The following is a 57671-nucleotide window of genomic DNA, read 5'->3' as shown; positions in this document are numbered from 1 at the left end:
GGTCGCCGAGGACCTCCTGGAGCCGCTTGGCCCGGGCGACCTGCCGTTTCGCCGCACGGCCCAGCACGGGCTCGGCGATCTCGGCGGCGTAGCGGGCCCGCTTGGCCGCCTTGCGGGCCTCGTGCATGGCGGTGTCCCGGTCGGACGCTCGGTCGATGCGCCGCAGCGCCCGCTCCAGCCGCCGCTGGGCCTGGTGGAGCAGGGGCGGCAGCACCCGGTCGGCGGCACGGCCCGCCTCGCGGGTGAAGGGGGGATCGGCGATCAGTGCGTCCAGGACGTCCAGGAGAGCGAGGTAGCGGGACCCGTTCAGCTCGGCCACCGCGGCGAGCCGGGCCTCCTCCAGCCCTTCGGTGAGATGCTGGGTGACGCGGGCGCGCACGGGCCCGTGGACGAGGTCGCCCTCCACCTCGTCGAGACGGCGCAGGAGCCGTTCCAGCAACACCTCCCGGTCGCGGGCCGCCCCCAGGGCGGCAGCGAGCCATTTGAGCTCGGCGGCCACCTCCCGGGTCCGTTCCCGGTCGATGATCGCCGCATAGACCTGCAGGGCGCTGCGCGTCCGGCGGGTGGCGACCCGCATCTGGTGGACCGCGTCCGCCCGGTCGAGCCGCACCCGCGGATCGCAGGCGATGACGGCGCGCACCTGGGTCCGCAGGTATCCCAGGACCACCTCGCCCGCGCGCGCCGCCGCTTCGCCCCCGCCCGGCGGAGCGGAACGGTCGCCGGGCGGGAGCAGCCGGTCACCCAGCAGGCGCGCCAGTTTGCTCGGGGATCCCGCGTCACGCGCGCCCTGCGCCCGCAGTGCCCGGTCGATGGCCTCCAGCACTGTGGCATCGCCTCCGATCAGCTCGACCTCCAACTCGTCCCAGTCGGCGGAGGCCGGCTCGCCCGCCAGCGTCCGGGCGGTCACCGAGTCGCTCACGACCTCGGCCAGGGGCCTGCCCGTGAGGCTGGTGAGGCGTTGTGCCTTCCGGGCCGTGCGCAGCCGCGCGACCGGCACCAGAGGCCGGCCTCGGGCATGCGCCGCGGTCAGGGACACCAGTTCGTCCGGCACCCCCTCCGGTACCCCGGGCACCGGGCCGGCGAGGCCCGCCTCCCCGGATTCCGGCTCGGCGAGGGGCAGCCGCACCTCATCCCGCGTGTCCCGGCCGGCGGGCAGCTTGAGGTGCCATCCGGCGTCCCCGCCGCCGATGCGCCACCGCAGGGTCACCCGGGCCCGCAGTAGACGCAGATCTTCGGTGTCGTAGTAGACCGCGTCCAGCGTCTCGCGCCGGGCCGGGTCCAGGACCGTGCCGGGCAGGCCCGCCAGTGCGGCGAGGGTCTCCGGTAGCGCCTCGTACTTATGTTCGGTCTCGCGGACGATCTCGGCCATCACCGTCCCCCTCTTTCAGCGGTGGCCGCCACGGCGTCACCGCGGGCGCGTCGCCGCAACTCGTCGCGGACGGTCCTTTCCACCAGCAGGGGGACGAAGTCGCGGATGGAGACGGCCGCGAAACCCGCGACGGCCTCGTCGATCAGAGCGGCGACCTCCTCAGGCGAGACCTCGGCCCCATAGGTGATCACCAGCCGGTCGCGCAGCCGGATCAATGCCTTGCGCTCCTGCTCGGCCTTCCGCTCCTGGTCGACGTCACGTTCCCGGTCGGTCTGGGACGGCCTGCTCATGGGGATCCTCCCGCGCCGTCAGCGGCCCGCCACGACTTCAGGGACCGCAGCAATGTGTCCTTCTTGTCCTGATGCGTGGTCATCCGGCGCAGGATGTCGTCCAGGACGATCACCGCCTCCACGATGTACGGGCCTTTGTTGAGCATCACGCACTCGGCGCGAGCGCTCATGGCCGCGTCGGTGATCTCCGCCCGGGACGGAATGCCGGAGCGCGCCATCCGGTCGAGCACCTGCGTCGCCCAGATGGCCGGAAGATGGGCCGCCTCGCACAGCCAGAGGATCTCTTCCTGCAACTCGGCCAGCCGCTGGTAACCGCATTCGACGGCCAGGTCACCGCGGGCGATCATCACCCCCACGCGCGGGCGGCGCATGGCGGTCAGCAGGATCTCGGGCAGGTTCTCGAAGGCCCGCACCGTCTCGATCTTGACGACGACGCCCAGGCGTGCGTCGCCCAGGTCGTCCAGTTCCCTCAGCAGGTCGGCGATGTCGCTCGCCTCTCGGACGAAGGAGATCCCGACCAGGTCCGCGTGGGCGGACACGAACCGCAGGTCCGTGCGGTCCTGCTCGCCGAGGGCCGAGACCGGCAGGGTGCTCTCGGGAAAGTTGATCCCCTTCCCTGCGCGCAGCCGCGATCCGCCGCGACGGGCCCGGGTGATGGAGACCTCGATCTCGTCGGGTCCGGAGCTCACGACCGTACCGCCGATCTTTCCGTCGTCGAACCAGACGTCCTGGCCGGGCCGGACATGCCCGAACACCTGCGGCATCGTGCATCCGATCCGCGCGGGCAGGGACGATACCGGGACCGGGCGGCAGTCCCGGGTGAGGATCAGCGTGTCCCCCCTGCGCAGCGTCAGGTACAGCGGTACCGGCGGCAGCGGCCCGACCGAAACGTCCGCGTCTCCGTGCGCCCGCAGCACAGTGCCGGTCGCGATGTAGGCCGTGTGCTCGCAGGAGGCCGTCGCGCCCCCGTCGCCCACGCTCTCGATGACCAGCCGTCGTTCGGCGTCGCGGGTGTCGCGCAGCCTGATGGTCTCGCCCGGACGGCGCCGCGTGGCCCAGGCCACCGGGACGGGCAGCACGGGGAGATCCTCCCCCGGATCGGCGGTGCCGGACGCGCCGAGCCGGCACCGGGCGGGCTCGAAGACCCGTCCGAGCAGATCGCGGACCGGGCGCAGCCGGACCACCGTCGGTCCTTCCACCAGCGGCCCGGTCCGCAGTTTCGGGCCACCCAGATCCATGGCGACGTCGATGTCGCGGCCGACGGCGGCGCCCGCGGCCCGCGTGTGCCGGATCATCCGCTCCCACGTCTCGGGCCCGTCGTGGGCGCAGTTGATCCGTGCCATGTCCATTCCGTGCTCGGCCAGTGAACGGACCAGCCGCGGGTCGCCTGCGGCAGCGGCGGGCAGCGTCACCATGATGCGCGACTCCCGGCCCTCCGGGCTCGGCCCCAGCAACGCCACCGCCCGCCGGCGAAGCAGCCGCCGCCCTCCTGCCAGGCCGATGAGCGGCTCCTCGGCCGACTCGCCGGACGGGACGTCGCGGACGGGTCCGTCCCCACGTCCGGCCAGCGCGTCGATCGCCCGCGTCACCGCGCCGAGGGAGGCCAGAACGTGCGATTCGCTACGCCCCAGGGACGACAGACCCACCGCGGCCAGGCCGCTCTGCAAGCCGCGAAGATCATGCCGGCGCAGCGCCCAGTAGTGCACCAGGTTCAGGGCGCTGGGGCCATGGCGATCGTCGACACGTTCGATCTGCGGCGCCCACAGCGACTCGGCCGCCGCGCAGTCGGCGCGCAGCTCACTCACCCGCCTGCGCAGCTCCGCAAGCGTCTCGGGATCGGGGGTACCAAATGGCTTGCTCATGCCTCCACCCTTACGGGCACGCCCTTGGGCCACCAGAGGCGTTCATCCCGGCAAAAAGAGCCATCGGGTACTTTCAGCTACCCGCAGTTCACCAACGACCGGCCCACCAGCGACAATGGCCGGCTGAATCTGCCATGAGAGCTCGTGACATCGATCACAGTGCGGCGCCACGAGGTGAAATCCTTGATCTTTTCATGGCCGCCGGCATGGGACCGTTCCCGCTGGGGCGATCCGGCTTCTCCGAAACGCCACCAACGCCGCGAAAATATATGATCCCTCTAGTCCGGTCACGCCTTCCGAGGAGTCGACGATGCCCCCTTCTGGCACCTCTCCGACCAACCCGCCCTCACACCTTCCGCCTTATTTGCCGCAAAATGCCGCAGAACGGTTCCGAACCGACATTCCCTCCCCTGCACGGGCATGGAACTACTGGTTGGGCGGCAAGGACAACTACGAGATCGATCGGGCGATCGGGGACGCGACCGCCGCGATCAACCCCGAGGTCATCACAATCGCCCGACAATCCCGACTTTTCCTGATCCGCGTCGTCCAATACCTGGTGGCCGAAGCGAAGATCCGCAACTTCCTGGACATCGGCTCGGGACTGCCCACCCAGTCCAACACCCACGAGATCGCCCAGCAAATCATCCCGGAAGCCCGCGTCGTCTACGTCGACAACGACCCCATGGTGCTCGCCCACGCACGCGCGCTCCTGCGCGGCACGACCCCCGAGGGCGTCACCGACTACCTCGACGCCGACTACCACCATCCCGGGCAGATCCTCGAAGAGGCTGCCAACGTCCTGAATTTCAACCAGCCGATCGCGGTCATGTTCATGGGTGTGCTCGGGTTCTGCCAGGACTACGAGACGGCCCGGCGGATCGTCGCCGACACCATGGCCGGAGTGCCCTCGGGCAGCCACCTCGTGCTCTGGGACTGCACCGACACCTCCGAGGCCGCCAAGCGCAGCACCGAGACCTACGCCGAATCGGGAACGCTTCCCTACCACCTCCGCAGCGTCGAGCACGTCGACGCCTTCTTCGACGGCCTGGAGAGGATCGAGCCGGGCACGGTCTCCATCACGCAATGGCGACCGGACCCTGCCCAGGGCGGAACCCCCGACCACGTCAACGGCTACGGCGCGGTAGCCCGAAAGCCCTGACGAGACCCGCCGCCTTCTACCAGGCGCCCCGGGACCCCTCCCCCGCGTCCTGCTGTTGACTCGGGCCCACCCCACCGGCAGCCGAAGCCGCTGACGTGGTACCGCCGACATCCCGAGCGACGGCAGAGGAGTTCCAGTGTCATCAGGTTCACGGTTCCTGGCACTGATCGCGGCGACGGGCGGAGGGCTGGCCCTGGTCGGCTGCGCTTCGAGCCCCGACACCTCGTCGCCGTCCTCCGGCCCGCGTAGTTCCCGCGCCTCGGCTTCCGCCTCCGTGACAGCGGCGGACGACACGAACCTGGCGGCGTGCACCGACGGCAGGTGCGAGGTACGTGTCGGCGCGTCCGCGAAGATCCCGGTGCCCCGCCGGCTGGAGGTCGCGTCGGTGCGTGTGCAATCGGTGAGCGCCACCGATGTGACCGTCGTCGGACGTTACCTCGGCGATTCCACCACCGGCACCGGCTCCGGCAACTTCAGCAGCGAGTCCGCGGACGGCAGATTTCGGCTGACCGTGGGTCTGAACAGTGTGGCCATACAGAACGGTTTCGCCGTCGCCGTCCTGGCGCTCCAGGGCGGACAAGCCGTGCTCCGCATCATGCCCGCCTAATGGGACAGCCGTGTCCAGGAACTGCTGAACGCCTCACCCCTGGTACAGGGCTTCGCGCTGCCAGCGATCCCGCGGCTGAACATGCAGGTCCCAGTAGCGCTCGGCGATCCGATCAGGATCGAACGCGGTACCGGGAGCCACGGCGCCGTCCACGGTCACCGACGCCACATGCACCCCCGCCGGGCCGTACTCGATGTCGAGCAGTTCAACGAGCGTGCGCACGCCGGCCTTGCCCAGCGACAGGCTCACATACTCCGGTTTCGGCTCGGGCATTCCACCGGTCACCAGAAACGACCCGGCACCCCGCTGCGCCATGGCGGGCACCGTATGCGCCGCCGCCGTCAGGGCCCCGACCACGTTGACCGACCACGCCTCCAGATGCGCCCGCACCGGCAGGTCCCCGAGACCGTCCGGCCGGATGATCGCGGCGTTGTACACCACCACGTCCGGAGCCCCCAGTTCCCCGGCCGCCGCGTCGAGCGCGGTGCGCAGGGCCGTCTCGTCGGCGCTGTCGGCCACCAGAGGCACAGCAGGCACCCCGAGCGACGCGACATCGTCCGCGACCGCCCGCACCGTCGCGCCCGTCCGAGCCACCAATGCCACCGGTAGCCCCTCCCGCGCGAACCGCCGGGCGACCGACCGGCCGATCCCCGGTCCCGCCCCGATGACCACCGCTCCCGGCATCCCTCGCCCCTTCCCCTGGATGATCGCTGGCGTTTCGGACGTTAGAGCCTCACATCATGTGAGGGTCAACCGCCGACGAAGGGGACGAGCATGAGGATCGGCGAGCTGGCCGACCGGACCGGCGTGAACCCGCGGTTGCTGCGCTACTACGAACAGCAGGACCTGCTGCGACCGATCCGCCTGGACAACGGCTACCGCGAGTACAGCGAGTCCGATGTGACCGCGGTACGCCACATCCGCGCACTCCTCGACGCGGGACTGCCCACAGCGGTGATCGCCGTCGTCCTGGACTGCGTCCACGACGACGGCGAGACCCTGATCCCCGAACCATGCCCTGGCATGGTCGCCCACCTCCAGCGAGAGCGCATCCGCGTCTCCGACACGATCACCCGGCTCCAGGCATCTCAGCAAACCCTGGACACCTGGCTGGCATCCCTCACGAGATAGCCCCGGCGCGGACAAGGCACCGGGGCTCTCGCAGCACAGAGGGATCAGCGCCTCAGTGTCGACCAGTGACCGAGGCGATCTTCTCGCCGGAACCCTTACGCGGAGGTTTCATGTCGGCACGATCTGGACGTGGACTGGCCAAGGCATCGCAGGTGGCCGAGCACGACTTCGACGCGGCCGGCCGGTGTTCACGTCGGCAAGGCGCTGCGCCGCGCGTGGAACGCGCCTTGCCCTCTCGCCTGTCGCCGACACCGTCTCGACCTAGACCGACCAGATCCGGGCGCTTCTCGACGCCGAAGCGCTGTGGACGTCCCCGAAGCCCGCGACGTCCAGGCCCTCCTGAACGCGATCACCCGCCCCCGTGACAATGGGGAAAGCACCCTCACTCATGGACGAGGGGAAGGTCAAAGAAATCGAAGAGGGAATCGTCGATGAAGCTGGAAATGTGGACGATGCCCGAACGCGTCACGGTGAGCACCTGAATGGAATGCGCGTGAAGCACCCCGTCCTCGCCTCGCAGGTACATTCCAAAGGCCGGCTGGTCGTTCGCGCGAGTAGGGACGAGCCGGTTTCCACCGGGCGACAACCGCGTTTCGAGTAGCCGACCGATGGCATCCCGACCACTGAACCAGTGCGGGACGGGTGGCATCTCCCAGGCGGCCTGCTCGGTGAGCAAACGGGTGATCGCGGGAATGTCGACGGCCTCGAAGGCCTTGGCGAACCGGTCGAGCAACTCGCGCTGCGCCGGTTCGTCCGGCTCGGTGATCTCGTCACTCGCGGGGACGAGCCGCTCCAGCCGGGAGCGGGCACGCAGCAGCGTGCTGTTCACCCCGGTACTGGTCATCCCGAGCAGGTCGGCGACCTCGGCCGCCGGCCAGGCCAGCACGTCCCGCAGGACCACCACCGCCCGCTGCCTGCCCGGCAGGTACTGCAGCGCGGCGATCAGCGCCAGCCGCAGACCCGCCCGCGCCGCCACGACCGCGGCCGGATCCTCGGGGACGCCACCGATCAGCCTCTCGGAGAACGGCTCCAGCCAGGCCACTTCAGGAGCGCGCGCACCGACCGGTGGCGGGTCGGCGGACGGCGAGGCGAGGCCGGAGGGCAGCACCCGGCGGCTGCTGTGCTCCAGGGCGTTCAGGCACGCGTTCGTCGCTATCCGGTACAACCACGTCCGCAGCGACGCGCGGCCGTCGAACCCGGCGTACGAGCGCCACGCACGCAGGTAGACCTCCTGGACCAGGTCCTCGGCATCATGAACCGAACCGAGCATGCGATAGCAGTAGGCCAGCAGTTCGCGCCGGAACGGATCGGCCAGCCGTGCGAACTCATCGGCATTCTTCTCATCGGTCTTCACAGGACGCACCTCCCCTTGTACTGACCGGACGCGCAGAACGAAGTCGTCGGCTTCCGTCCGCTGAATCTCGCGGCGCGGCCGGTATGTACAGGCGACCCGTGAACCGAGAACCTGAAGGAAACACATGCCCGCAAGGACAAGCGGTTGGCTGCTCGCCCTGACCGCGACGGCGTCGCTGATGGTGGCCCTGGACGCGACGGTGGTGGCGACCGCGCTTCCCAGGATCCGGCTCGACCTGTCCGCCACCATGGAACAGCTCGAATGGACCGTGAACGCCTACGGCCTGAGTTTCGCCGCACTGCTGATGACCGGGGCGGCGCTCGGCGACCGGTTCGGACGCAGGCGCATGCTCGTTTCCGGCCTGGGCCTGTTCACGGCGGCCTCGGCGGGGTGCGCCCTGGCCCCCGGCATCGGCTGGCTGATCGCCGCCCGCGCCGTCCAGGGATGCGGGGCCGCACTGGTGATGCCGCTGGCGATGGCGTTGCTGAGCAACGGTTTCCCACCCGAGCGACGCGCCGGGGCCCTGGGCGTCTTCGCCGGGCTCACCGGCCTCGCGGTGGTGGCCGGACCCGTCGTCGGCGGGATCGTCACCCAGGGACTCGCCTGGCAGTGGATCTTCTGGCTCAACGTCCCGATCGGCCTGGCCGTCATCCCCCTGGTGCTGCGACGCATCCCGGAGAGCCGCGGCGCCACCGCCTCCCTCGACCTCGGCGGCGTCGTCCTGGTGACCGCCGGCGCGCTCGGCCTCGTCTGGGGCCTGATCCGCGCCAACAGCGCCGGATGGGACGCCCTGGAAGTGGACAGCGCACTGCTGGCCGGAGCGGCATTCCTGGTGGGTTTCATCCTCTGGGAACTGCGCGTCCGGCACCCGATGGTCCCCATGCGCCTGCTGCGCTCTCGTGGCTTCTCCGCAGCCAACGCGACCGCGCTCTTCTCGTACGCGTCCCTGTACGGCTCGCTCTTCTTCATGGCCCAATTCCTCCAGACCGCGCTGGGCGACGGGCCACTGGCCTCCGGCCTCCACCTCGTCCCGTGGACAGCCACGGTGACCGTCGTGGCACCCGTCGCGGGAACCCTGGTGAACCGTGTAGGAGCCCGTACTCTCACCGTCATCGGACTGACCATGCAGGCCACCGGCATGCTCTGGATCGGACTAGCCGCCGAACCGTCACTCGCGTTCTGGCAACTGATCGCACCGATGGTTCTCGCAGGGGCCGGAATCAGCATGGCGATGCCGGCCACACAGACCTCCGTCATCAACGCCGTGGGACCCCAGGAGATCGGCAAGGCTTCCGGCGTCTTCAACACCCTGCGCCAGTTCGCCGCAGTCCTGGGCGTGGCGATCCTCGCCGCGGTGTTCACCGCCAACGGCGACTACAGCACCGCCGAATCCTTCTCCGACGGCTTCGCTCCAGCCATCGTCACCAGCGGCTTGCTGTCCCTGGCCGGCGCCTTGGCGGCCCTGCTCATCCCCGGCCCGGCTCGAACACCTCGAACGCCGCCGGTGCTGCCCGTCCCCGCGCGGCCGGAGGCTGGGCCGCTGGTCAGCGGGTCGCAATAAGAGTTCACTTTTCAAGTGGTAGAGGGGGGTACGGCCAGGGGCAGCCCCCCAGCGAAAGGAATGATCGTGAGCATCAACCTCGAGGTCGAACGCAAGTACGACGTCAGCGTCGACTTCCGCGTCCCGGACCTCCGGGGTGTCGCCGGATGCGAAGACGTCGGTACCTCCCAGACCCGCACCCTCGCCGCCCTGTACTTCGACACTCCGGACCTGCGCCTGATGTCCCGTAACATCACGTTGCGGCACCGTACCGGCGACGGGGAGCCGGCATGGGATCTGAAGCTGCCGGCCGGCGCGGACGAGCGGCGGGAGATCCACGTCCCGGCCGGGCGGGAGAGCGGGATACCCGAACAGCTCACGCGACTCGTCACCGCCTATACCCGCGGTCGGGGCCTCGTCCCGGTCGCCGAGATCGCGACCGTCCGGACCGAGTGGTTCCTGCGGTCGAAGGCAGGGACGGTGCTGGCCGAGCTCGCAGACGACACCGTGACGGCACATCGCCTGGACGATCCCACCAGCGGTTCCGGCAGGCGGTCGTGGCGCGAGATCGAAGTGGAACTGTCCGAGGGCGAGCCGGGTCTCATCGACGCGGTGGAGAGGCGGCTGCGCGGCGCCGGAGCCTCCGACGGCGGTTCCGCGAGCAAGCTCAGCCTTGCCCTCGGCGTGGACGCGGGACGCTCCGACCGTCCCGCGGGCGCCGCCAACGCCGCTGAAGTGCTGACCGCCTACATAGCCCGGCAGCGTGAATCTCTCCTGGCGTACGACCCGCTGGTGCGGCTCGCCGACCACGACGACGACTCCGTCCACAAGATGCGGGTGGCGGCCAGGCGGATCCGAAGCGTCCTGCGCACTCACCGCAAGGTTCTGGAGCAGCAGCGCACCAGCGCCGTGGACGCCGAGCTCAAATGGCTCACTGACGCCTTGGGTGAGGTCCGCGACCTGGAGGTTCTACAGGCGCGCTTCGATCAGCGGCTCGCGGCGAGCCCCGACGTCGGCGGCCATCCGGTGTTCATGACTGAACTGGCCGCACGCGAGCGGCGGGCGCGCGGACGTCTTCGCCAGACCCTGTCGAGTCCCCGGTACGCCGCCCTCCTGGATGCCCTCGACATCTTCGTCACCGACCCGCCGGTCAACGAGCGGGCGTCCGGCAGACCCAAGAAGCAGACCGTCAAGGTCATCGACCGGGCCTGGCGGAAGATGACCCGCGCCTACGGCGAGGCCCGGGAGGGCGCCGCCGGTCCCGAGCGTGACGCCGCCCTGCACAGGACACGCAAGGCCGCCAAGCGCGTCCGCTACACGGCCGAAGCGGCGACGCCCGCCTTCGGCAAGCCCGCGCGCAAGCTGGCCCGGCAGGCCGAGCACATCCAGGACATCCTCGGCGTCCACCAGGACAGCGTCGTGGCCGCGCGGCAGGCCCGGCGCCTGGCCGATGAGCCCGCGGCCCACCCGGCCGACGTCTACACCCTCGGCCTGCTGGCCGGCGACTCCCGCTGCACGGCGGCGAAGGCGGCCGACGAGATCGCCGGTGTCTGGAAGAAGGCCGCCAAGCCCAAGCGGCTGCGCGCTCTCAAATCCTGAACGCGCCTGACCGGGCTCAGCGCAAGGCCCCATTCCGCCTACGCGAATGGGGCCTGACCTGCAATCTGAAAGGACACTCTTGCTCCCGCGATTGGACTCGAACCAATAACCTGCCGGTTAACAGCCGGCTGCTCTGCCGATTGAGCTACGCGGGATCGTGCTCGCCGGGGGCCCTGGGCCCTGCTGGCGCGTCTAGGTTAGCGCATGTCCGGGGCTGTTCGCGCACGCGTTATCGGCGGGGTGGATGGAGGCGCCGATCGTGGGTATGGGTGAGGGATCTTACCGCCGGGACCTGGGAGTTATCATGAAATACACGTTCATCGCCGGCGCCGCGATCGGCTACGTCCTCGGGACGAGGGCGGGGCGCGAGCGGTACGAGCAGCTGAAGCAGTGGTCGCGTCAGGTGTCGGAGAATCCGAACGTGCAGGAAGCCACGGAGAAGTTGCGGGCCAAGGGCACCGAAGTCGCGGGAGTGGCGCGCGACAAGGCCGGAAGCCTGTCGTCGGCGGCCAAGGAGAAGGTGCCGCAGCAGGTGCAGGGGCACAGTGAGAAGGCCGACGCGGAGCAGCCGCCCGTCTACCCGGGTTAGAGGCCGGTCTGGCGGCGTAGGTCCTCCAGGATCTGCTCGGCCTGGGCGCGCAGGCCCGGGTCGTCGGAGTCGAGGTCCGCATCGAAGACGAAGGACCAGCGGACGTCGCCGCCGATGGCGGGGCGACGGCCGGCGATGCGGACCTTGCCACCGCCGGGCAGCCGGGCCTGATGGTTGACGGCGATCGTCGCGGTGACGCGTTCCCGGACGGTCTCGGGGACGGAGCCCGGGTCGGTGAGGCGGACGTGGTGCTCCGTCCCGGAGGAGGTCTCCTGGACGTGGAGCCAGCCGTCCTTCCACGACGCCTGGTCGACGCGTTCCCAGGGGACGCGGGTGAAGCCGCCCTCGGGGGCCGGGATGTGCAGGGCCGTCGTGGTGGCCGTGACATGGGAGCCGCCGCGGGTGGGGGCCGTGGCGAGGGCGCGTTCGCCGCGTTCCAGGATGACGCCGGCGGGCACCCGGCCTCGGAGTAGGCGCATGCCCCAACGGTAGGCGATCAGGCGGCCTGCGGTGCGCGGCGGGCTGCGAGCAGGTCCAGGACGAGCGCCGCGGACCAGGAGTGGTCGTGGGAGCCGCGGCCCGTCCCGTCGAAGGGGTCGAAGAACTCGCGGAAGCCGGACTGGCGGACGAGGCGCATGGTCGACCCGTAGAGCAGGTCTCCGATCACCGGGAGGCCGTGGGCGAGCGAGCCGTACCACAGGAGCCAGTTCGTACTGATCCAGGTGGGTCCGCGCCAGTAACCGCCGCGGTCGAAGACGGGGGCCTGGATGTCGCAGGTGGGGACGGGGTATCCGGCGGCTCCGGCGAAGCGGGCCGACAGGAGGAGGTCGACCAGACTCCGGACGATCGGCGCCGGCAGGTCGGGGTCGAGGAGGGGGCCGAACGAGGCGGCGGTGACGATCGGCAGGAGCCGGTCCTCACGCAGGTCACGGGCCCGAAAGCAGCCGGCTTCGGCGTCCCAGAGCCGGTCGAGGAGCGCGGTGTGGACGCGCTGGGCGCACTCGCGGTGCGGGGTGGGGTCCCCGCCGATGATCGCGGCGACCTCGGCCAGGGCGTGGGTCGAGGCGAGGTAGGTGGCGTTGACGAGGGGGTCCTCGACGGCGAACGGGTGCGACTCGCGGAGGTAGCTGGGGTGGTAGCCGGCCTCGCGCATGAGGGTGGCGAGCCAGACATAGCGGTCGTAGTCCTCACCGGTCGGGAGCATCCGGGGGATGTGGGCGGGCGCGTAGGCGGTGGGTGGGAGCCGGACCGCACCGAGCGGGCGGTCCCAGGCGGGGCTGTTGTCCATACCCGACTCCCACGGGTGGCAGATCGCGATGAGGCCGCTGGAGGCCAGGTCGCGGGCGCGGGCGAGGTGGCGGTGCTGGGCGACCAGCAGGGGGTACAGGCGGGCGAGGAAGGCGCGGCTGCCGTCGGCGTCGGGAGCGCACGCGTGGAGGCGGAGAGCGGCGAGGGCGTGCAGCGGAGGGTGGGTGAGGCCGGAGGTGTGGACGCCGCTGGGAGCGCCGGGCTGGCGTTCGCTGCGCCACAGTTCCGGGCCGGGGAAGAACGCGTGGCGGGCGAGGGTGTTGTTGAACACGATGTGCGGGAGCATCCCGTCAGCCCACTGGCCGCGGAAGAGCGAGAGCAGTTCGGCCTCGGCGCGGTCCGGGCGGTGCCGTGCTAGGCCCATGCTGATGAACGCCGAGTCCCAGCTCCATTGGTGCGGGTAGAGCCCCGGAGATGCGGAGGTCGCGGTGCCGGTCCAGTTGGCGTCGAGCACCCGAGCCGCGGCCTGCCACAGCGCGGTCTCGTCACCGGTGAGACGGGTGCTCATGTTCTCAGGGCGCCCTCCCTGGTCGGGGCCTCACCGTGATTGTGACCGCGGAAACCGGCCGCGACGACCCCTGGCGGCCGGTCGATTCTCCACACGCGGGACGGGCATTCGGTGATTTATTCCGATGTGACCAGATCGAGAAGCCGGCCGGCGATCTCCTCGCCGGCGATGATGCCGCAGGACGCGGTCACGACGGTGGCGGGCGACGTCCACCCGGCGCCGTGCAGTTCGCCGTGGGCTGGACGGACGGCGGCGTCGGCGGATTCGAGGAGGTCGATGTCCAGGAGGGAGTCGCCGGCGGCGAGCGTCCGGGACGCGCCGGTGCGGCGGGCGACCTCGGCGGCCGCCGTGGACTTGGTCAGGGAGGCCGGCAGGCAGTAGACCTTGCGGCCTTGCAGGGACGTGCGCCAGCCGCGTTCGGCGCACCAGCCGCTGAGGTCCTCGACCCAGCCCGCGGGGAGGGCCGTGCGGTCGACGACCGTGTAGGCGAACAGGTCGGAGGCGGTCCTGCGTTTGAGGACGAACTCGCCGCCCAGGTTGACCAGGTGGTTCTGCACTTCCGTGAGGGGAGCGCATGCGGAGTCGAGCTGGGAGCGGACTTCGGCCGACCACGCTGGGTCGTCCACACCGTCCACGAGGAGATGGCCGCCGTTCGCGCAGATCGCGTATGCGGGCGGCTTCTCCAGCAGGTGGACGCGCCGGTACTGCTCCGGCGTGCGCGTGGTTGTGGGAACGAACGTGGCGGCCCTTGCGAGGGCCTCCAGGGTCTGCGCGGCCGTCTCGGTGACGTAGGAAAGCGGCGCGCCCTGGTAGAACTCGACGCAGAGTAGGCGCGGCATGGTCTCGTCCGGGCCGTCCAAGGCGAACGCGGCCGCCGAGTAGATGAGCGTGCGGTCGAGGTCCGAGCACACCAGGACGGTCACTGTACGCCTCCCTTTCCGAACCGGGGGTGGATCAGCCCCATGCACGCGTATGGGATGTCATCCACGTCAAGGACGGGGACGCCGCGTTCTCGGGCCAGCAATCGGATGTGCGTCAGATCCGCCTCAGCGTCGGTCCGCACGAGGACCTTCCAGGGAACGCGGCGCAGCAGGACCCGTGTGGTCTCCCCGACGCCCGGCTTGATGAGGTTAAGGTCGTCCACGCCGTGCACGGCTCCGACACGGCTGACGGCCTCCCAGCCTGACCAGTCGGGAGTCCGGTCGGAGGCGCGCAGGTCTGGAAGGTCTTTCGCGACCTGTTCGGCGACGTCTGCGAAGCGCGCGCAGACGGTGTCGAGGAAGTGGGCTGAAACGTCGTCGTCGGCCAGGTCCGCATAGAATTTCGCGCCGTGGAAGTCACCGGGCCCGATCAGATCGTCGTTCAACACCGTACGGCTGATGAGACCCGAAACGGTGGAGTTGAGGCAAGCGGACGGGATCAGAAAGTCGTCTCGGGTTCCGTAGAGGGTGGTGCACCGTCCCGGGTCTGCCAAGACGGCGAGATCATCAAGGAACCGGGCTCCGGTGTATTCCGACAACGCGGCCGTCAGCTCGCGGGATATCGCGCCCTTTCCCGTCCATCCATCTACGAACATCACTGTGGCCGGGTTGTGGCGCCCGGCCACGTACTGGAGCGCGACGGTGTCGATGCCTCGGCCGCGGACGATGCTGATCGCGTAGTGCGCCAGGTCCAGGCCATGCGCGAACCGTGCCCAGCGGCGGATCAGTACGCCGACCGGTGTGCCCGCCCGCGCCAGCGAAACCAGGACGGCGTCCGGGCCCCGCTCGGCGAGAATCATCTCGGTGAGCAGGCCCGTCGCGTACGCCAGCCGCTCTGCCGACTCCTCCAGGGCCTCCTGGAACAGCCGCCGGTACTCGGGCCCCGGCTGGTACTCCATCGGTAGCGACTCGGCGTAGTGCGCGCGGCCGGCTTGGATCGCAGCCTCACGCTCCTCGGTCGGAGCCTCCAAGCGCGCTTCGGACAGGTCTTTGAGCAGCCATGCGACGTCCTCCGCCGGATAGCTGCCGAACTCCGGACCGTAGAGAGGCTCCGGTAGTGGCGTCATGATTGGTTCCTGTAGGCGGGGACGGTCACGAGCAGGACCGGTGCAAGCGCGCGCAGCCGCTCCAGGAGCCCCTGGGAAAGTTCAGCCGTGTCGCCTACGTCGTCCACGACCAGCACGATCCGATCGAACGAAGCGTCCACGTTGTAGGCGTAGCGCTCCCCTGGTCCATCGGATGGGTCGTCATGCGAGGGGAAGGCCAGGCGCGTCCGGATCGCGTACCCCGGATCGTCCACTGCCAGGACGGGAGAGCGGGTGGTCGTCGAATACCGGACGTCCGAGTCCGGCTTCGCATCGGCGAGCGTTTCGGCCAACCTCAGGGGCGCGTACATCAGTTCCTCGAAGCCGAGCACCAGTACATGATCTGCACCGTCGAGGTGGGGCGTCAGGACGTCAGCCATGCGTGGGAGATCCTTTTCCAGCCACGTCCGGTGGATGGGCAGGAACCCGTGCCGTCCACCGTCCGGAACCTCACTCGGCCACTCCAGGTTTACGCGGGTCACTTCGAATGAGGCGCGGGCAGCGTTGGGCAAGACACGGCTGGACAGGTCCTTAACCAGGGTCTGTCCTGCCTTGAGAACACCCTCGGGCAGTTCCACTCGGCCGTGAGCAAGCGCAACCACGTCGATCCTGGCGCCAAGACGGTCGGCGAGGGCGTTCATGTGCGCCTCATCGCCCTCGTCGCGGAGATCGACCAACACCGCCACCACGTACTGCTGGTGAGGACGGACGGCATGCAGCGCCTCGATCGTGTTGAGGACGGTCCGCCCCGTCGACAGCTCGTCGTCCACCAGCACGACCGGTACGTCCTGGTCGAGCGCCTTCCCATCGCCCGGTAGCAGCAGATGGCTCGTGGCGTGGCTGTGCTCTTCCTCGAACCCGCCGTACGCGGCGAGCCCCGGTACCGGACGGCGTGTGGAGTGCAGGTAGTAGGCACCGCCCAGTGCGTCCGCCACGGAGTGTCCCAGCGCCGTGGCCGTCTCCGCAAAGCCGAGCACGACGGCGTCCACAGGCGTCCACGACTCCCGCATAGAGCCGCGCAGTGCGTCACGCAGGGCCGCAGCCGCCCCCTTCACACCGAGTAGCGCATCCGCGAGCGAGGCTCCCCCGTGGGACACATCCTCATCGCGCAGGCGCGCGCGCACGAGGTCGCCCAGCAGGAGCCCGGCCCCGTACACGAGCCGAGGATCGGTCGGCACGTGCTTGCCCAGCACGGCCGACACCAGTAGATGAGCGCGTTTCGGATTCCGCCGGACGGCCAGCCCCACCAGATCGGCAAGGCCCACCCCCGCCGGACGCGCACCATCGGCCAGCCGCACGCCCAGCCGGGACGCCACCCACTCCCCCTGCCAGGTCAACGGCTGCCCGCCGCTTCCAGGAGCTCGACGAAGGTCACGCCCTCGGCCGCCACACCGAACACCCGGGCGCGCAGCATCAGCCGCTCCGCCCACGCGCGATGCGGTTTCGCCTCGTTCATCTTGTTCGCGTAAGAGCTCGCCATAGCGCCCCCTCCCGCCACGCCGAGGATGTCGGCCGCGTCGCAGTACTCCTCGTGCGTCACGATCGACAGCGCGTGGACGGCCGCCACGTGGCTGGGATGGATCACGGTCTTGCCGGTGAGGCCGTTGGCCTTGTCCAGATGCACCTCGCGGATCAGACCGTCCAAGTCGGACGTGATCAAGCGCTGGCGCAGCGGCGCGGCGTGCTGCGCCTCGAACGGGGACTGGCGCAGCTGCGGCTTGAACATCCGCTCGCCCGCCGAGAAGTACTCCCAGACCGGCCCCGTCACCACGAACCCGCTGCCGTCCGCGCGGCCGAGGACGTTGACGACGTCGCAGATCACCCCCGCGACGGGACGGATGTCGTAGATCGTCAGGTCCGGGGGGCGGCGCAGCCCGTAGGCGGCCGACATGTCGGTCGCCCCGAGCCGGATGGCGAGGATCCGCTCCCGGTGCTTGGCGAGCAGCCGCGCCACGTCGTTCAGCATCTCCGCGCGCGTCTCGGCGTACACGGCCTCGGGGCTTTCGATCACCGGCATGGCGAGGAGCCGCAACCCGGTGCGGGCGGCGGTGTCCTCCAGCGCATCGAGGAACGCTCCACCGCCCGCCGCGCTGAACTTCGGCAGAACGAACCCGGTGACCAGCGGCGCGGCGTCCCCGAGCCGGTCGACCAGGTCGCCGATCTGCTCTGGCCGGCGGATCCGGATGAACAGCAGCGGCACATCCGCGCCGCGCCCCCGCAGCGCCCGCAACTGGGCGACCACGTTGGCCTCCCCCGCCGGGACGTCGGTGTCGGCGATCGCGTCCTCCAGGCACACGACCATGCTCATCAGGCCCCGCCGCGCCGCCTTCTCGATGTCGTCGGCGAGGACGGGACGGGTCGCCGGGCTGTAGAGCGTCGCGCCGAGCGCCACCGCCAGCACCGCGGGGTCGTCGTGGCGCTCGAAGCGCCGCGGGTGCCGGTAGAAGAGGTGCTTGCGATGCGCGGTGTCAATGTGATCGAAATGCCGCATTCACAAAGTTCCCCTCAGGATGGGGCCGCAGACACGCGGATCGTCGGCCCCTGAGCGGGCCGTCCCCCGGAACACTTCAACAATAACCGCCGGGCACGTCGATTCACCGGCGGTGCCGCAGGGCGCAGGGCGCGACGCGGCACCGCCGGGACGGCTCGTCACGGCGTCAGGAGGATGGCGTCACAGATGCGTCGCCACCGCCGGGAGAAGGTGCTGAAACGTGCGGCCGGTCGCGGTCGCGCCGATCGCCGTCATCGACCAGCCGTCCCCGTCCCGCGACACCTTCGCCATGATCTGGGCGTTGTGCTGGCCCGCCCCGCTCAGGTCGTAGCGGGCGATCTCCTGGCCGGTGCTCTCATCCACGAGCCGGCAGAAGGCGTTCTGGATCTGGGAGAAGTCCTGGCCCGTGAAGGAGTTGACGGTGAAGACCAGCTGGACGACGTTGGCCGGCAGGCCCTGCAGGTCCACGTTGATGACCTCGTCGTCGCCCTCGCCTGCGCCGGTCAGGTTGTCGCCGGTGTGCAGGACGGAGCCGTCCTTGCTGCGCAACTGCCGGAACCACACCTGGTCGGCGAGGTTGCCGCTGGCGTCGAACAGCAGGCAGGACGCGTCCAGGTCGATGGACTGGGGTTTGGCCTTGCCGAACCGGCTCTTCTTGGTGACCGCGTCCCAGCCCAGGCCCATCCGGATCCGGGTGAGCGTGCCTCCGCCGGGCTTGGCCAGGGAGACCTTCTGCCCCTTCTGCAGCGAGATCGACATGGTCGGCTCCTTCGTGTGATGCGCGTCGCGGGGTGCGGATCGTGGTGGAGCCGCGGCCGGCGCGGCCGCGGCCGGACCTGTGCGGTCCAGACCTGTGTGAGTCAGACGGGTGCGGATCGAACGGGTGCAGGTCAGACTTTGCCTGCGGCGGGCAGTCGCTTGTCCTCGCCCGCTCCGGCCGCCGCGTCCTCGTCATCGCCCCGGTTACGCACCACCGACGACACGAACGCCGCGATGATCAGGCCGGCACCGAGCCCGCCGGTGATCCACTCGGGGACGTGGTGGCCGATGCTGACCAGCATGCAGACGGCCAGAGCACCGATCGCCCAGTGCGCGCCGTGCTCCAGGTAGATGTACTCGTGCAAGGTGCCCTTGCGGACGAGGAACACCGTCAGCGACCGGATGTACATGGCGCCGATACCCAGACCCAGCGCGATGATGATCGGGTCGGTGCTGATGGCGAACGCGCCGATGACGCCGTCGAAACTGAACGAGGCGTCCAGGACCTCCAGGTAGAGGAACAGGAAGAACCCGGCCTTGCCGGTGGCCAACGCCAGCGAGCTCGGCCCGGACCGCCCGGACGCCCCCTCCGCGGCCCCCACCGCGCCGTCCTCGGCGTCCTCGTCCTCGTCCTCGCCGACCCCGGAGAACAGCTCCCCGAGACCGTTGACCAGGATGTAGGTGACCATGCCCAGCACTCCCGCGATCATGACCTCGCCGGGGTCGTCGGCGTACAGGCCCGCCACGAACGCCAGCGCGCCGCCCGCCACGACCACCGACAGCTGGTCCAGCTTGCCGATACGGGCGAGCGGCTTCTCCAGCCACGGCAGCCACTTGTCGGCGCGCTCCTCGAACACGAAGTCCAGGAACAGCATCATCAGGAACATGCCGCCGAACGCCGCGATCATCGGGTAGGCGTCGGTCATCAGCTCGTGGTAGCGGTGCGAGTCGTTGAGCGCCAGGTCGAACGCCTCGTACGGGTTCAGCTTCGCGGTGATCCCGACGATCAGCAGCGGGAACACCAGGCGCATGCCGAACACGGCGATGGCGATGCCGATGGTCAGAAAGATCTTCTGCCAGAACGGGCTCATCCTGTCGAGCACCTTGGCGTTGACCACGGCGTTGTCGAACGACAATGAGATCTCGAGGACGGCCAGCACCGCCACCAGGGCCAGCCCGGTCGCCCCGTCGTACAGCAGGGCGATCAGCAGGCCGAGGGCCGTGACGGCGAAGGACCACCCGAAGGTGCGAAGAATCATGCGCGTATTTCTGCTAGAGAGGACGGCCTGGGCGGCCGTCTTGCGGGGAAGGCCGGCCGTCAGCCGACGTTGACGCCGAAGTCCAGTGCGATACCGGCCAGTCCCGAGGCATACCCCTGGCCGACGGCCCTGAACTTCCATTCGCCACTGTGGCGGTAAAGCTCGCCGAACACCATGGCCGTCTCGGTGGAGGCGTCCTCGGTGAGGTCGAAGCGAGCGAGCTCGTTGCCGTCGGATCGGTTGACGATACGGATGAAGGCGTTGCGGACCTGACCGAAGTTCTGGTGCCGGTTGTCGGCGTCATAGATCGACACCGGGAACACGATCCGCTCGCACTCGGCCGGGACGCCGGTGAGGTCGACGTTGATCGACTCGTCGTCGCCCTCGCCCTCGCCGGTCAGGTTGTCGCCGGTGTGCTCGACCGAACCGTCCGGGCTCTTCAGGTTGTTGAAGAACACGAAATGCTGGTCGGACATGACCTTGCCCGTCCCGGCGAGCATCAGCGCCGAGGCGTCGAGGTCGAAGTCGGCGCCCGTCGTGGCGCGCACGTCCCAGCCGAGCCCGACGGACACGGCGTTGAGGTTGGGGGCGGCCTTCGTCAGCGAGACGTTGCCGCCCTTGGCGAGTGAGACTCCCATGTTCGGGCCACTCCCTTCCCGGTGGTGGGGTCCGGTGACAGTGATCAGAGGTTGACGCCGAAGTCCGTGGCGATTCCGGCGAGCCCCGAGGCATACCCCTGCCCGACCGCGCGGAACTTCCATTCCGTGCCGGACCGGTACAGCTCCCCGAACACCATCGCGGTCTCCATCGAGGCGTCCTCGGACAGGTCGTAACGCGCCATCTCCGAGTTGTCACCCTGGTTCAGGACGCGAATGTAGGCGTTGCGGATCTGGCCGAAGTTCTGGCCGCGGCCGTCCGCGTCGTAGATCGACACCGCGAACGCGACCCGCTCGGCCGTGGCCGGCAGTGCGCCGAAGTTCACCTTGATCTGCTCGTCGTCGCCCTCGCCTGCGCCCGTCGTGTTGTCGCCGGTGTGCTCGACTCCGCCGTCCGGCGTGCGCAGGTTGTTGAAGAACACGAAATGCTTGTCGGTGATGATCTTCCCGGAGGCGTCCAGCACCAGCGCGGAGGCGTCCAGGTCGAAATCGGTCCCGGTGGTGGTCCGCACGTCCCAGCCGAGACCGACGGTGACCGCGGTCAGCCCCGGGGCCTGCTTGGTGAGCGAGACGTTGCCGCCCTTGCTGAGACTGACACCCACAGTGTGCCTCCAAGATCGCATGCCGTATCCGACGCCGGCCCGGCGCCACGCTATATCGACGTAGCAGTGATGCTATCCGTTCCCTCCGTTGCGAAGGCATTACCTCGAAGGGGGTCGCCACACGCCCCCGGGCCCGGCTACGCGAAACCGTCCCGACTGCGCCAGACTGGGCAAGGGACGAAGGGAGGCGGCGTTGCGGGGACCGGGCGACCAGCGCCGGCGGGGCCGGGGAGCGCAGGCTGCCGCCGCGGCGGTCGAGGCGCGGGAGGCGGCGTCGGCCGCCTTCTACGAGATGGATCAAGCACAGAAGTACATCGACGGCCGCGTCACCGTCTTCGAGGACCTGGACGCGGGGGCGGCCGCGCCCGCGCGGCGCGAGTTCGCCGCACTGACCGAGTCCGCCGACGCCGCCTCGATGGCCTACATCTCCGTCCTGGACGCGCACGACCTCGATGACCAAGACCGGACACCCGCCGAGCTCGACGCCGCGCGGCGCGCGTTCATGGCCTCCACCGACCGTCTTCGGCAGCTCACCGAGAACCTCAACGGGTTCGCCGAGCGGCTCGCGCCGAAGATGGCACAGCTGGAGGCCGCGCTGGACCAGCTCCCGCCCCGCCTGACCGCGGCCCGCGACGCCGTGGCGGCCGCCGACGCCGCCATCACCGCCGCCCGCGACGCGGGAATGGACGCCTCCGAACCGGCGGCCGAGCTGGCACGCGCCAAGCAGGCCCTCGCACAGCTCGGCTCCCAGGGGCTCGGCGGCCTCGGCCTGGACGGCGCCCTGAAGAAGGCCGACGAGGTGCGCGCCATCGCCGGGGCGGCGCATGAGGCGGCCGCGGAACTGCCGCAAATGGCCGAGAAGGTCCGTAACTCGCTCGCCTCGGTCCGCACCCGGGTGGACGTCGTCGCGGGCCGCACGGAGCCTGTCAGGCAGGCGATGACGGTACTCCTGCGCGGCTACGCGCAGGCGTGCTGGCAGGACCTGCGCGGCGCGCCCGAGGCGATCGAGTCGGGCGTGACACGGGCACGCGAGCGGCTGAACGAGGCGTCCGCGCACATGGCCCGCACAGAGTGGAAACAGGCACAGCAGGCGCTCACCGCCGCGCGCACCGAACTGAACGCCGCCGACCGGCGCGCCGGCCAGGTCACCGGACGGGTCGCCGAACTGGAAGCGGTGGCCGCCGACCCCACCAAGCCCGTGGAGTCCGTACGGTTCGCGGTACGCGACGCGCAGCGTCTCGCGATGGCCCAGCCGGGCGGCGCCGCGCCCCAGCATGTCCGCGTTCTCGACTCGCTCGTCGAACGCCTGGAGAAGGCCCCGGACGGCCTCACCGGCGCCCACCCGGACTACTGGGCGTACCTGCAAGAACTGGAGTCCATCAAGACCGCCGCAGGCGACGTCGTCACCCGCATCCGCGCCGAGCGAGCTGCGTCGAGTTAGCTAGCAGTGCCCTTGGCGTCGGGCGTTGAACGCCCTCCTTCAACGGACACTGCGCGATCGCTGCATCGCTTTCGACTCGCCCCAGAGGGCTCGCTTCGCGATCAGGTCCTCGCTTCGCTCGTACCTGGCTTCGCACGCGATCGCAGCCACGGCGGCTGAGGCCAGTTGTCCGCGCCGGCAGCCGCTGGGCGCTACTTGAAGAGGCCCTCGCCCCAGTAGCCGCCTTCTTGGACGCCTGGGGGGCATGCGTAGATGCCTGAACCTACGTGCTGGACGTACTCGTTCATGGCGTCCGCGGCCAGGGACTGCTGGATCCGGATGAAGCCGGTGCGCGGGTCTCGCTGGAAGGCGATGAAGAACAGGCCCGCCTCCAGCCGTCCCAGGCCGTCCGAACCGTCGGTGAACGAGTAGCCACGCCGCAGGATCTTCGAGCCGCCGTTGGAGTCGGGGTGCGCGAGCCGCACGTGCGCGTCCGGCCTCATCCGCGACAGGACGATCTTGTCGCGCTCCTTGCGCGCGCCGGCCGGGGCGCCCTCGCCCTTGTCGCGCCCGAAGATCTCTTCCTGCTCGCGCAGGGACGTGCGGTCCCACGTCTCGATGTGCATCCGGATCCGGCGCGCCACCATGTACGAGCCGCCCGCCATCCAGTCCGAGCCGTCGCCGCGCGCCGCCCACACGTGCCTGTCGAGCAGGGCCGTGTCGGTCCCGGGGATGTTCTCGGTACCGTCCTTGAAACCGAACAGGTTCCGCGGGGTCTGCGCGTCCGGTGTCGTCGAGGACGTCTTGCCGAACCCGAGCTGCGACCAGCGGACCGCGACCACCCCGAACCCGATGCGCGCCAGGTTCCGGATGGCGTGCACGGCCACCTGCGGGTCGTCCGCGCACGCCTGCACGGCGATGTCGCCGCCGCTGCGGTCGGGGTCGAGGTTGTCGCCGGGGAAGTGCGGCAGGTCGACCAGCCCCGGCGGGCGCCGCGCCTTGAGCCCGAACCTGTCCTTGCCGTCCTTGTCGAACAGCGTGGGGCCGAAGCCGATCGTGAGCGTCAGCCGGGACGGCGGCAACCCTTCGGCCTCGCCGGTGTCGTCGGGCGGCGCCACGGCGGGCCCGCCGACGGCGCCGTGCCCGACGGACCTGCCCGCCGTCATGGCCTCCGCGGCCGCCGTCCACTCCTGGAGCATCCGGACGAGTTTCGCCCGGTCGCCGGTGGTGACGTCGAAGGCCGCGAAGTGCAGCCGGTCCTGGACGGGCGTCGCGACGCCCGCCTGGTGCGCGCCGTGGAACGCGATGGCACCGCCCGCCGGGGAGTCGTCCTCCTGGGCGGCGGCGACCCGGTCCAGGCCCACGCCGGCGGCGGCGCCGACGAGCAGGCTGGCGCCACCGAATCCGAGCATTCGCCGCCGCGACGGCCCCGTCTCCGTACCGGGGTCCGCCGCAGCGCCCTTCCGTCCCTCAGAACCGGCTTCGGTCATTTACTTCGCCACCGCTCCAGCGAGCTTCGACAGGGGTTCGCCCAACGCGTTCACGGCGTCGGCGAGCTTCTTGCGGTCGTCCTTGCCGACCGTGTCGTACGAGACGTAGCCGTCGCCCTTCTCGTACTTCTTCAGCAGTGTCTCGACGGCCGCGAAGTTGTCGTCGAGGTCCTTGGCGAGCTGCGCGTCCTTTTCCTGGACGACCGGCTTGAGCAGCTCGTACACCTTCTTGGCTCCGTCGACGTTGGCCTTGAAGTCGACCAGGTCGGTGTGGCTGAAGGCCTCCTCCTCACCGGTGACCTTGCCCGTCGCGACCTCGTCGAGCAGCTCTTTGGCGCCGGCGGCCATGTCGTTCACCGGGTCCAGGGTGAGGCCGGGCAGCCGCCCCTTCAGGACGTCGAGGTCCGCTAGGAGCCGGTCGCCGTACTTCTCCTTGCCCTTGACCGAGCCGTCCTTCCAGAGGGCCTTCTCCAGCAGGTGCCAGCCGGACCAGTCCTTCTTCTCCGCCGGGCTGAGGTCGGCCTCGCGCGCGTCGACCTTCGGGTCGATGTCGCCGAACTTCTCCGCGACGGGCTCGATCGCCTCCCAGCCGACGCGGGACGGCGCGTACAGCTCCTTGGCCTTCTTGACGTCGTTCTTCTTCACGGCGTCCACGAACAGCCGCGTCTTGGCGATCGTGTCGTCGACGTTGGTGATGACGTACGCCTTGTAGTCGGCGGCGGCCTTGGTGAGGCGCTGGTCGCCGACGCCGTTGGCCTGGCCGCTGACCGTGATGTCCTGGGTCGGACCCTTTCCGGTCTGCCCCGCGCTGCAGAGCACCTTGTACGCGCCGGCGGGGAGGTTGACGATGAAGTCGACGGTGGTGCCGGGGCCGATGTTCTCCCGCTCGGAGAGGATCTTGCCGTCCGGCTTCAGCACCTCGAACTCGTTGACCTTCGAGCCCTTGTTGGCGACCTTGAAGGTGATCTTGCCGGCGGGCAGATCCTTCTTCGCCACCTCGCACGAGTCGTCGGTGGCGGTCACGGCCACGGCGTCCGAGGCCTCCGCCTTGTCGTCGTCACCGCCGCACGCCGACAGGAGGGACATCGACAGGGCGGCCACGCCGGCGACGGCGAGGAGGGGGGCAGGACGCATGAGAAACTCCGAGGGCGCAATGGTTAGGCTTGCCTAAATTAGCCAAAGCTAACCTCAGTACGTCAAGTCGCCCCCTCGATAGCGGGTCATCCCACATCCGTCCCACATGATCGAGTGGCGTCGGCGCCCTCCGACAGCCCCTCCGCGAAAGACGCCCACAGGCCCGCTGAGGCGCATTCCGCAGAGTTCCCCCGGCGGTGCCGTCCAGAACCGGTCAGCGGGGCCGGTCGTGCAGGCCCATCGTCAGGTTGCGCGCGGCCATCGGCGGCCCGCCCGGCTGGGGATCGCCGTACGGCGGCACCTGGCCCTGGTGCCCCTGGGGGATCGGGTGCTGCTGCGGCATCTGCTGCATATGGTCGCGGCCCTGGGACGCGAGCTCGGTCCAGACGGCCGTCCCGTACGCGCACACCTCGAACCCGCCGCCGACCGCCGCGGTGTCGAAGCGCATCCCGACGACCGTGTTCGCGCCCTTGCGGCGCGCCTCCTCGCCGAGGCGGTCCACCGCTTCACGGCGCGCGGCGGCCAGCCCGACCGGTGTCTGCTCCCCCGTCACCCGGAACGTCGCGCTGCTGCCCTGCCCGTGCGGCGCCCTGGCCTGATCGGTCTGGACGGCCGTCCCCAGGACCTCGCCGAGCACGCTGCGGATCTCGTACCCGGCCACGCCATCAGTCGTCACGATCAGCATGCGACCACGGTAATCCACGACGCGGACGAAATGCGCCTGTATGCCCACTGAACCCGCACGCCCAGTGGACCCCGGCCGGTGAAAGCCCGGCCCAGTGAGCCCGCACGCCCACTGGCCCCGCACGCCCGGCCGGGCCCGCATCCGTGGCCCTCCCTGCCGGCGGCCGGGAGGGCCACCGCATCAGTCCAGGTACTCCCTCAACATTTGCGCACGGGACGGATGGCGTAGTTTTGCCAGCGTCTTGGACTCGATCTGGCGGATCCGCTCCCTGGTCACGCCGAACTCCCTGCCGACCTCCTCCAGGGTCCGGGGATGCCCGTCGGTCAGGCCGAAGCGCAGCTGGATGATGCGCTGCTCCCGTTCCGACAGCGTGCCGAGAATGTCCTCCAACTGGTCCTGGAGAAGGATGAACGCCGCGGCCTCGATCGGCACGACGGCGTCCGCGTCCTCGATGAAGTCGCCGAGATCGGAGTCCTCCTCGCCGATCGGCGACTGCAACGAGACCGGTTCCTGAGCGATCCGTTGGATCTCCACGACCCGGACGGGCGACAGGCCCATCTCCAGGCCGATCTCCTCAGGGGTGGGTTCGCGGCCGAGGTCCTGGTGGAGCTGGCGCTGCACGCGGACCAGTTTGTTGATCGTCTCCACCATGTGCACCGGGATCCGGATGGTCCTTGCCTGGTCGGCGATGGCGCGGGTGATCGCCTGCCGGATCCACCAGGTGGCGTAGGTGGAGAACTTGAACCCCTTCGTGTAGTCGAACTTCTCGACCGCACGAATCAGACCGAGATTTCCCTCCTGGATGAGGTCGAGGAAGAGCATTCCCCGACCCACATAGCGTTTCGCGATCGAGACGACCAGCCGCAGGTTGGCCTCGATCAGGCGTTGCTTCGCCCGCACACCATCACGGGCGAGCAGTTCGAGGTCGAGGCGCTCGCCGCGGGCGAGGATGGCGACGTGCGCCATCTTCTCCTCGGCGAACAGTCCCGCCTCGATCGATTTCGCGAGTTCTACTTCATCTTCTGCCGTGAGAAGCGGTACGCGACCGATCTCTCTCAGATAGATCCGAACCAGGTCGCTCGTCGGCGCCCGCTTGCCGAGGTCTCCCTCATCCGCTCGCGCGACGTCCTCGGTCTCCTGCTGAGATTCGAGGACCTCCACCCCCTGCTCTGCGAGCATCCGGACGACCCGCTCCAGGGAGTCGTCCGGCAAGTCCGAGCGATCGAGCGCGGCAGCGACGTCATCGACGGTCACACCGCCGCGCTCTCTGCCACGTGCGACGAGGTCCGCCACCTGATCAACCGATGGCGCCTCGCTAGGCAGCACCGAAGGGCCCACGCAGACAGTTTGCGTCAAATAGGGGCTAGATCACAGGTCCTATTTTGCGGACACTTGACTTACTGGGCCCCAAGTCCACGCTCTCGCAACACCCGTCTCTGCTGCTCAAGTGCAACAAGATCGCCGAAGAGCCGCGGGTACTCCTCCGGGGCCTCGTCCGGATTCAGCCGCTGGAGTTTAGATTTGGTGTCCGCGATCATGCGGGTGAGCTGGCGTTCCTGTATTCGGGCCAGCAGTTCGACCGCATAACGGTCATCCGATTCCTGTGCAGACCGTACCGGCTCGACTCCGAGCATGGTGACCAGATCCCGGACGGGGTCGTTCGGCGCCTGCTCAAGCAGCAGCGCGACCCACTCGGCGACCGCGCCCGCCGCCGAGACGCCACCCGCCTCCGCGATCACCGCGCGCACCGCCGCGTGCGGCGGCGCGATGAACGCCCCGGCCGGAAGTTCGTCGAACGCCGGCCCCAGCAACGCGGGCCGCTGGACGGCGAGCTTGAGCAGCTCACGCTCCCGCTGAACCTCGGGATCGTTCGGATCATAGGTCGGCCGCCGCGGCGCCGCGGCCTCGGCGCCTGCGGACGTGCCGTCGTCGCGCCCGTTCAGCGCGCGCCCGTCGCCGGACCGCACGCCTCCCCGCCCGTTGTCGGCCCGTCCGTTGCCCGCACGGCCGCCGTTCGCCCGGCCCCGGCCCTGCTGGCGGGCCGCCAGATCGCGGACGCGGCCCAGCACGAACTGCTCGTCCATGATCCCGAGCCAGCGGTCGAGGCTGACCGCGTACATCTGGCGGAGCGCCCGATCCTTGATCGCCGCGACGACGGGGGCCGCCGCGTCCAGCGCGCCGAGCCGTCCCTCGGCGGTGTTGAGGTCATGCTGCTCGATCGCGTTGCGCACCTTGAACTCGAACAGCGGCAACCGGGAGGCCACCAGGTCGCGCACGGCCGCGTCGCCATGCCGGACGCGCAGGTCACAGGGGTCGAGTCCGTCCGGCTGGACGGCGACGAACGTCTGCGTGACGAACTTCTGCTCGTCCTCGAACGCGCGCAGCGCCGCCTTCTGCCCGGCCGAGTCGCCGTCGAAGGTGAAGATCACCTCGCCGCGGAACTCGTCCTGGTCCATCAGCAGCCGGCGCAGGATCTTGATGTGGTCGTCGCCGAACGCCGTCCCGCTGGTCGCTATGGCCGTCTGCACGCCGGACAGATGGCAGGCCATCACGTCGGTGTAGCCCTCGACCACCACGGCCTGCCGCCGCCGGGCGATCTCCTTCTTGGCCAGGTCGGCCCCGTACAGCACCGAGCTCTTGTGGAACAGCGGCGACTCGGGTGTGTTCAGGTACTTGGGGCCCTCGTCGTCCTCGTACAGGCGGCGGGCCCCGAAGCCGATGACGTCGCCGCTCAGGTCGCGGATCGGCCACATCAGCCGGCCGCGGAACCGGTCCATCGGGCCGCGGCGCCCCTCCTTGGCCAGCCCGCCCGCGATGATGTCGCGGTCGGCGAAGCCACGGGCGCGCAGATGCCGGACGAGCCCCTCCCACTCGCGGGGCGCGAACCCCACCCCGAAGTGGGCGGCGTCGGCCGCCTCGAAGCCGCGCTCGGACAGGAACGTCCGGCCGATCATCCCCTCGGGGGAGCCGAGGTGCTCGACGTAGAACTCGGCGGCGGCCTTGTGCGCCTCCAGCAGCCGCGCGCGTTGCCCGCCGTCCCGCCGGGGGCCCCCGGAGCCGCCGTCCTCGTAGCGCAGCTGGATGCCCACCTGGGCCGCCAGCCGTTCCACCGCCTCCGAGAACGACAGGTGCTCGATCTCCTGGACGAACTTGATGACGTCGCCGCCCGCCTCGCAGCCGAAGCAGAAGTAGAGCCCGCGCGAGGGCGTCACGTTGAACGAGGGCGACTTCTCGTCGTGGAAGGGGCACAGGCCCTTGAGATTGCCGCCGCCCGCGCTGCGCAGCTGCAGGTACTCGCCGATGACGGCGTCGATGGACGACCGCTCCCGAACGAGCGCGATGTCCTCATTGCGAATCCGGCCTGCCACGACGAAGGAGTCTACGGCGACGCCACGACATCCGGCGCATCGCACCGGAACGGGTATCGGGACGGTCGCCGTCCGATACTGGGCACATGACGAGATCGCTGGTGTGGGTGAAACCGGAGGGCGCGGAGCTCGCGGACGTCGAACTGGACGCCGGACGGATGGCGGCGACCGGCTCGGTGATCGGCGGCGGCCCGTTCCCCTACCGGCTGGAGTACGAGCTGACCACCGGCGAACGGTACGTGACGGCCCGGCTCGCCGTCCGGGCGTACGGCATCGACGCGGAGACGGGACGGTGGCGGCGGTGGCTGGAACTGGTCAACCGTCCCGAGGGCGAGTGGACGGTGACCGCCCGCGCCGAGGGGCACGTGGCGCTGCCGCCGCCCGGCGGTGACGCGACGGCGCTGCGCGGTGCGCTCGACTGCGATCTCGGGCTCTCGCCGCTCACCAACACGATGCCGGTGCTGCGCGGCGGCTTCCTGGACGACTCCTCGCGGGACGCCGGGCCGGTGGAGCACCTGATGGCGTGGGTGTCGGTCCCGGACCTGGTCGTGACGCCGTCCCGGCAGACGTACGCGTTCGTCCGCCGGGACGGCGACCGCAGCGTGGTGCGGTACTCCAGCCCCGGGTTCACCGAGGAGATCGTCTTCGCCCCGGACGGCCTGGTCGTCGACTACCCCTCGATCGGGCGCGCGGTCAGCGGACCCTGAACCGGTCGAAGAGCCGGTACATGAACTCCGTGCCCTGCTGGAGGGCCGCGACGGAGATCCTTTCGTCGGTGCCGTGCATGGTGACGAGCTGGTCGTTGTCGAGAACGTAGGGGTAGACGCCGTACCCGGGGACTCCGCGCGACGTCCAGGGCGACAGGCTCGTCCCGGCCTCGAACAGGGCGGGCGCGAACACCGCGTCCGGGTAGGTCTTCGCGGCGGCGGCGCCGATCGCCTGGTAGAGCGGCGAATCGATGCTGGACGGCGGCTTGGCGAACGTCTCGTCGAGGCGTTTGAGGGCGTCCTCCTCGGACTCCCCCGCATTGCCGACGAGCTTGACGGTCACGTCGCGGTCCTTGAGCCGCCCACGGAAGTCCGCCAGGAAGTCGCGGGGGCGCTGGCCGCCCGGGACTCCCCGGCAGTTGAGCCGGAGAGTGGCGGTCGACGGGATGACGTTCTCCTTGTAGCCGGCGTCCTCGATGACGAAGGCGTGGGTCGTGCGGAGGAGGGCGCGATGCAGCCACGGATAGGAGCTGCGCTTGACGACGAGCGCGGCCGCCCGTTCGCGGGCGTGCTGCGAGCGGGCGGAGAGCAGCAGCTCCAGCGCGCGCTTGAGCTGGTCGTCGTGGGTGGCCTTGGCGAGCGCGGAGAAGTACTCGCGGGTGACCGGGGTCAAGGATACGGGCGCCAGCCACGTGTCGACGGCGGTGACGGCGCGCGAGAGCTTGGCGATGGCGGAGTCGGGATTGGGCTTGGACGAGTGGGTGGCGGTGCCGTCCGCGACCAGATCGAGGTTGAAGTACACCTTGTCCTGGCGCGTGACGGTGATGAGCATCGGGGTCTTGCGGTCCTTCTGGGCGAGGAACCAGCCGCCCTCCGTCAGGACCATCCCAGCGTTGATCTTGTCCCAGTGGTGCTCGGCGAGCCACCGGGATCCGTACGGCCCGGACTCCTCGTCGCAGTCGGTGAGGACGATGATGTCCCGGTCGAACCGGCCGCCCTCCTTGAGATGACGCAGCAGCGCCGTGACGAAGGCGGCGTTGGCGCCCTTCATGTCCAGGGCCCCGCGCCCGTAGATCTCACCGTTCTTGACGATCCCGGCGAACGGGTCAACGGTCCATTTGGCGCGCTCCACCGGAACGACGTCGGAGTGGCCGAGCAGCAGCAGCGGGGCGGCGGCCGTTGTGCCCTTGATCCTGGCGATGAGGTGAACATTGTCCTTCTTGGGGGTGGGCACGATCTCGGCCGGCACACCCGCCGACCCCCAGACGCCCTTCAGCATCTCGGCGTGCGGCCGGGTGATGCCGCCGTCCCCGAAGTTCTGGGTGTCGAACGCCAGCATCCGCTTGAGCAGGGCAAGCGGGTCGAGGTCGGCCGGCGCGATCCCTGCGGCGGCCCGGCGAGCGGGAGTGGCGGCGGCCGTGCCTCCCGCGAGGACACCGCCCGCGAACAGGACGGCGCCCGTCCCGGTGCGGTGGAGAAAGGACCGCCGGGTGACGCCGCCACGGGTACCGGTACCGCGGACAGCGCCGTCGCCGGTGTCGGGGAGAGAGGAGTCGGCGGAATAGAAGTCGGCTGGGTGGGAGTCGGCTGAGCCGGCGGGGTGGGAGTTGTTCGGTGAGGTGCCGGCCGGTGGGAAGTCGGACATGGGAGCTCCTCCTTCGGGCCCTGGACGGGGCCGGGCGGAGCGGCGCCGCCGGACGCGGGCGCGGCCTCCGCCTCGGTCAGCAGCGTCGCACGGCGGTTTCGCGATCTCCAGCGGGATCCGCGAGGACGGGAACGGCCTTGACACGACCGCCTCCCCGAGTATTGGACAAGGCCATCCGTCCCGGATCCGGCCCGTGTGCCGCCCTCGGATCCGGCCGGCCCATCGTCCCTGGCCGCCCCCGGACCGGTTAACGGCGAGTAACCCTAGGCTGACTCTGGACAAACCGTTCGGTGCGCGATGTGATGGCGCACCGAGATTCTGCCCACCCCCAGGCGGCCCCCCGATGACGGATGTTGTGCTCGACGGCGTCGACAAGATCTATCCCGGTGGCCAGATGGCCGTCCGGAACGTCCGGTTGCGCATCAACGATGGGGAACTGTTCGTCCTGCTGGGGCCGTCCGGCTGCGGAAAGTCCACGATCCTGCGGATGATCGCCGGTTTGGAGGAGATCACCGCGGGCGAGCTCTGGTTGAACGGGGCCCTCGCCAACGAACTCCAGCCGCGGGATCGGAACGTGGCAATGGTGTTCCAGGAGGGTGCGCTCTACCCGCACCGCACCGTCAAGGGCAACATGATGTTCCCGCTGGAGGTGACCCGCGGCGACCGAACCGCGGCCACCGCGAAAGTCGTCGAGCTGGCGCGCGCGCTGGGCCTCAGCACAATGATCGACCGGCTGCCGCACACCCTGTCGGGCGGACAGCGGCAACGGGCCGCGATCGGGCGGGCGCTGATCCGCGAGCCGTCGCTGTTCCTGATGGACGAGCCGCTGTCCAGCCTGGACGCGGGCCTGCGCACCGAGCTGCGCGTCGAGATCGCCGCGTTGGTACGCTCCAGCGGCACCACCACCGTCTACGTCACCCACGACCAGGTCGAGGCCATGACGATGGCCGACCGGATGGGCGTGCTGCGCGACGGCGTCCTGGAGGACGTCGGCACCCCCGAGCAGATCTACGCGGATCCGGCGACGGTGTTCGTCGCGGCGTTCCTCAGCAACCCGCCGATCAACCTGCTCCAGGCGACGCTCTGGGCGGTCGAGGGCGAGGGCCTGCTGCTCGACCTCGGCTCGCAGCGGCTGAACCTCCCCTGGGACGATTCCCGCGCGTCCTGGCTGATCAGCCACCACGGGAAGCCCGTCATCGTGGGAATCCGCCCGGACACGCTCGCCCCGATCGCTCCCGGCGCACCCGCGGCGCCCGGCACCGTCATGTCCGGTCAGGTGCGCGCGCTTGAGTTCCACGGGCATGAATGGCTCGCGTACGCCGAGGCGGGGATGCCCACGGTCGACGCGAACGAGATCGGCGCGATACGCACCCCTGCTCCCCACGAAACACCTGAGCCGACCGGGCTCCTGGACCGGCTGCGGACTCGGCTGGGCCGTCCGGCTTTCGCCCACGACCCGCCGCAGGAGGAGCACGCCGGCCACCACCGCCGCTCCGACCTGGTGTTCCGCATCGCCCACGGCGACCGCCCGAACCGCGGCGACCACGTCGCGCTGGCCGTGGACCTGGAGCGGATCCTCCTGTTCGGCGCCGACGGCCGCCGCGTCACCCCGGTCCAGCGCTGACGATCTTTAAGATCACTCCCGGCCCGACCCGGTAGCGCCCGGCCCAGCTCGTGAGGTCAGCCTGCAAGACCAGCCCACCCGGGTCAGCCCGCGAGGCAGGGCCACGGAGTCAGGTCGCGGGACCAGGCGCGTCCCGGCCGGCGATGACCTCACGTAGCCGTGCGAGACCGATATCGATCTCGGGTCGGGCCACGGCGCCGTAGCCGAACACCAGCCCCGGAACGACCGGCCCGGTGACGGCGAACTCCGACAGCGCGAACAGCCCGACACCTTCGGCGAGCGCCCGCCGGACGAGCCGCGCGTCGTCCGTCCCGTCCGGGAGAGTTGCGCTCAGGTGCAGTCCCGCGGCGGACGGGATGAGGGCGAGGTCGTCGAACCGCTCGTCGACCAGCTCCGCGACCCGCTCGTGCCGCGCCTGGTATTCGCGGCGCGACCTGCGGATGTGCCGAGCCAGCAGCCCCTCCTCGATGAACCGGGCGAGCGCGGCCTGCGTCGGCAACTCCGCATGCCAGGACGAGACATACCGGGCCATCCGGAACGCACGGTGCAGCGCCGGCGGCGCCACCAGGAACCCGAGCCGCAACACCGGACGCATGATCTTGGAGAAGGTGCCCATGTAGAGCACCCGCCCGTCCTCGTCGAGGCTCTGCAGCGGCTCGATCGGACGGCCGCCATAGCGGTACTCGGTGTCGTAGTCGTCCTCGACGACCACCACGTCCCGCCGCCGCGCCCAGTCGAGCAGGGCCCGCCGCCTCGGCAGCGACATCGGCATGCCCAACGGAAACTGATGCGACGGAGTGACGTAGACGGCCCGCGCGTCCGCCGGCAGCGCGTCCACCCGCAGACCCTCGGCGTCGACGGGGACACCCCGCACCCGCATGCCGGCCGCCCTCAGCAGCAGATGCGCCGGCGGGTACCCCGGATCCTCCACCGCCACCACGTCCCCCGGCTCCAGCAACACACGGACGATCAGGTCCAGAGCCTGCTGGATCCCCGAGGTGACGACGACGTCATCGGCCGTCGCCCGCACCGACCGCGAAACCCCCACATGCCGGGCGATCGCCCGCCGCAGATCGGGAAGACCCGCCGGGTCGCCCGCCGCCGCGGGATCGTCCAGCGCCGAAGCCCGCAGCCGTCCCGCCATGATTCGCCGCCAGGACTCGTACGGAAACAGCCGCACATCGGGCAGACCGGCCCGGAAGTCCCACCGGACACCCGGCGTCCACGCCGGCCACGCGGATATCTCGTTCCAGATCCCCCGCGGCCTGAGCGGCGACGCCGCCGGCGCTCCACGCGACACCGGCCCGGTCTCCTGCACGAACGTCCCGGCGCCCACCCGACTGCTCAAGAACCCCTCCGCGGTCAGCCGGTCATAGGCCACGGCCACCGTGTTACGGGAGATCTCCAGACGTCGCGCCAGTTCCCTGGTAGGCGGAAGCGCCTCGCCGGCGCGTAGCCGTCCGTCCAGGATCGCCGCACGAAGCTGCTGGTAGATCTGCCCGGCGAGATCCCGTCGCCCCATGAGGCTCACATGCAGATCCACCCGACGACCCTAAATCGGCTCAGTCATTTCCCGCAATTTTGGCCCTGTACCTGGGCCTCTCAGCCTCCCTAGCGTGAGCCACATGCTGACCGAACTACTCGACACCGACTTCCGCCCGCTCGACCTGAAGGCACTCGACCTCTACCTCTCCACGGTCGCCCAAGTACGGCCCCACCAGCTCACCTTGGCCACCCCCTGCCCCGATTGGACGTTGCACGGCCTCCTGCGCCACCAGGTGAGCCAGGACGAAGGCTTCGCAGCCGCCGCACGCGGCGACGGCGCCCGCCTCCGCAACTGGCGGAACGGTGACCTCGGCACCGACCCCGTAGCCGCCGCCAAAGCCTCCGCGGACCTCGTCACCGCCGCCTTCGCAGAAGCAGCGCTCGATCAGGAGTTCATCCTCCCCGAGATCCGCGACGGCGGCGGCTTCCCCGCCTCCCTGGCGATCAGCTTCCATTTCGTCGACCTCGTCGTCCACGCCTGGGACGTCGCCGCCACGATCCGCGTCCCCTGGGAACCGTCCGAAGAACTCATCACCGCATCCCTGAAGGTCGCCGCCATCGTCCCCGCCGACGATCGCGGCCCGGGCACCTCCTTCGACAAGCCCGTCCCAACCCCGGCCGGCGCCACTCCCGAAGACCGCCTCCTCACCCTTCTCGGCCGCACCCCATGAGAACCCGCTGGCGTCCAGGCCCCGCCGAAGCCGACGGCCCCGTCTTGATCAGCGTCACCGACTTCACCGGCAACGCCTGCGACCTGCCGTCCATCTACCAGGCAGGTCTGTCGCTCCGCCGAGCCTGGCCCGACCTCGGCGGCGCGGTGGGCCTGTGGCTATGGTCCAAGCCACTGCAACGCCGCAGCGGTTCCGTCTCCGTCTGGAAGACCACCGCCGACCTCCACCGCTTCGTCGCCTGGCCACCGCACGTCGCGATCATGCGCCGCTTCCGAACCCGCGGCCAGATCCACTCCCACACATGGACGGCCGACCGCTTCGACCCGACCGAGATCTGGGCTCGCACGCAAGTACTACTGAGTTCCCAGCAGTCGGCTGACGCCCAGTAGGCGGCAGGCCGTGCGGTGGGCTCACAGTGCCGGAGCACCCTCCGCCTGCGGCAGATCGGAGCAAGGACCGGCAGGAGGCCATGTAGCGCGTAGAGCGCGTGCACCGCGAGGGCAGGCGAGTCGATGAACATGCGCAGATCGACGGACGAGAAGCGGTGAGGCAGAAAGGGATAGACGGGTGCGGAACATGAAGGACACGGGCGCTGGCTCACGGAGCCGCCCAACCACAGAAGTGGCTCACCAACAGGCGTGGCTAACAGGCAGGAGTGGCTGGCCAGCGGGAGTGGCCAACCAGCGGGGATGACACGAAGCGCGCCGAGGAACACGACCCGCAGACAAGACTCTGACATGCGGGTAGCCACGGATGCGTGCGGCGTATGGCGGATCTGCTACGAGTGCGCGCGTGAGAAGGCGATATGCACTCGGCCGGTGCAAATGGGCGCGGGCGGGCTTGGCAGGACGAGTTGGTGGCGGGGCAGCAGATGGCTAGGGGGGCGGATGGCTAGGGAGGCAGATGGCTAGGGAGGATGTGGAAGTCGGCTGATCAAGCCGGGGCAGTTACGTGGACCGTCCCTTGATAGATGCCGATCTTCCAGTGGATCTGCTCTTGCTGTTCCCTCAGCCTGGCGATCTGCTCCTCTACCCGCCGATCGTGGTCCTGCAAGATCGCAAGCCGCTCCTGGACGGTCTCCTCCCCACCCCGAGCGAGTTCCGTGTACCGCAGCATCTCCGCGATCGGCATACCCGTCTCCCGCAGGCACCGCAGCATCCCGAGCCACGACAGGTCGTCCTCGCTGAACACCCGCTGTCCGGAGGCGTTCCGGGCGATCCCTGGCAGCAGTCCGATCTTCTCGTAGTAACGCAGCGTGTCGATACTGAACCCGGTCTTCTCGACGGTTTGAGCCGGAGAATAAGAACTCACCCGCCCAGAATCCCACCTGGAGCACACTCCAGGTCAACAGCTCTGCATGCCCTGGCCCTTCTCGTCCGCGCGTTCAGAGTTGCCCGCCCGACGCTCTTAGAGGCGAACCTGCGAGGTACCACGAGGTCAGCGGATCAGCTGATCTGCGGGACTAGAAGGATCGTCTGATTCTTGGATCTTGATTCGCATGATGGTGGGTTGTGGACGCGGCGATCAACCCGATTTCCAGAGCGATAACGAACCGGGTAACAGACATTTGACCAGGGCCAACAGACGTATTGATCCATCGTGTTCTTCCTGGACGGTGGGGGCGGCGCTGCGTACGGGGCCGCCCCTCCGAAGTCAAGGGCGCTTCGCGTCGCTACGCGATGGGACTTCGTCCCACCCTTGACTTCGGAGCCTCTGCGGCCCCTGGGTGCAGCTTTTGTCGGGCAGGCTCCGCCTGCCCCCCGCCCGACGCACCGCCCCCACCGTCCCACGTACGGCACATCAACCGGCTGTCCCGTACCGTCATCCGCTACGGGGTCAAGGGTTGCCACCACTCATTATCAGTCCAACCAGGTCAGCATGGCGCCGTCCTGTTCGGCGGCAAGCCGGAAGAATGGCTCAACACCTTCGCGCCATCTACGCACCCAATCGAGCGCAATCCTCCTCGCCCAGAAGGACGGATAGCTCTCCACCTCCGTCAACTCAGCGTCTCCAGCAGCTCAGCGAGAGTCACCCCGCGATCAGGTCGTCGCAGGAGAGGCCGGTAAGCCTGTCTGCAGTCTCTTTAATCCGCTCAGTGGGCACGTACTTCAGCGGCCCTCACCGGTGACCGGTGAGGGGTGACCGGTGAGGGTGTGGTCGCCACAGACGATGTTCGGAAGAGAACCGGCGCTTTCGAGAATGAAGGCGACTACGCGCCATCCTCTATAGGTGGTCAGAGACCGCGCCTGGCGGGGAGGACCGCAGCTTCCATGACTTGGCGCATTGATTCACGGCTTGCGCAGGTCTTCTAATCGTTTTGGCGAGTCGCGTTGCCGTGACCCGCAGATACTCTCCATTCAAGCCCATGGAACAGACCCTGCACCACCGCACCGACATTCCGAGGGATCTTCCCGTGCACCCTGGTTCTCGGTCATATCTAGGAGTCCGGTACTGGGTTCATCCTGCCGTTCTTGGGGTCGTGGAAGCTAGCGGAAGTGCCGCCTGACGCACATAACTACCCCGATTCGCGTTTGGCAGCCTTGATCTGCCGGTGGGGGGAACCGACTGAAGGGGAAAGCGAGTATGCCGACTCGCTTTCGAACTATTGGGCGAGTCACCTGAACGTGGATCTTGAGTGCTGCCTTCTGGCGCCATCCGGCGGCGGTAGGACCCGGTAGAGGTAGCGTCCGTCAGCGTTTCGGCTGATGCGGATCTGTTCGGCGTTGGTGTGCTTGAAGCGGTTATGCCATCCGCAGCACAGGGCGAGTTTGTCGATGTCGGTGGGGCTGTTGCCCAAGGCCCAGCCGTCGACGTGGTCAACCTCGCACAGGGTGGCGGGGACCTCACAGTCGCGGACGGCGCAGGTGGGATAGAGGGTTTCCAGAACCCGGCGCTGTCCGGGACTGGCGAAGCGGTGCCGGTGGCCGAGATACAGCGGGACGTTTCCACGGCCCAGAATGAGCGGGGAGACCCCGGCCGACAGGGCGATACGGCGTGCATGCGCCGCGGGGATTGGTGTGCCATCGGCTAGGCGAGCGGGGGCGGTGCCGCCGGTGAGGGTGTCCAGGTCGCAGATCACGGTGACCTTGGTGGCGGTGTGACCACCCGCCAGCACTCCGCACAGCGCGGCGGCCGTGCGCTCAGGCAGATCGCGACGGTCATCGGTACCGGCTGGGGCGGCCAGCTGCGCCAACGCCCCGTCCCACACCGCGGCGTCCTCGGCGTTGAGCCAGCCCTTGATGTAGCGGCCGCCGTCCAGCGAGCGGGTAGAGGTGATCCAGGAGCGGTCGTAGCCGCGCCGGGAGTCGGCGTCGGGAGTTTCGGTGCCATCACGTTCGGCGATCACCTCGCGGATGCGGCGGCCGAAGGACGCGAGTTTGCCGGGAGAGAAGCCTTGGCTGGTCATATCGAGCAGCAGGGACTCGGCGGCAGCGCACTCGTGGTCGTCCAAGCGGGCGACGGCCTCGGCGATGGTGGCGGCGTAGTCGCGTGACAGCTCACCGGCTGCCCACAGTTTGGCGGTGTGGGGCAGGCGATGGCGTTGGCGGGCCGCGGTGAGGCGTTGGGTGGCGTGGTGGTCACGCATGCCCAGTCGGGAGCGCAGCCAGGCACGAGTGGAGGGCAGGCCCCAACGTTGCACTTCGCCGTGGGTGTCGACGCGGCCGATGAATCCGGCCAGGACGCTCTCGCATTGGTCGGTTGTGGCTGCGAGCGTTTCAGTGAGTTCCATGCATGCCGCCGCGGACTCCGGAGTGGGCCGCTGAGCGAGTTCGGCCGTGATCACCGAGAGAGCATCCACCATTTCCGCAGTGGACGCCTCATCAAGATCGATCACCATCGAACGCATGTTCCCATAATACTCGAACAACCTTGAACAATGCCTGCCCTGGATCCCGATATCAGGTTCGATTATTGTCACCATCGAGATATCCCATAATGGACACAGAACAAAACCTGATAATTTCGGACATCTTGTCAATTTGAATGTCGCTTGCCGCTCCCAGAATCCACGGTGGGGGCGGCGCGTCGGGCGGGGGGCAGGCGGAGCCTGCCCGACAAAAGCTGCACCCAGGGGCCGCAGAGGCTCCGAAGTCAAGGGTGGGACGAAGTCCCATCGCGTAGCGACGCGAAGCGCCCTTGACTTCGGAGGGGCGGCCCCGTACGCAGCGCCGTCCCCACCGCCGAACTCCGAACTCCGAACTCCGAACTCCGAACTCCGAACTAGAGTTCTCCACAGAGACCAACCCGTCAATATCCATGCCCCACAAAGAATGAACTCATAAATGCATGCGGATGGCGGGTACTGGATGCCTCTGAACCAACGAGAAGTTCCATGAACGAGAACGAGAGCGAGGACGCACCCCATAGATCGGCAGGTCCGCACGCAGGAGTGGCCCGCTAACACCGACCACACCCCAGGGCAATGCAGCGCTGCCGCGCGAGTCAGTCGCGTCGCGAGCGTAGTCCGGGGACGCTGTGGTCTCTACGGGCCGGGGGGCGAGGGCGGGTAGGAAGGGGACAGGGTGACTTGACCTGGAGTGTGCTCCAGGTCGCAAAGTTGTCCTCGACGTCCGATGCGACCCGCTTGAACATTCGAGAATCTTGAGAATTAGGAGCATCTGCCATGCATGTCGGGCTGCAGGTTCCCAGTTTTACCTTCCCAGGCGGCCCTGACCAGATCGGGCCTACGTTCGGCCGGATCGCTCGGGAGGCCGACGACGCCGGGCTGCGTTCCCTCTGGGTGATGGACCACTTCTTCCAGATCCAGGTGGTGGGGGCGGCTGAGGAGCCCATGCTGGAGGGCTATTCCGCGCTGGCGTACGCCGCGGCGCTGACCGAGCGAATCACGCTCGGGACGATGGTCACCGGTGTCACCTACCGGCATCCGGGGATCCTCGTGAAGACGGTGACGACGCTGGACGTCCTGTCGGGCGGACGGGCATGGCTGGGCATCGGGGCGGCGTGGAACGACGAGGAGTCGCGCGGCCTCGGCGTGGCCTTCCCACCTACGGCGGAGAGGTTCGAGCGGCTGGAGGAGACGCTCAAGATCACACATCAGATGTGGAAGGGGGACGAGACCGCGTTCGAGGGTGAGCATTACCGGCTGGAGCGTCCGCTGAATTCACCGCCCGCGCTGCAACGGCCGCATCCACCGATTCTGATCGGTGGGGGTGGCGAGAAGAAGACGCTGCGGTTCGTCGCTAAGTACGCCGATGCGTGCAATCTCTTCGACGGCGAGGAACTCCCCCGGAAGCTGGAGATCCTGCGCGAACACTGCGAGCGGGAAGGGCGCGACTATGCCGACATCGAGAAGACCGCGCTGACATTCCTGGCGGGCGAGCCTTCGGTGGACGCGGCCGTCGACGCCATCGGGCGGCTCGCCGAATCCGGCATTGACCAGGTGATCTTCTCGCAGGGGACCGGTCAGGACCTCGCCGGCCTTCTTGGCGAGGCGCTGTCGCAGACCCAGAAGATCGTGCCCGCGGGACGCTGAGGGCGAGACGCCACCGCCAGGGACCCTGGTCACCGCCACCGGATAGCGAGATCTCTTCCATTCGTCCACGGCGGACATCCAGCCCACGCGCGGAGTCCAGCCAGGACGTCTGATCCGGGCATCCTCAGTATGCGCGCCTGGTCCGTGCAGTTGTCGACTCCGGCACGGGCCGGTGGCACACGGTCAACTACGGCCGCGGCCAGGGACGGTCTGGGACGGCCATGTCCGTGAACGCCTGTGGTCCGTCCACACCTCTGCCTCGTGAGTGAGTTGGTCGAGCACCTAGTCCGCGCGCTCTCCCGTGGGTGACCTGCGCGGGCACGGTCGCCTGAGCGATCTGGAAGACAGGTAAGCGAGATCCGGAGCCCGCGCGCCGCCACTTCGGCGCGCGGGTCGGATGCGCGGGTCGGATGCGCGGACGGCGGTTTCAGCCTCGGACAGGGGGCCGGAGCTTCAACGGCACTCCGAGCAGGTTCAGAGCGTTGATCAAGGAGACCAGCCCGACGAGGTCGCCGAGTTCCCGGTCGTCCGGGTAGTGCTTGCGCAAGATCTCCCAGAGTTCGTCGCTCACCGGTTCCCGGCGCGTGACGGCCTCGGTGTAGCCGAGCGCGGCGCGTTCCGGCTCGCTGTAGAGGTGCGACTCGCGCCAGATGGTGAGGTGGTAGAGGCGCTCCTCGGTCTCGCCGAGAGCGCGGGCGTCGCGGGTGTGCGCGTCCACGCAGTACGCGCAGCCGTTCAGCTGGGACGCGCGGATCTTGATGAGATCCTGCACCCGGTGGTTCAGCGGCCCCTTGCGAATCACGCGGGCGATGTCCATGAATCCCTTGTGGACCTCGGGTGTGGCCTCCGGCATGAGCAGGCGTGCCATTGTCGTTCTCCCTTCTTCACCAGGGAGACGACATAGCCGGCCAAGCCGTGACCGCTGAAGGGATGGTCACAGGCTGCGTATGGAGCCCTGCAGCAGGGCGCCGAGCACACCGAGCACGATGAACAGCACCAGCAGGTTACGGGCCGTCCCGTCGAGGACGAGCGGCCGGGTCGCCGAGGCGCGTGGTTCCTCCGGTTCGTCGCCGAACAGGCGCTTCGGGTACGCAGAGGTCAGCATCAGCGTGTACGCCTGGGTGCGCAGCCAGTACCGCTGGACGGCGGCGGTCGCCCCGAACAGCGCGACCGGCATCCGGCCCTTGATCAGGACGATCAGCCAGATGACGAGCCCGGCGACAGCCCAGCCGGTCGTCACCACGTTCGCCACGATCGCGGCGGGAATGATCAGGATGATCCGGAACAGCACCGCGAGGCGGTTGAGTGGACCCGGCCGCACCTCGACGCGCGCCGGGTAGTCCGTCGGCGCCCATGCGAACGGCGGGTACTCGCCCACCAGCAGATAGCCGTAGGCGCCGACCCTGACGGACCACGCGAGGTATCCGGTCAGGTATCCGGCGGCCCAGTCCGGCAGCCGCCCCAGCACCAGCGCCGCGAACCATCCGATGATCGCCACGACGTCCGCGACGACGTGCAGGACGATCAGCACCAGGATGTGCGGGATGATCAGGATCGCACGAAAGAACACGGTGATCCGCGCCTGCGGCGACGGTCCTTCGATATCGAGGGTGGGCTGCCACTCTCCGCCGGGTGCAGCGCCCGCCAGGGTCCCCGCCATGCGACCTCCTCGGCCAGGTCCCCCGGAGCGTACCTCTGTTCCGTTCTGCCGCCGAGGAGGAACTGACGTCCTAGATCGGCCAGCCCGTCATCCTTCGCCCCGATATGCCGCGCCCCAGGCGGCAGGCGGCAGGCGGCAGGCGGCAGGCGGCAGGCGGCAGGCGGCAGGCGGCAGGCCGGAGCATAAGACCCGGACGACCAGTCGCTGCGGACGGCTTGGGGCGGGGTGATGGCCTGGGGTCGGGTGGGAGGGCTACGTCTGGAGGTGATCTGTCAGGGGCACGAGTTTGTCCGGATTGAGGACGCGACGGTAGGCGGTGATGCGGCCGTTCTGTATCTGCATGGTGTCGACGCCGGTGATGCGGCCGCTGGAGTGGACCAGCAAGGCAGGTTCGCCGTTCACCTCTGCCGGGATGAGCCGCACCCGGTGGCGCGCGCCCACCCGGAGCAGGGTGGTGACGACCCGCGCCGCGCCGACGATGATCTTTCGGGCGGCGAAGATCTTGCCGCCGCCGTCGGTGGTGTACGTCGCGTCCGGGTCGAGCAGTTCCATCAGCGCCGCACCGTCGCCCTTCTCGTACGCGGCGCGGAAGGCCGCGAGGACCTTCTCGCGTTCGGTGCGCGAGGCGGGACGGGCCGGCTGGGCGGCGGCGACCTTGCGGCGGGCTCGGGACGCGAGTTGCCGGCAGGCCGCTGGTGACTTGCCGAGCACGCCGGCGATCTGGTCGTACGGAACCTCGAACGCCTGATGCAGGACGAAGGCGACCCGCTCGGGGGGCGACAGCTCCTCCAGTACCAGCATCATCGCGGTGCCGACGATGTCGTCCACCAGGACCTTCTCGGACGCGTCCGGGCCGGTCAGCAGGGGTTCGGGCAACCATGGGCCGACGTAGTCGACGCGGCGGGCGCGGGCGGTGCCGAGCACGTCGTAGGAGCGGCGCGCGGCGACGGTGAGCAGCCAGGCACGAAGGTCGCGGATACCGTCCAGGGTCCCCTGTGCGGCGGCGCGCAGCCACACGTCCTGGACGATGTCCTCGGCGTCGGCGACGCTGCCGGTGATGCGGTAGGCGGCGCCGAACACCGCTGGACGGTGCTGGGGCCACTCGTCGTCGAGGCGGCTCGGCCGGTCCTGGATGGGCGTGCTCATGACGTGTACGACCCGATCTCCGCCCAAGGCATTCCCGCGGCGGGCACAGAAGGCAGGGCGGGCGCAGCCAGGGGCGGGGCGGGCGCAGCCGGGGGCAGGGTGAACCCAGAGGGCAGGGTTGGCGCAGAGGGCGGGGCGGCCCGGGTCACGCGGCCGCGGGGGTGAAGACCCACTTCTTGTACGACCAGTAGCGGAACGCCGCACCGAGACCGACGCCCGCGAGCAGGCCGAGGTTGTAGGCGACACCGCCGTGCAGGCCGAGGGTGTAGTAGGTGAATCCGGTGCACAGAACCTGGATGAGCAGCCCGACGCCGTTCAGCGCGAAGAAGACCACGACCTCGCGACCGGACCCGTCGCTGTCGCGGTGCCGGAACGTCCAGAACCGGTTGGCCAGGTAGGAGGTCAGGGTGGACACCACGGTCGGCACGACGACGCTCGTCACGGGGCTGCCGCCGAGCCAGGCGCGCATGAGGTTCGCGCCGAAGATCATGATGAGGGTGCCGACGAAACCCACGAAGCCAAAAGTGAGCAGTTCACGAAGGAACGTGCGGTACGCCGGGGCGGACGAGACCGTTCTGACCGGTCTTGACCGCTGCATGGTGTTCACTCGCCCAGACCTTACCTGAGTCGGACATATGTCATGGTCACAACCTGGGCAAGAGTCAGCACGTCACGGGCTGGAGTTCAGCGCCCGGCGGTGGCCACCGCCGGAGCCAGCAGGAAGATCAGGCCGACCAGCCCGACCGGGACGGCCAGCGCCCAGCCCAGGCCGACGCCCTGCGCGACGAAGCCGATGACGGGTGGCCCGCCCAGCAGCCCGGCGTAGCCGACGCCGGTCACCCTGGAGATACCGGACGCGGCGGGCACGCCGGGCACATTGCCCGCGGCGCTGAAGGTGACGGGTGCGACGACGGCGATGCCGAGGCCGAACAGGGTGAAGCCGGCCACGGCGGCGGCCGGGTCCCGGACCGCGAGCCCGAGCCCGAGCCCGAGCGCGGCGATCAGTGAGCCGGCCCGCAGCACCGGGACGGGACCGAACCGTGCCACGACCTTGTCCCCGGCGAGGCGTCCGGCGGTCATGGCGACCGCGCATCCGGCGAAACCGAGGCCCGCGACGCCGGGGCCGGTCCCGAGGCTCTCCCGCAGGTAGATCGCACTCCAGTCGGCCATCGCCCCTTCACCGACGAACGAGCACAGGCCGATGATCCCGAGCATCGCCAGCAGCCACCGCCCAGATCCCCCGCCCGACGGGGTGGTGTCGGGCTTGGACGCGCCGTCCGGCTTGTCGGAGGCCCCCAGGTTCTCGGGCTCCTCCAGGAGGGTGTCAGCGGAACGATCCAACAGGTCCCGGCAGCCGAAGAGCAGCACCGTCATCAGCACGCCCGTCGCCAGGGAGAGGTGGACGGCAACCGGGACGCCCTTGTGAGCCGCAGCGGAACCGATCAGGGCTGCTACGAGGGTCCCGATGCTGTAAGCACCGTGCATCCCGGACATCAGGGGGCGCCGGTAGCCGCGCTCGACGGCGACGCCCTGGGCGTTCATGGCCACGTCCATCAGGCCAAGTGAGGCGCCCAGCACCGCCAAGGCGCAGATCAGCGCGCCGAGGTTCCAGGCCAGCCCCAGGGGGACGAGCGACAGCGCGCCGACGATCCCGCCGGCGACCGTCGTCGCGCGGCTGCCCCAGCGCGCGACGATCATTCCCGCGAACCGCACCGCGACGGCGACGCCCACGGGCGCGCCTAGCAGGGCCACGCCCATCGCGCCCTCGCTCAGCCCGAGGTGCTCCTTGATCTGCGGGATCCGGGTCACCCAGGCGGTGCCGGTCAGCCCGTGGACGGTGAACGCCACCGTCACCGCGGTCCGCGCCCGGACGGGCGGCGTGATCTTCTCCGTCACCACCCGGACGACCCTACGTTGCTGACATCTCCGGCGGAATGCCCCACCGGGGATTCAATCGGACGGGATGGCCGGCCAGTGGATCAAGCGAGCACGGTGGTTCGGACGAGCACCGGTGGATCAAGCGAGCACGGTAGTTCGGGCGAGTTGGGTGGGGCAGGCGAGCACAGCGGACCAAAGGAGCACCGCGGATCAGGCAAGCACAGTGATCAGGCGAGCACGGTGATCAGGCGAGCACGGTGATCAGGCGAGTTCGGTCAGTGGGGTTTCCGGGTCGGCCAGGCGGGTCCCGTCCACGGGGCTGCCGGACCTGATCAGCGTCTGGATGTCTCCGGTCACGTCCCACACGTTGACGTTCATGCCGCCGACGACACGCCCGCCGGACAGCCAGAAGGCGATGAACTCGCGGCCTGCGACGTCCCCCCGGTAGACGACCTCGTCGTACTCCCCCGGCGTCGCGACGCCGGACATCTCCATGCCGAGGTCGTACTGGTCGCTGAAGAAGTACGGGACCCGATCGTAGGTGACCTCCTGGCCGAGCATGGCGCGTGCGGCGGCCGGGCCGCCGTTCAGTGCGTTCGCCCAGTGCTCCACGCGGATCCGGCGGCCGAGCAGCGGGTTGTAGGCGTTCGCGACGTCGCCGGCGGCGTAGATGTCGGGGTCGGACGTGCGGAGGGATGCGTCGACGAGGACCCCGTCCGCCACCTCCAGCCCGGCCTCCTCGGCCAGCCGTGTGTTCGGGCGGACGCCGATGCCGACGATCACGACGTCCGCGGGGACCTCGGCGCCGCCCGAGGTGACCACCGCCGATACCTGTCCGGCACCCCAGAATCCCGCCACGCCCTGGTCGAGTCGCAGATCGACGCCGTGCTCACGGTGCAGGTCAGCGAAGACCGCGCCCAGTTCGGGGCCGACGGAGGCGTGCAGTGGCACGGGCTCAGGCTCGATCACGGTGACGTCGTTGCCGTACGAGCGGGCCGCGGCGGCGGTCTCCAGCCCGATCCAACCCGCCCCGGCCACCACGACCCGGCGGCCACCGTGCGCGAGCGCTTGCTTGAGGGCGGCCGAGTCAGCCATCGTGCGCAGATAGTGGATGCCCTGGAGCCTGGACCCGGGGACCTCCAGCTGCCGTGGGGACGCCCCGGTCGCCAGGAGCAGTTTGTCGTACCCGATCGGTTCCTTGGTCGACAGGCGTACCTGGTGCGCGGCACGGTCGATGGCGTCGACGGAGACGCCCAGCCGCAGGTCCACCTCATGCTTGTCGTACCAGTCGCCCTCGTGGACGTGGGCTTTCTCCCGCTGTTCCTTGTCCAGCAGGAAGCCCTTGGACAGGGGTGGTCGCTCGTACGGCCGTTCGATCTCCTCGCCGATCAGCAGCACCCGGCCCGCGAAGCCCTCCTCGCGGAGCGTCTCCGCCGCCTTGGCACCCGCCAGGCTGGCACCGGCGATGACGAACGTCTCCTCGGGCATGGCGACCTCCTGTAGATGACTTCTTGCTATCACTACAGCGGCCCTTCCGGGGAGACAAGGGTCGGCGTCGGGCGCGTCGAGGCGCGCGCCGGGCTTTTCGAGCGTGCACCGAAGCGTCAGACTGGTGTGTCGTAAGGGCAGACCGGTGTGTTGCAGGGTCCCGCGAGCGTGTCGATAGGAAAGACCGGCGCGTCGAGGGCGTTCGCCGGCCCTGCTTATCCTGCTTATCCTGCTTGCCGCGGCCCTTTCCGACGGGACGGGTCAGCGGATCCGGTCGCCGAGCATCGCGTGCCGGGCCATGGCCGACAGGTCGGTCAGGGAGGCGATCTGGTCGACGACGGCGCGCAGCCGGGCCGCGTCGTCCTCGGCGTCGGTGAACGCGGCACGAAAGCCGGGATCGAGCGTGCCGGGCGCGCCGGCGAGCATCATCTCGGCCAGCTCGGTGATCAGCGTCCGTTGCCGGGCCCTGACCTCCTCGTGGCTGATCCACACGTAGTGCGCCGTGATGCCCTTGAGCAGGGCGTTCTCCAGCCGCTGCTCGCGCGGGACGATCAGCTCCGCCGCGTACCGGGTCAGCGGGCGGTCACCGTAGGCATCGCGGGTCGCGGTCTCGGCGGCCAGGCAGAACCGCCCGATCAGGGTGCTCGTGAGGTTCTTGAGAGCGGCGAGGTTGCGGGGCGTACCGTCAAAGCGGTCGGGCCAGCACGGCTCGGCGAGCAGCGCGGCGAAGCGCTCCTCCAGTTCGGCCAGGTCGGCGTCGGCGCAGTACAGCTTGATCGCGGTGGCGGCGACGAGCCGACGCTCGGCGGGGTCGGCGAGCCGGGCGAAGTCGATGTGCCCGGCGACCAGCGCGTCCTCAAGGTCGTGGACGGAGTAGGCGACGTCGTCACTCCAGTCCATGACCTGCGCCTCGAAGCAGGTGCGGCCGGGTGCGGCGTCACCGCGGACCCAGCGCGCCACGTCGACGTCATCGCTGTAGATGCCGAACTTCCCGTTGACGGCCTCGGTCTCGGTCCAGGGGTACTTCATCGCCGCGTCAAGTGCAGCGCGGGTGAGGTTGAGACCTACGCTGCGGCCGTTGAGGGGTGGTCCGTCCGGCGCGAAGGACTTGGGTTCGAGCCGGGTCAGGACGCGCAGGCTCTGCGCGTTGCCCTCGAACCCGCCGCAGTCACGGGCGACGACATCCAGCGCGGCCTCGCCATTGTGCCCGAACGGCGGGTGGCCGATGTCGTGGGACAGGCACGCCGTCTCGACGAGGTCGGGGTCACACCCGAGGGATTTGCCCAGCTCGCGGCCCACTTGTGCGCATTCCAGGGAGTGGGTCAGCCGGGTGCGCAGGCTCTGCACGGTGTCGGCGCCGGCATCGGCGCCGGGCGAGGCCACCTGCGTCTTGGCGGCGAGCCTGCGCAGGGCTGCGCTGTGCAGGACACGGGCGCGGTCACGCTCGAATGCCGTGCGGTCGCGGCGCTTGGGCGGCTCGGGCGCCCAGCGCCTGCGGTCGTGCGCGGTGTAGCCGTGCGCGGCCTGGCCGCGGTAAGGGTAGTGGGTCATGTGCTTCCAGAATAGGCGCCCACGGTGACGTTGAGATGACCTTCGAGAAAGGTGTTCGCGTCACGGATGGGGCGTCCCGGTAGGCGCACCGGTCGGGCCGGTCGGCGTGCCGCTCTTCGCCGGGTCACCATGGATGATCTTGATCGTCTCGCTGGGCGTCTTCACGCTCTTGCCCAGCAGGACGTATGAGAGGTAACCGCCCGTCTCTCGGACGATGTAGTGGAACTGCGTGTCACGGGTCTGCACGCTCGGGCCGCTGCGGGTCGGCGAGGCGGCGGCCTTGATGCCGTTGGCCTCGGCCATCCGCTTGGAGCGCAGGCCGTGCCACGGATCGGTGACGATCACACCGGACGACCAGTGCAGCCGCCGGAACTCCTTGCCGACCGCCTCGAAGCTCTCCAGCGTGTCGCGGCCGACCGGCACCGCGACGACCTTCGCGGCCGGCACCCCGCCCCTCTGCACCAGCCACCGGCGGCCGGACTCGGCCTCGGTGAAGTTGTCGCCGGGGGCCTTGCCTCCCACGGTGACGATCGCGGGTGCCACCCCGGCGCGGTAGAGGTCCAGCGCGTGCTGGAGCCGCCACTGCAGCGTCGGGGACGGGACGCCGTTGTACTGGGCGGCGCCGAGCACGATGATCGCGTCCGACCGGGGTCGCTCGTCCTGCCGGGCCTGGTGCCAGATCCGTGCCCCGACGGTCAGCGGTGTCAGTACCGCTATCGCGATCAGGCCGGTGAGAATGCTCACCGGGATCGTGAACCAGAGCGAGCGTCTATGCCGCTCGCGCCGGCCGCGCCCGCGACCCCGTACACGCGGGCGTTCGTCCTTTTCGTCCGGTTCCAGGTCCGGCAACTCCACTTCCACCGTCATCGCCTTGGCCACGTTACTTAGATGGTCCGGCGCGCGCGCGAAGTTCACAAGTCTGGCGTGTTGTCCCCGCCACTTTCTGCACTCCTCGTGGCGGGGACCAGGCGTTCAGCGGCTGTCGCTTCCCCCTGCGGCCCCGTTCGCCGCGCCGGCCGCCTCGATCGCGGCGCGGCCGGCCTCCAGACGGGCCACCGGGATGCGGAACGGGGAGCAGGACACGTAGTCCAGGCCCACCTCGTGGCAGAAGTGCACCGAGTCCGGATCGCCGCCATGCTCGCCGCAGATGCCGAGCTTGATGCCGGGCCTGGCCTTGCGGCCCTCCTCGGCGGCGATGCGGACGAGCCGCCCGACGCCGTCCCGGTCGAGGGTCTCGAACGGGGACACGCCGAAGATTCCGAGCTCCAGGTAGCGGGAGAAGAACGCGGCCTCGACGTCGTCGCGGGAGAAGCCCCAGGTGGTCTGGGTGAGATCGTTCGTCCCGAAGGAGAAGAACTCGGCGGCCTCGGCGATCTGCCCGGCGGTCAGCGCCGCCCGCGGCAGCTCGATCATGGTGCCGATCAGCGCGGGCACGTCCACCCCGGTGGCCCGCTTGACCTCGTCCAGGATGTCGCGAGCCTCGTCGCGGACGGCCTCCAGTTCCTGGACTGCGCCCACGAGCGGGATCATGATCTCCGGACGCGGGTCGCCGCCCGCCCGGCGCCGCGCCGCGGCCGCCTCGGCGATCGCTCGAACCTGCATCGCGAACAGTCCGGGAATCACCAAACCGAGCCGCACGCCCCGCAGTCCCAACATAGGGTTCTGCTCGTGCAGTCGGGTGACTGCGTCGAGCAGTCTCCGGTCCTGCGGGTCCGCGCCGTCGCCGGCACGGGCCACCTTGACCGACAGCTCGGTGATGTCGGGGAGGAACTCGTGCAGCGGCGGGTCGATGAGCCGGATCGTGACCGGCAGCCCGTCCATGGCCTCGAAGATGCCCTCGAAGTCCTGCTTCTGGAACGGTTCGAGGGCGTCCAGCGCGGCCTGCCGCTGGTCGCCGTCCTCGGCCAGGATGAGCTCCTCGACGAGGCGGCGCCGGTCGCCGAGGAACATGTGTTCGGTACGGCACAGCCCGATTCCGGCGGCGCCGAAGCGGCGGGCCCGCGCGGCGTCCTCGGGGTTGTCGGCGTTGGCGCGGACGTTCAGCGCGGCGCGCGCGTCCGCGTGCGCCATGACCCGGTGGACGGCCGTGACCAGCTCGTCGCCGTCGCCGGCGGCCAGCTCGCCCTCGAAGTACCGGACGACGGGCGAGTCCTCGACGGGTACCTCGCCGAGGTAGACGTCGCCGGACGAGCCGTCGATGGAGATGACGTCGCCCTCGTTCACGGTGACACCGCCGGGGGCGGTGAACTGCCCGCCCTTGACGTCCACCTCCAGTTCCTCCGCGCCGCACACGCACGTCTTGCCCATGCCGCGGGCGACGACGGCGGCGTGCGAGGTCTTGCCGCCGCGCGACGTCAGGACGCCCTTGGCCGCGACCATCCCGGCGAGGTCGTCGGGGTTGGTCTCGCGGCGGACGAGGATGACGTCCTCGCCCTGCGCGGCCAGTTCCACGGCCCGCTTGGTGGTGAACACAACCTTCCCGACCGCCGCGCCCGGCGAGGCGTTCATGCCCTTGGTGAGCTTCCTGACGCCCTCGCCGGCGGCTTCGGCGTCCGTACTCTGGTCGCCGGCCGCGAAGCGCGGGAACATGAGCTGGGCGAGCTGGTCGCCGGTGACGCGGCGGGTCGCCTCGTCGGCGTCGATGAGCCCCTGGTCGTGGAGCTGGCAGGCGATGCGGAACGCGGCGGCGGCCGTCCGCTTGCCGACCCGGGTCTGGAGCATCCACAGCTTGCCGCGCTCGATCGTGAACTCGATGTCGCACATGTCGCGGTAGTGGTTCTCCAGCGTCTCCATGATCTCAAGGAGCCGGTCGTAGGAGCCCTTGTCGATCCGCTCCAGCTCGATCAGCGGCACCGTGTTGCGGATGCCGGCGACGACGTCCTCGCCCTGCGCGTTCTGCAGGTAGTCGCCGTAGATGCCCTGCTGCCCGGACGCGGGGTCGCGGGTGAAGGCGACGCCCGTCCCCGAGTCCATGCCGAGGTTGCCGAAGACCATCGAGCAGATGTTCACGGCGGTGCCGAGGTCGACGGGGATGCGCTCCTGCCTGCGGTACAGGATGGCGCGGGGGGCGTTCCAGGACTCGAAGACGGCCCGGACGGCGAGATCCATCTGCTCGCGCGGGTCGGACGGGAACTCCCGTCCCGCCCGCTCGCGGACGATGGCCTTGAACCGCTCGACGAGGTCCCGGTAGTCCTCGGCGCGCAGGTCCGCGTCGTCCTTGGTGCCGAGCGCGTCCTTGGCGGCCTCGACGGCGTCCTCGAACAGGTCGCCGTCGATGTCCAGGACGGTCTTGCCGAACATCTGGATCAGCCGCCGATAGGAGTCCCACGCGAACCGCTCGTCGCCCGACTGCGCGGCGAGGCCGTGCACGGACTCGTCGTTCAGCCCCACGTTGAGGACGGTCTCCATCATCCCGGGCATGCTGAACTTGGCGCCGGAGCGGACGCTGACCAGCAGCGGGTCATCGCTCTGCCCGAGCCGCTTGCCCATCGCCGCCTCCAGCGCGGCGAGGTGCCGGTCCACCTCCTCCGCCAGGCCCTCGGGCGGGTTCCCGTGCTCGAGATAGTGCCGGCACGCCTCCGCGGTGATCGTGAACCCGGGAGGCACGGGCAGGCCGAGGTTGGTCATCTCGGCCAGGTTGGCGCCTTTGCCGCCCAGCAGATCCTTGAGGTCCTTGTTTCCCTCAGTGAAGTCGTACACGAACTTCGCCACGGGGAGCTCCTTCTCGCTCCGGTTCCACCCAGCGACAGTGCCGAACCCGTACCGTCGGGAACGCGCGGCGTCGCGTTCTCCCAGGCGGCGGCGGGTTCGCTGCCCTGTTTGCCCGGACTGTACCCGCGAAGTCGGGACTTGCTCGGCGCCCCGTCGCCGAGACGGCATCTGCGCAGCTCAGAGCCGGGATAGTGGTCTAATCCAGTCCGCCGTCCTCAGGTGGCGGAAGGGCGGGACGGGCGGGCGGGGACACTCCGCCCGCCGTGACGTACCCATCGAGCGAGAGAGGGAATGATGGTTCAGGGAGGTGAGGTTGTGAGGCCGAAGGTCGCCGGCGGCCGGGCGGGAGATCCGTTCGCCCCCATCGCCGATTTCGGATTCCTGTCCGATTGCGAGACGACCGCGCTGGTCGCCCCCAGCGGCAACATCGAGTGGATGTGCCTGCCCAGGATGGACTCGCCCAGCGTGTTCGGTTCGATCTTGGACCGGGACGCCGGCTACTTCCGGGTCGGCCCGGCGGGCGTGGAGGTGCCGGCCGCGCAGCGCTACATCCCGGGCACGATGGTGATGGAGACCACCTGGTGGGTGCACGGCGGCTGGCTCGTGGTCACCGACGCGCTGCTCATGGGGCCCTGGCACCACGAGACCGAACGGTCCCACACCCATCGCAGGGCGCCCACCGACTACGACGCCGACCACGTCCTACTCCGGATGGTCCGGTGCGTGAACGGGCAGGTCCAGGTCAGGCTCGACTGCATGCCGGTGTTCGACTACGGCCAGACACCGGCCCGCTGGGAGCACACCGGCGCCGGGTACCACGAGGCCGTCGCGCGCGGGAACGGCATCGGGCTGCGCCTCAGCACCGACATGAACGTGGGCTTCGAGGGGTCGCTGGCGACGTCGAGGACGTTGCTGAAGCAGGGCGAGGCGCGCTTCGTCGCGCTGTCGTGGAGCGAGCACGAGGCGCCGTCCAGCTACGAGGAGGCGCAGGAGCGGCTCGTCTGGACCGTCCACCATTGGCAGCACTGGCTGGACCGCGGCCGGTTCCCCGACCATCCGTGGCGCAGCCACCTGCAACGCAGCGCGCTGACCCTGAAGGGGTTGACGTTCGCGCCGTCCGGTGCGGTGGCCGCCGCGGCGACGACCTCGCTGCCGGAGACGCCGGGCGGCGACCGGAACTGGGACTACCGCTACACCTGGATCCGCGACTCCACGATGGCGCTTTGGGCCTTCTACACCCTCGGCTACGACTGGGAGGCCAACGACTTCTTCTACTTCATCACCGACGTGGCCGAGGCCGCCGAGGGCAAGCTGCAGATCATGTACGGGCTGGACGGGCGGGAGGAGCTGCCCGAGTCCACGCTGGAGCACCTGTCCGGCTACGACAACGCCCGTCCCGTGCGCATCGGCAACGAGGCGTACATGCAGGCCCAGCACGACGTGTGGGGCGCGATCATCGGCTCCATCTACCTGTTCGTGCGCAAGCGGGACCGGCTCGACGACCGGCTCTGGAAGATCGTCGTCAAGCAGGTCGAGGACGCCCTCGCCAACTGGCGGACGCCCGACTGCGGCATGTGGGAGGTGCGCGGGGAGCCGCAGCACTTCACCTCGTCCAAGATCTTCTGTTGGGTGGCGGCCGAGCGCGGCGCGCGCCTCGCCCGCGTCCGCGGCGACCAGGACCGGGCGCTGCGCTGGCAGGCCGCGGCCGATGAGATCCACGCCGATGTGCTGGCCAACGCGCTGGACGAGCGGGGCGTGTTCACCGCGCACTACGGGGCGACGACCCTGGACGCGTCGGCGCTGCTGATCCCGCTGCTCGGCTTCCTGCCCGCCGACGACAAGCGGGTGCGCGAGACCGTCCTCGCCATCGCCGACGAGTTGTCGGAGGACGACCTCGTCCTGCGGTACCGGGCGACCGAGACCGACGACGGCTTCGAGTCGGAGGAGGGCACCTTCACGATCTGCTCGTTCTGGCTGGTCAGCACCCTGGTGATGATCGGTGAGCTCGAGCGGGCGCGGGCACTGTGCGAGAAGCTGCTGTCGTATGCGAGCCCGCTGCAGCTGTACGCCGAGGAGATCGACCCGCACACCGGCCGGCACCTCGGCAACTTCCCGCAGGCGTTCACCCACCTCGCGCTGATCAACGCGGTCATGCAGGTGATCAGGGCGGAGAGCGACGAGCACCAGCCGCCGCTGGCATAGCCGGCGGTGCAGGGCCCGTGGCCGGGACACCCCGGCCACGGAACCCGGCCAGGGCTGTCACGGTCCATGATCACAACTTGACTACAAACTTTGCGAAACTTGCGGCTTTTGTCGGAAGCCCTCAATAGCGTCCCCGAGGTGACCACACCACCGGATTCCGACCACTTCCCGGAGGAGCCGCACCCCACCCCCGCACGGGCAGACGGCCTGGTACCCGCCGCCGGGCGGGCCTCACGCGCCGGTGCCGCGCCGGACGACCACACTCGCGATCGTCGCCCTGGTCAGACGTCGCCATCCGGCCTTTCCGGGCCTCCGGGTTGGGTTCCGCCCGACGCACAGGCCCCGTCCGCCATCCCCGCTCCGCCGATCGTGGACGACTCCCCCGGGCGCCGGCTGAACCGGCCCGTGGTGGTCGCCGCGCTCAGCGGGATCACCATCCTGGCGCTGACCTGCGCGGCCGTGTCCGTGACCGTGGGCTCCTCCTCCGGCCCCGAGCGGGACGGCTCGGGACGGATCACCGGAAGCGGCATGATCCCGGTGACGTCACTGCACGTGGGCGACTGCTTCGTCGGGTTCAGGGAGACGGCGCCGCACGCCAAGGTCATGGCGCTGCCCTGCTCGCGTCCCCATGACGGCGAGCTCGTCGAACAGAAGCGGCTGCCGGACGGGCCCTACCCCGGCGCACAGAAGATGATCTTCGATGCCACCGAGGCGTGCAAGGGGTGGCACAAGAGGTTCGAGAAGACCCGCCTGCCCGGATCTTTCACGGGGTACACCAGCGAGCCCGACCGGGAGTCGTGGCAGAACGGGAAGCGGGACGTACGGTGTCTCCTGCGCTACACCGGTCCGGAGCCGCTCAGGGCGCCGCTGGAGACCACCCTGGACCCGAGCCTGCGGACGTTGGCGGAACTACGGCCGGGCGACTGCATCTCCGATTGGAGAGGGTTCGTGGCCCTCGCCCCGACGGTCGCGTGTTTCGAGCCCCACCGGCACGAGGTGCTGGCCGTCCACAGGCTGCCCGCCGGCCCCTATCCCGGTGAGGTGCCGGTCGAGCGCATGGCCGGCGCCGGCTGCCGCAGGCTCATGCTGGCGGCGTTTCGGACGAACCCTCCGCCGGTCGAGCTCCTCGGAGGGTTCGTGCCCCCGAACTCGCAGGTGTGGGACGAGGGGACGCACAAGGCCGTCTGCGTCGTCACGGCGAAGAAGGGCCTCCTGCACCGGTCGGTGACGCCGGGATGACGACCGACGACCTCCCGGAGAACCCCGAGCCCGCACCCGGCTGGGTCCTACCGCAAGCGCCCGTACCCGCCCCTCCCGCTCCTGATGGGCCACCGCCCCCACCGTCCCCCCGCTTCGCCGAAACGCACTTCGCCGTGGACGGGCACCCGCCGGACCTGATCCCGCGGACGAACAGGCTCGCGATCGTCACGCTGGTCATCGGGCTCCTCGGGCTGGTGCCGCTCGCGATCGGGTTCGGCATCGCGGCGCTGGTACAGATCGCGCGGCGTGGGGAGACGGGCAAGGGCCTGGCGTTCGGTGGCCTCGCCGCCTGCGCGCTGTGGGTGGTGATCTGGGTGCTCGGCCTGGCCCTGGCCATCGGCTCGCTGTTCTCGGCGGACCGTGACGAGGCGGGTCACATCCGTGGCAGCGGCAAGGTGTTCATCGCGACACTGCGGGTCGGGGACTGCTTCACCGGGTTCAGCGGGGACACCAGCGACCGCCTGGTCACGGCGCTGCCGTGCGCCCGTCCGCATGACGGCGAGGTCGCCGCCAAGAGCCGGCTCGCGGACGGACCGTACCCTGGTGAGCGGGAGACGATCCTCCAGGCCACCGAGGTGTGTCAGGAGCGGCTCGCCTGGGTGCGCAAGAGCCGCCACTCCGACGACCTGGATCTCTACTCCCTCCAGCCCGACGGCAGTGCCTGGCGCGCCGGGGACCGGGAGGTCGTGTGCATCCTGCGCTACACGGGCCCCGGCTCGCTCACCACGCCGCTTTCCGCGACGGTCGACGACAGCACCCGCACCCTCGCGGAGATCGCCGTCGGCGACTGCTTCGGGAAGTGGGACAACGACTCCGCGGTCCAGCGCAGGGTCGCCTGCACCACACCGCACTGGGTGCAGGTGTTCGCCGTCCACGCCCTGCCCGCCGGCCCGTTCCCGGGGCGGAAGGCGATCGAGAAGAAGGGCGACGCCTTCTGTGCCAGGAGCGAACGGACGATCTTCAAGGGGCGTCGGGGCCCCGAGGAGTACTCCTTCATCTATCCGCTCAAGGACGACTGGAACGACGGCCTCCGGAAGATCGCCTGCCTCGGCGAGAGCGTGAAGGCGCCCATGCGGCGCTCGATCCTGCCCCGCTGACACCGGGCCGGCCCGCCGGCCGGCCCGGTTGATCGTCCTAGACGACCGCGCCGGAATCCCCCGGTGCCCGGCGTCCCTGCCGCGTCACCGGTTTCGGAACCGGCGGCGGGGCCTTGGAGAAGCGCTCGAAGACGATCGCCAGAGGGGTCGCGGTGAAGACGCTGGAGTACGTCCCGACGCCGATGCCGACGAGAAGGGCGATGGCGAAGTCGGTGAGCGAGTCGCCGCCGAGCACCGCCAGCGCCGCGAGGATGAACACCGCGCCCATCCCGGTGTTGACGGTGCGCGGGACGGTCTGGAGCGCGCCGAGGTTCGCGATCCGCCCGAACGGCGTCCCGGGCCGCGCGCCCCACAGCTCCCGGATCCGGTCGAACACCACGACCGAGTCGTTCACCGAATAGCCGATGACGGTGAGCAGCGCGGCGAGGAAGACCCCGTCGATCGGCTTGTCCAGCCACGCGAAGACTCCGGTGACGACGAGCACGTCGTGGAACATGGCGAGGACGGCGCCGGCGCCGAACGTCCACCGGAACCTGATCGTGAGGTAGGCGAGCTGCACGGCGAGGGCCACGCCGAGCGCGATCAGCGCCTTGGCGCGCAGCTCGCTGCCGAGACTCGGGCCGATCAGCTCGTCGCGCTGCTTCACCGCGCCGCCGCCCTTGGCCGCGAGCGCGTCGTGGACACGCTTCTCCTCGGCGTTGTCCAGGTCGGACGTGCGGACGGAGATGCCGTCCTCGCCCGATG

General features: G+C 69.7%; 49 protein-coding genes and 1 tRNA gene (2 of these 50 only partly in view). 15 read left to right on the top strand and 35 right to left on the bottom strand.

From position 1 onward, the window contains the following. The 3 genes in view from AMA02S_RS25210 to AMA02S_RS25200 are tightly spaced (each overlapping or abutting the next) and all read right to left on the bottom strand, a layout consistent with a single transcriptional unit that may run on beyond the window. Window positions 1-1369, bottom strand: partial view of a CYTH and CHAD domain-containing protein gene (locus AMA02S_RS25210; protein ID WP_067461919.1) — the 5' portion only. It extends 179 nt beyond the left edge of the window; 1369 of the gene's 1548 nt are visible here — the first part of the coding sequence; its start codon is at window positions 1367-1369; its stop codon lies off the left edge, out of view. Further along, complete coding sequence (locus AMA02S_RS25205; RefSeq protein WP_067461916.1) at window positions 1369-1659, bottom strand: three-helix bundle dimerization domain-containing protein; 291 nt, start codon at window positions 1657-1659, stop codon at window positions 1369-1371. The genes AMA02S_RS25210 and AMA02S_RS25205 overlap by 1 nt, the downstream gene beginning before the upstream one ends. After that, complete coding sequence (locus AMA02S_RS25200) at window positions 1656-3521, bottom strand: pyruvate kinase (protein WP_084265565.1); 1866 nt, start codon at window positions 3519-3521, stop codon at window positions 1656-1658. The genes AMA02S_RS25205 and AMA02S_RS25200 overlap by 4 nt, the downstream gene beginning before the upstream one ends. A 310-nt stretch (window positions 3522-3831) precedes the next feature. Here AMA02S_RS25200 and AMA02S_RS25195 point away from each other — a divergent pair, with 310 nt between their 5' ends. Both AMA02S_RS25195 and AMA02S_RS25190 read left to right on the top strand, forming a co-directional pair. After that, window positions 3832-4683 (top strand): SAM-dependent methyltransferase, encoded by an 852-nt coding sequence (locus tag AMA02S_RS25195; RefSeq protein WP_084265564.1) that lies wholly within the window; start codon window positions 3832-3834, stop codon window positions 4681-4683. A gap of 136 nt (window positions 4684-4819) precedes the next feature. Then, on the top strand, window positions 4820-5290 hold the full coding sequence (locus tag AMA02S_RS25190; protein ID WP_067461906.1) for a hypothetical protein: 471 nt from the start codon (window positions 4820-4822) through the stop codon (window positions 5288-5290). A gap of 33 nt (window positions 5291-5323) precedes the next feature. Here AMA02S_RS25190 and AMA02S_RS25185 read toward each other — a convergent pair whose 3' ends face one another. Beyond that, window positions 5324-5974 (bottom strand): SDR family NAD(P)-dependent oxidoreductase, encoded by a 651-nt coding sequence (locus AMA02S_RS25185; RefSeq protein ID WP_067461903.1) that lies wholly within the window; start codon window positions 5972-5974, stop codon window positions 5324-5326. A 90-nt stretch (window positions 5975-6064) separates the two neighbouring features. Between AMA02S_RS25185 and AMA02S_RS25180 the strand changes: the two genes are divergently transcribed. Next, on the top strand, window positions 6065-6421 hold the full coding sequence (locus AMA02S_RS25180; RefSeq protein ID WP_067461900.1) for a MerR family transcriptional regulator: 357 nt from the start codon (window positions 6065-6067) through the stop codon (window positions 6419-6421). 382 nt (window positions 6422-6803) lie between these two features. Here AMA02S_RS25180 and AMA02S_RS25175 read toward each other — a convergent pair whose 3' ends face one another. Then, window positions 6804-7775 (bottom strand): sigma-70 family RNA polymerase sigma factor, encoded by a 972-nt coding sequence (locus AMA02S_RS25175; protein ID WP_067461898.1) that lies wholly within the window; start codon window positions 7773-7775, stop codon window positions 6804-6806. A gap of 124 nt (window positions 7776-7899) precedes the next feature. Between AMA02S_RS25175 and AMA02S_RS25170 the strand changes: the two genes are divergently transcribed. Next, the gene (locus AMA02S_RS25170) at window positions 7900-9336 is read left to right on the top strand and encodes an MFS transporter (protein WP_067461896.1); all 1437 of its coding nucleotides are present in this window, start codon (window positions 7900-7902) and stop codon (window positions 9334-9336) included. A gap of 66 nt (window positions 9337-9402) precedes the next feature. Continuing rightward, window positions 9403-10914 carry a CYTH and CHAD domain-containing protein gene (locus tag AMA02S_RS25165; protein ID WP_169806886.1) on the top strand — a complete coding sequence of 504 codons (1512 nt, stop codon included), beginning with the start codon at window positions 9403-9405 and terminating at the stop codon, window positions 10912-10914. 82 nt (window positions 10915-10996) lie between these two features. Here the strand turns inward: AMA02S_RS25165 and AMA02S_RS25160 are convergent. After that, window positions 10997-11069, bottom strand: a tRNA-Asn gene (locus AMA02S_RS25160). Between the two features lie 149 nt (window positions 11070-11218). On the opposite strand from AMA02S_RS25160, the gene AMA02S_RS43635 reads away from it, so the two are divergent. Beyond that, window positions 11219-11503: a YtxH domain-containing protein gene (locus AMA02S_RS43635; protein ID WP_067461892.1), complete on the top strand. Its 285-nt coding sequence runs from the start codon at window positions 11219-11221 to the stop codon at window positions 11501-11503. Here the strand turns inward: AMA02S_RS43635 and AMA02S_RS25150 are convergent. The 10 genes from AMA02S_RS25150 to AMA02S_RS25105 form a co-directional block, all read right to left on the bottom strand. Further along, complete coding sequence (locus tag AMA02S_RS25150; protein WP_067461889.1) at window positions 11500-11982, bottom strand: hypothetical protein; 483 nt, start codon at window positions 11980-11982, stop codon at window positions 11500-11502. The genes AMA02S_RS43635 and AMA02S_RS25150 overlap by 4 nt on opposite strands. A gap of 17 nt (window positions 11983-11999) precedes the next feature. Beyond that, complete coding sequence (locus tag AMA02S_RS25145) at window positions 12000-13319, bottom strand: MGH1-like glycoside hydrolase domain-containing protein (protein WP_067461888.1); 1320 nt, start codon at window positions 13317-13319, stop codon at window positions 12000-12002. 116 nt (window positions 13320-13435) lie between these two features. Beyond that, complete coding sequence (locus AMA02S_RS25140) at window positions 13436-14242, bottom strand: HAD family hydrolase (RefSeq protein ID WP_067461887.1); 807 nt, start codon at window positions 14240-14242, stop codon at window positions 13436-13438. Next, window positions 14239-15366, bottom strand: a complete 1128-nt coding sequence (locus AMA02S_RS43000; RefSeq protein WP_067461884.1) for a cysteine protease StiP family protein — start codon at window positions 15364-15366, stop codon at window positions 14239-14241. Before AMA02S_RS43000 ends, AMA02S_RS25140 begins: the two co-directional genes overlap by 4 nt. Continuing rightward, window positions 15363-16721, bottom strand: a complete 1359-nt coding sequence (locus AMA02S_RS42995; RefSeq protein ID WP_067461882.1) for a phosphoribosyltransferase family protein — start codon at window positions 16719-16721, stop codon at window positions 15363-15365. Before AMA02S_RS42995 ends, AMA02S_RS43000 begins: the two co-directional genes overlap by 4 nt. Then, window positions 16718-17875 (bottom strand): HpcH/HpaI aldolase/citrate lyase family protein, encoded by a 1158-nt coding sequence (locus AMA02S_RS25125; RefSeq protein ID WP_067461879.1) that lies wholly within the window; start codon window positions 17873-17875, stop codon window positions 16718-16720. Before AMA02S_RS25125 ends, AMA02S_RS42995 begins: the two co-directional genes overlap by 4 nt. 180 nt (window positions 17876-18055) lie before the next feature. Further along, complete coding sequence (locus AMA02S_RS25120) at window positions 18056-18634, bottom strand: TerD family protein (protein ID WP_067461876.1); 579 nt, start codon at window positions 18632-18634, stop codon at window positions 18056-18058. A 131-nt stretch (window positions 18635-18765) separates the two neighbouring features. Next, the gene (locus tag AMA02S_RS25115) at window positions 18766-19893 is read right to left on the bottom strand and encodes a DUF475 domain-containing protein (RefSeq protein ID WP_067461871.1); all 1128 of its coding nucleotides are present in this window, start codon (window positions 19891-19893) and stop codon (window positions 18766-18768) included. 59 nt (window positions 19894-19952) lie between these two features. Further along, window positions 19953-20531: a TerD family protein gene (locus tag AMA02S_RS25110; protein WP_067461868.1), complete on the bottom strand. Its 579-nt coding sequence runs from the start codon at window positions 20529-20531 to the stop codon at window positions 19953-19955. A gap of 44 nt (window positions 20532-20575) precedes the next feature. Further along, on the bottom strand, window positions 20576-21151 hold the full coding sequence (locus AMA02S_RS25105; RefSeq protein WP_067461866.1) for a TerD family protein: 576 nt from the start codon (window positions 21149-21151) through the stop codon (window positions 20576-20578). Between the two features lie 193 nt (window positions 21152-21344). Between AMA02S_RS25105 and AMA02S_RS25100 the strand changes: the two genes are divergently transcribed. Next, a complete protein-coding gene (locus AMA02S_RS25100) occupies window positions 21345-22592 on the top strand; it encodes a molecular chaperone DnaJ (protein ID WP_067461864.1) in 1248 nt (415 codons plus the stop codon). Window positions 22593-22783: 191 nt separating this feature from the next. Here the strand turns inward: AMA02S_RS25100 and efeB are convergent, their stop codons facing one another. From efeB to dnaG, 5 genes are all read right to left on the bottom strand, one after another. Further along, entirely contained in the window at window positions 22784-24061 is a 1278-nt protein-coding gene (gene efeB, locus AMA02S_RS25095) for an iron uptake transporter deferrochelatase/peroxidase subunit (RefSeq protein ID WP_067461862.1), read from the bottom strand. Beyond that, window positions 24062-25195 (bottom strand): iron uptake system protein EfeO, encoded by a 1134-nt coding sequence (gene efeO / locus AMA02S_RS25090; protein WP_067461855.1) that lies wholly within the window; start codon window positions 25193-25195, stop codon window positions 24062-24064. Between the two features lie 214 nt (window positions 25196-25409). Then, the gene (locus AMA02S_RS25085) at window positions 25410-25880 is read right to left on the bottom strand and encodes a YbjQ family protein (RefSeq protein ID WP_067461852.1); all 471 of its coding nucleotides are present in this window, start codon (window positions 25878-25880) and stop codon (window positions 25410-25412) included. Window positions 25881-26060: 180 nt separating this feature from the next. Then, window positions 26061-27206: an RNA polymerase sigma factor RpoD gene (gene rpoD / locus AMA02S_RS25080; protein WP_067461849.1), complete on the bottom strand. Its 1146-nt coding sequence runs from the start codon at window positions 27204-27206 to the stop codon at window positions 26061-26063. A 71-nt stretch (window positions 27207-27277) separates the two neighbouring features. Then, a complete protein-coding gene (gene dnaG / locus AMA02S_RS25075; RefSeq protein ID WP_067461840.1) occupies window positions 27278-29248 on the bottom strand; it encodes a DNA primase in 1971 nt (656 codons plus the stop codon). An 86-nt stretch (window positions 29249-29334) separates the two neighbouring features. Between dnaG and AMA02S_RS25070 the strand changes: the two genes are divergently transcribed. Next, window positions 29335-29955, top strand: coding sequence for a putative glycolipid-binding domain-containing protein (locus tag AMA02S_RS25070; RefSeq protein WP_067461837.1), 621 nt, complete (start codon window positions 29335-29337; stop codon window positions 29953-29955). Here AMA02S_RS25070 and AMA02S_RS25065 read toward each other — a convergent pair. After that, complete coding sequence (locus AMA02S_RS25065; protein WP_084265562.1) at window positions 29942-31600, bottom strand: M20/M25/M40 family metallo-hydrolase; 1659 nt, start codon at window positions 31598-31600, stop codon at window positions 29942-29944. The two genes, AMA02S_RS25070 and AMA02S_RS25065, sit on opposite strands and share 14 nt — an antisense overlap. Before the next feature lie 343 nt (window positions 31601-31943). Between AMA02S_RS25065 and AMA02S_RS25060 the strand changes: the two genes are divergently transcribed. Next, entirely contained in the window at window positions 31944-33224 is a 1281-nt protein-coding gene (locus AMA02S_RS25060; protein WP_067461835.1) for an ABC transporter ATP-binding protein, read from the top strand. A gap of 109 nt (window positions 33225-33333) precedes the next feature. On the opposite strand, the gene pdxR is transcribed toward AMA02S_RS25060, so the two are convergent. Further along, entirely contained in the window at window positions 33334-34767 is a 1434-nt protein-coding gene (gene pdxR / locus AMA02S_RS25055) for a MocR-like pyridoxine biosynthesis transcription factor PdxR (protein WP_067461833.1), read from the bottom strand. 82 nt (window positions 34768-34849) lie between these two features. Between pdxR and AMA02S_RS25050 the strand changes: the two genes are divergently transcribed. Next, window positions 34850-35440 (top strand): TIGR03086 family metal-binding protein, encoded by a 591-nt coding sequence (locus tag AMA02S_RS25050; protein WP_067461831.1) that lies wholly within the window; start codon window positions 34850-34852, stop codon window positions 35438-35440. After that, the gene (locus tag AMA02S_RS25045; RefSeq protein WP_067461829.1) at window positions 35437-35829 is read left to right on the top strand and encodes a hypothetical protein; all 393 of its coding nucleotides are present in this window, start codon (window positions 35437-35439) and stop codon (window positions 35827-35829) included. Before AMA02S_RS25050 ends, AMA02S_RS25045 begins: the two co-directional genes overlap by 4 nt. 544 nt (window positions 35830-36373) lie before the next feature. Here AMA02S_RS25045 and AMA02S_RS25040 read toward each other — a convergent pair. Further along, complete coding sequence (locus tag AMA02S_RS25040) at window positions 36374-36751, bottom strand: MerR family transcriptional regulator (RefSeq protein ID WP_067461827.1); 378 nt, start codon at window positions 36749-36751, stop codon at window positions 36374-36376. A gap of 1303 nt (window positions 36752-38054) precedes the next feature. Next, a complete protein-coding gene (locus AMA02S_RS25035) occupies window positions 38055-39287 on the bottom strand; it encodes an HNH endonuclease signature motif containing protein (RefSeq protein ID WP_218005110.1) in 1233 nt (410 codons plus the stop codon). 777 nt (window positions 39288-40064) lie between these two features. Between AMA02S_RS25035 and AMA02S_RS25030 the strand changes: the two genes are divergently transcribed. Further along, window positions 40065-40934 (top strand): LLM class F420-dependent oxidoreductase, encoded by an 870-nt coding sequence (locus tag AMA02S_RS25030; protein ID WP_067461824.1) that lies wholly within the window; start codon window positions 40065-40067, stop codon window positions 40932-40934. A 427-nt stretch (window positions 40935-41361) separates the two neighbouring features. Here AMA02S_RS25030 and AMA02S_RS25025 read toward each other — a convergent pair whose 3' ends face one another. The 9 genes from AMA02S_RS25025 to ppdK all read right to left on the bottom strand — a co-directional run bounded on the left by AMA02S_RS25025 (window position 41362) and on the right by ppdK (window position 52368). Further along, the gene (locus tag AMA02S_RS25025; protein ID WP_067461822.1) at window positions 41362-41802 is read right to left on the bottom strand and encodes a carboxymuconolactone decarboxylase family protein; all 441 of its coding nucleotides are present in this window, start codon (window positions 41800-41802) and stop codon (window positions 41362-41364) included. Window positions 41803-41868: 66 nt separating this feature from the next. Continuing rightward, entirely contained in the window at window positions 41869-42594 is a 726-nt protein-coding gene (locus tag AMA02S_RS25020; RefSeq protein ID WP_067461821.1) for a DUF4389 domain-containing protein, read from the bottom strand. 252 nt (window positions 42595-42846) lie between these two features. Further along, window positions 42847-43740 carry an RNA polymerase sigma factor SigJ gene (gene sigJ / locus AMA02S_RS25015; RefSeq protein ID WP_067461820.1) on the bottom strand — a complete coding sequence of 298 codons (894 nt, stop codon included), beginning with the start codon at window positions 43738-43740 and terminating at the stop codon, window positions 42847-42849. Window positions 43741-43885: 145 nt separating this feature from the next. After that, window positions 43886-44254, bottom strand: a complete 369-nt coding sequence (locus AMA02S_RS25010) for a GtrA family protein (RefSeq protein ID WP_245667812.1) — start codon at window positions 44252-44254, stop codon at window positions 43886-43888. Window positions 44255-44424: 170 nt separating this feature from the next. Beyond that, entirely contained in the window at window positions 44425-45639 is a 1215-nt protein-coding gene (locus AMA02S_RS25005) for an MFS transporter (protein WP_067461818.1), read from the bottom strand. 240 nt (window positions 45640-45879) lie between these two features. Further along, the gene (locus AMA02S_RS25000; RefSeq protein WP_067461817.1) at window positions 45880-47106 is read right to left on the bottom strand and encodes an NAD(P)/FAD-dependent oxidoreductase; all 1227 of its coding nucleotides are present in this window, start codon (window positions 47104-47106) and stop codon (window positions 45880-45882) included. Window positions 47107-47367: 261 nt separating this feature from the next. Beyond that, the gene (locus tag AMA02S_RS24995) at window positions 47368-48657 is read right to left on the bottom strand and encodes a deoxyguanosinetriphosphate triphosphohydrolase (RefSeq protein WP_067461816.1); all 1290 of its coding nucleotides are present in this window, start codon (window positions 48655-48657) and stop codon (window positions 47368-47370) included. A 60-nt stretch (window positions 48658-48717) separates the two neighbouring features. Next, window positions 48718-49524 carry a YdcF family protein gene (locus AMA02S_RS24990; protein WP_067462071.1) on the bottom strand — a complete coding sequence of 269 codons (807 nt, stop codon included), beginning with the start codon at window positions 49522-49524 and terminating at the stop codon, window positions 48718-48720. A gap of 105 nt (window positions 49525-49629) precedes the next feature. Continuing rightward, the gene (gene ppdK, locus AMA02S_RS24985) at window positions 49630-52368 is read right to left on the bottom strand and encodes a pyruvate, phosphate dikinase (protein ID WP_067461815.1); all 2739 of its coding nucleotides are present in this window, start codon (window positions 52366-52368) and stop codon (window positions 49630-49632) included. A 315-nt stretch (window positions 52369-52683) separates the two neighbouring features. Between ppdK and AMA02S_RS24980 the strand changes: the two genes are divergently transcribed. The 3 genes from AMA02S_RS24980 (at window position 52684) to AMA02S_RS24970 (ending at window position 56927) form a co-directional block, all read left to right on the top strand. Beyond that, a complete protein-coding gene (locus tag AMA02S_RS24980; RefSeq protein ID WP_245667811.1) occupies window positions 52684-54570 on the top strand; it encodes a glycoside hydrolase family 15 protein in 1887 nt (628 codons plus the stop codon). A gap of 138 nt (window positions 54571-54708) precedes the next feature. Further along, on the top strand, window positions 54709-55809 hold the full coding sequence (locus AMA02S_RS24975; protein ID WP_157430823.1) for a septum formation family protein: 1101 nt from the start codon (window positions 54709-54711) through the stop codon (window positions 55807-55809). Then, window positions 55806-56927: a DUF4190 domain-containing protein gene (locus tag AMA02S_RS24970; protein WP_084265559.1), complete on the top strand. Its 1122-nt coding sequence runs from the start codon at window positions 55806-55808 to the stop codon at window positions 56925-56927. The genes AMA02S_RS24975 and AMA02S_RS24970 overlap by 4 nt, the downstream gene beginning before the upstream one ends. 37 nt (window positions 56928-56964) lie before the next feature. On the opposite strand, the gene secD is transcribed toward AMA02S_RS24970, so the two are convergent. Then, window positions 56965-57671, bottom strand: partial view of a protein translocase subunit SecD gene (gene secD / locus AMA02S_RS24965; protein WP_067462064.1) — the final stretch only. Its footprint extends 1600 nt past the window's final position; only the last 707 of its 2307 coding nucleotides appear in the window; the start codon falls outside the window, past its right edge; its stop codon occupies window positions 56965-56967.

The organism is Actinomadura macra NBRC 14102 (genome assembly GCF_001552215.1).
Lineage (GTDB): Bacteria > Actinomycetota > Actinomycetes > Streptosporangiales > Streptosporangiaceae > Spirillospora > Spirillospora macra.
This window is presented reverse-complemented; position numbering and strand designations above follow the sequence as displayed.

Bases quoted from the DNA above. Each gene is read 5' to 3' on its own strand.
- AMA02S_RS25205 (WP_067461916.1), bottom strand. From the start codon at position 1,659: ATGAGCAGGCCGTCCCAGACCGACCGGGAACGTGACGTCGACCAGGAG.
- AMA02S_RS25200 (WP_084265565.1), bottom strand. From the start codon at position 3,521: ATGAGCAAGCCATTTGGTACCCCCGATCCCGAGACGCTTGCGGAGCTG.
- AMA02S_RS25195 (WP_084265564.1), top strand. From the start codon at position 3,832: ATGCCCCCTTCTGGCACCTCTCCGACCAACCCGCCCTCACACCTTCCG.
- AMA02S_RS25185 (WP_067461903.1), bottom strand. From the start codon at position 5,974: ATGCCGGGAGCGGTGGTCATCGGGGCGGGACCGGGGATCGGCCGGTCG.
- AMA02S_RS25180 (WP_067461900.1), top strand. From the start codon at position 6,065: ATGAGGATCGGCGAGCTGGCCGACCGGACCGGCGTGAACCCGCGGTTG.
- AMA02S_RS25170 (WP_067461896.1), top strand. From the start codon at position 7,900: ATGCCCGCAAGGACAAGCGGTTGGCTGCTCGCCCTGACCGCGACGGCG.
- AMA02S_RS43635 (WP_067461892.1), top strand. From the start codon at position 11,219: ATGAAATACACGTTCATCGCCGGCGCCGCGATCGGCTACGTCCTCGGG.
- AMA02S_RS25150 (WP_067461889.1), bottom strand. From the start codon at position 11,982: ATGCGCCTACTCCGAGGCCGGGTGCCCGCCGGCGTCATCCTGGAACGC.
- AMA02S_RS25145 (WP_067461888.1), bottom strand. From the start codon at position 13,319: ATGAGCACCCGTCTCACCGGTGACGAGACCGCGCTGTGGCAGGCCGCG.
- AMA02S_RS43000 (WP_067461884.1), bottom strand. From the start codon at position 15,366: ATGACGCCACTACCGGAGCCTCTCTACGGTCCGGAGTTCGGCAGCTAT.
- AMA02S_RS25125 (WP_067461879.1), bottom strand. From the start codon at position 17,875: ATGCGGCATTTCGATCACATTGACACCGCGCATCGCAAGCACCTCTTC.
- AMA02S_RS25120 (WP_067461876.1), bottom strand. From the start codon at position 18,634: ATGTCGATCTCGCTGCAGAAGGGGCAGAAGGTCTCCCTGGCCAAGCCC.
- AMA02S_RS25115 (WP_067461871.1), bottom strand. From the start codon at position 19,893: ATGATTCTTCGCACCTTCGGGTGGTCCTTCGCCGTCACGGCCCTCGGC.
- AMA02S_RS25110 (WP_067461868.1), bottom strand. From the start codon at position 20,531: ATGGGAGTCTCACTCGCCAAGGGCGGCAACGTCTCGCTGACGAAGGCC.
- efeB (WP_067461862.1), bottom strand. From the start codon at position 24,061: ATGACCGAAGCCGGTTCTGAGGGACGGAAGGGCGCTGCGGCGGACCCC.
- efeO (WP_067461855.1), bottom strand. From the start codon at position 25,195: ATGCGTCCTGCCCCCCTCCTCGCCGTCGCCGGCGTGGCCGCCCTGTCG.
- AMA02S_RS25085 (WP_067461852.1), bottom strand. From the start codon at position 25,880: ATGCTGATCGTGACGACTGATGGCGTGGCCGGGTACGAGATCCGCAGC.
- AMA02S_RS25070 (WP_067461837.1), top strand. From the start codon at position 29,335: ATGACGAGATCGCTGGTGTGGGTGAAACCGGAGGGCGCGGAGCTCGCG.
- AMA02S_RS25065 (WP_084265562.1), bottom strand. From the start codon at position 31,600: ATGTCCGACTTCCCACCGGCCGGCACCTCACCGAACAACTCCCACCCC.
- AMA02S_RS25060 (WP_067461835.1), top strand. From the start codon at position 31,944: ATGACGGATGTTGTGCTCGACGGCGTCGACAAGATCTATCCCGGTGGC.
- AMA02S_RS25050 (WP_067461831.1), top strand. From the start codon at position 34,850: ATGCTGACCGAACTACTCGACACCGACTTCCGCCCGCTCGACCTGAAG.
- AMA02S_RS25045 (WP_067461829.1), top strand. From the start codon at position 35,437: ATGAGAACCCGCTGGCGTCCAGGCCCCGCCGAAGCCGACGGCCCCGTC.
- AMA02S_RS25035 (WP_218005110.1), bottom strand. From the start codon at position 39,287: ATGCGTTCGATGGTGATCGATCTTGATGAGGCGTCCACTGCGGAAATG.
- AMA02S_RS25030 (WP_067461824.1), top strand. From the start codon at position 40,065: ATGCATGTCGGGCTGCAGGTTCCCAGTTTTACCTTCCCAGGCGGCCCT.
- AMA02S_RS25025 (WP_067461822.1), bottom strand. From the start codon at position 41,802: ATGGCACGCCTGCTCATGCCGGAGGCCACACCCGAGGTCCACAAGGGA.
- AMA02S_RS25020 (WP_067461821.1), bottom strand. From the start codon at position 42,594: ATGGCGGGGACCCTGGCGGGCGCTGCACCCGGCGGAGAGTGGCAGCCC.
- sigJ (WP_067461820.1), bottom strand. From the start codon at position 43,740: ATGAGCACGCCCATCCAGGACCGGCCGAGCCGCCTCGACGACGAGTGG.
- AMA02S_RS25000 (WP_067461817.1), bottom strand. From the start codon at position 47,106: ATGCCCGAGGAGACGTTCGTCATCGCCGGTGCCAGCCTGGCGGGTGCC.
- AMA02S_RS24995 (WP_067461816.1), bottom strand. From the start codon at position 48,657: ATGACCCACTACCCTTACCGCGGCCAGGCCGCGCACGGCTACACCGCG.
- AMA02S_RS24990 (WP_067462071.1), bottom strand. From the start codon at position 49,524: ATGACGGTGGAAGTGGAGTTGCCGGACCTGGAACCGGACGAAAAGGAC.
- AMA02S_RS24970 (WP_084265559.1), top strand. From the start codon at position 55,806: ATGACGACCGACGACCTCCCGGAGAACCCCGAGCCCGCACCCGGCTGG.